Here is a 57,671-nt window from a genome sequence, read left to right as displayed (position 1 = left end):
CAGCAAAAAAGGGACTTGAATACACGGCTCGAAAGCAAAACGAATGGCTCGGATTCGCCGTCGGCATCGCCAACTCCCTGACAGAAAAAGCGGATACCCGCAACTGGCAGACTCTCCCCTATTCCATTTCTTACACGCGTGTCCCCCTCGACGCCGGAACAAACAACATCTCCCTGCAACTCACCACCCGCAACGGCTCCCGCAACACGGACCAAATCACCATCGAGGGTGGCGGCAAGAAAACCCGCTTCCATGTATTCCAAACCATGGATTCCCGCCAATTTTAACCCACCCGCGTAATATACCCGAGCAAATACCATTCTAGCAAAAGACATATTTTACCCCTTTTAAGGTTGAAATCCTCTCGCATTCCTCCAACACACGAAGTTTATTCTCGTTTCCCACCACGCACAAACCCGATACCTATCGGCTTTAACTCAACTTTGACTCGACTATAAGTCGGCTTTATTCAACGTTCGCAAGCCGAATTCGGCAGGAATCCTTACAGAATAACACACACAACTTCTTTAATAACTCAAAATTACTACTAAATAACAGGAATTCTCTTAATTTTAATCATTTATTAAAGAAACCTTACCTTCAATCTCTTTTACCATACCTTTTCTTAACATAGTCTTGTATGCCTTTTCGATACTAGATATGATATTAACAGATGTACGCTTATATCCTAAATTCCTTGCAGTAACTAAAAATAAATCATTGGGAGTTATACCAAAACTATGTCCAATTACAATTCGCAAGGCTTCAACAAGTTCACTTTGTGATATATATTCAATTTTACGAGGAGCATCCAAAGTTTTTCTAGCGACAGGCGTATTAAAATTCCTAATTGTCACAAATAAATCTTTACCTATTTGTACATCATTAGTCAATTGCTTCTTTATTTGATATGTAACCTCATCGACGACACTAGAAGTAACTTTTTGCCTCCCGTATAATGGTGCAACTCTACGACATAACTCCTCAAGATGTATCGGTTGTTCTATTTCCACTACTCTTTTTATTGCACGTGTAACTGGCAATTCTTCTAACACATTTATATCTGCATATACATAGTTGGAAAAACCTTTACTATCGCTATTAACCATCTCCTTTTCTTCGACCTCCTCTTCTACATCCAAACACGAAACCGCTTCCAACACATTACTATCGCTTAACTTATCGATATTAATTTTGCATAAAGCTTTCTCAACTACTTGAATCAATTTTTCTTTCTCGATTTCTGGATTTTTTATCCAATCAGTAGACCATATTCGATAAATTACCCAACCCATATCTTCCAATATGGTTTGACGTAACCTATCTCTTTCACGAGCAGTTCTTGAACTATGGTAGGTTGCACCATCACACTCTATACCAATTGCAAATTCACCTCTACGCTGAGGATTTTTTATTGCCATATCTATCCTAAAACCAGAACATCCTACTTGTGTAACAATTTCATATTTTTTTGAAGTTAAAAAATCATATACTGATTCTTCAAAAGGAGAGTCAAATACAGGTAAATCACTATAAGATAATTCTTTTTGTAAAGCAACAACACCTTGCTGAGCAAACTCTATATAAGAACGCAACATCTTGACTCCCTCTGACTCAACCTTAGCTACATCTATATCAATGGGCATAATAGAACCGACCAATTTAACATTATACTTAGCTCGAGTAATTGCTACATTCAAACGACGATAACCACCATCTCTACTAAGCGGTCCAAAATTCATATACATTATACCTCTATTGTCTTTTGCATAGCCAATACTAAAAATAATTGTGTCGCGTTCATCCCCTTGTACATTTTCCAAATTCTTGATAAAAAAAGCTTCCTCTTTATCTTCAACAAAGAAACTCTCGAATGCATCATTTTCATGACGTTTCTGCCTTATTGCCATATCCACTGCGGCTTGTTGCGCCTCACTAAAAGTTACAACACCTAATGACCTTTCTGGAAAATTTTGAAAATGTTCGAACACTAAATCGGCAACACGCTTAGCTTCCGCAAGGTTATTTTTTTTACCCCCTCTATCATACACTCCATCCGCAACATAAATATATTCAACGCCAAAGTTGGGACTTTTATCTATTATTGACGGAAACGTAATTAAACTATGATTATAAATCTTGGCATTTGAGAATGCAATAAGGTGCTCATGACGACTACGATAGTGCCAACGCAAACTTCTCTCAGGCAACACGGCTAAAGCTTCATCAAGGATTGAATCAAATGCACCAGCATCATTATCCTGTTCTTCATCATTAGTATCAATATCGTATTCCTCATCATTCAAAGACACCGCAAAGAAATTTGTCGGTGGAAGTTGCTTTGCATCTCCAACTATTATAACCTGCTTACCTCTCATTATAGCCCCTATAGCATCCTCTGTATGAACTTGTGAAGCCTCATCAAAAATCACCAAATCAAAATCATAACTCTTTGCTTCAAGGAACACACTAACCGATAATGGTGACATCATAAAACAAGGTTTTAATGCCGTTACAAGATTAGGAATAGCCATAAACAATTTACGAAGCGGCATTAACCTTCGCCTCTTATTCAATTCTCGTTTCAATATTCCTATTTCATCTCTCGTCGAAGTAATAGTGTTAAAATCCGGCATCCGTGCAACAACACGCTCCCGTACCCTTGCCTGAGCAATCACAAATTGTTCTTTATCTAATTGACAAAACTCTCCAATCACTTGTTCTTGAATTCTTCCTCGAAAATTCTGTACTGCAGGAAATTTCAACAAAACAGAATCGAGCCACAATCTATAAAAACGTTTCAAATAAACATTTACAATAAGATTCGCATCTATTACATTCTCCTCTATTTGTTGTAAGTATGACGTTAATCCTGCAGCATTACATTTTTCTTTATTAGCTCTATAATCAACCCATTTTTCTAAAAGATGTTTTTTATCTTTACATTCAGACAATCGAGTTGTCAACTCACCAATTCCACAGTCCTTGAATGACTCCACATTATCAAACAAGGAAAAAAACCATTCTAATTGTGAATGAATAGAATCATAAAGAGCAGTCAATGACAATAAACTATTCTTACAATATGCAATAGTTGAATTATCTCCACAAATTTTCTCAACAAGAATTTCCGGCATAGAAAACCTACTTATAAAGCCTCTTAACTCTTTTGCGAATTCAACAGAATCATTTATCTCACCCCAGTCTGTATTTTCATCACAATAATATCCCTCATACAAAGTTTTCATTATACCCTCTTGACTTAACACGCAATCAAGTTTTTCATGATACGATTTGATATTATTCAACAATTCTATGGCTTCATTGTAATCAAGTTTCGCACCCGTACTTGAAAAACGATTAAGCAGTTGAATATCTTTACGATATCCACTTTTCAGTTTTCTCATAAAAGTGTTATAGTCACTTCGAAATCTTTGCAAAATAGGATAGTAATCCAGCCCAAGAATTTCTCTATCAAATTCTTTTAAGATAGTTGTTTTTTGAACAACATATGACTCACACAATTCCCTATGTTCTGCGAGTTTACTTTCCAATTCTTCAAAATCATCCTGATACACCCATTTTTTCAATGTCAGAGGTGATTTTGCCGCAATTCTAAGCAATTCCATTGCAAAATCTAACCCAGATAAAGACGGTGTGATAGAAATTCCTAACTCTTGACTACAAACTAGCAAATCTTTTTCAATATCAGGCAGAATTGCCACAATAGAATTAATCTTAGCATCTATATCATGTCGCAATTCATTGGATAAATAAGGTATCGTGGCATCTTTCCATACATTATTGTTATCAATAGTTTTTGCCAATTCTGAAAGTAAATATATTTTTTCACCCAATTGTAATTCTGTGGTATTCTCTACATCCGTTATCTCAAAAATGTATTCTGGAACATCATCTAACTTAGCCAACCTACCATTAATATTGAATATCGTATTGTTCAAAGCTGAACAAGGTGTATGTAATTCTTTTTGATAATCATTAAGTATAGAACGTTTGCGTTCAAGCATATCCAATCGCACTAATGCTTCTTCACGCACTCTCTTTCGGTCTATTGCTATAGCGTTCGCAAGTTCATTAAGTATTTCTTTTTTACTAACTTTATGACTATGAAGAGTAAAACAAAAATCCGCTAATCCAACATTTGCAAGTCGCTTATACACGACTTGCAATGCTGCCATTTTTTCAGATACAAACAATACTTTTTTCCCATCAGCCAATGCTTCTGAAATAATATTAGTAATAGTTTGACTTTTACCTGTTCCCGGGGGACCTTGCAACACAAAACTTTTCCCAGCCTTTGATAGTAAAATCGCATCTTGCTGACTAGAATCTGCATCCACAACTTGAAAAGTATCTATAGGGCGTGTATTCGTATCATGGTCATAATTATTCAATTCTGCAGGAAAACTAATAGGCTCATGCTCCCCCGCTATCGCTGAAATTATCGGATTGGCTTGCAACTTCTCTTTGTTGTTCTCAAGATCCTTATACATATTTATCTTAAGAAATGACAAGTTTGTTAAGTTTACACAACAATCAACAGACCATCCCCTCTTTGCTATCATTTTCTCCACGTGCTCGAAATAGCTCTCTATATCATCTTGGGTATTATCAAATCCGGGAATTTTAATCGAAAAATCATTATCTAACTTGTATGTTAATGTCGGATTCACGACAATTTCATCTTCATGCAAAAGCAATTTATAGGGAGATGTCAATGAATCAATCGTAAGTTTTACAGGAACAAGTATCAACGGTGATGCAAAAGTTTGGGAAGAATCTTCTCTCTCTGTCCATTTTAACAAACCAAAAGCAAGGTATAAAGTATTAATTCCCTGTTCTTCAATAGAAGTATTAGCTCTATATCTCAACATTTTAAGTGTTTTTTGTAATTCACCTACTGTTTTTGTCGTTTCTACATTACCTTCTATTACAGCATTGTACACTTCTTCTCCATTTTCATTGACACGAACTTTACCTGCATATGGAAAAATTACCTCCTTTTCATGCACAGCAATCAAGTCGTATAGGGGCTTGTACGAAGGCATCACAATCTCAACATTAGAGCGCTTACCATCTTTGAAATTTATAAGCCTATTTCTTTTACCAAAATCTAACAAAAGTTTTTTCCAAGTTTTTATGCGATTATGTAGCTTGCTCCCCATACAATTTTTATTTAATAATTAAACACATCAAATTTTTATTGTTCACGCAACATTTTAACAACAAGTAAATTCTATGACATACAAACTTATAATTTTATCATGAAACAAACAATATATACAGATTAGTACAAAAACTTCATTTACAAAATAACCATAACTTCGACTGTTCCCATAACGTGATATTCATTTTACCGTCCGTTTTAAGCGCTCGATATATTTTTCCAACGCATCCGGAGCTGTTATTTCTAGTTCTTGCAGCAAACTATCTGTCATCGTGTTCTTCATATCAAGATAATTTTCTTGCAACTCTTCTTTCAATTCTTTTTGACTCTCGAATAACATATCAAATGTCACGAAGGTTTTAATCATACAAACATTCTCTTGTTGTATAGCGAACAGCACTCCATCTTGGGTACTTCCTTCCATGTGATTTTCGGCTATCCCCTCTTTCCACGCAACACCGATATTGCGCATAAAGAAACTTCTTATCAACTCTTTATTCGAGATATTATCGTCTTTCAAAAGACGTTTCCGGTAACGTGAAAACACGTGAGCCGAAAAAATATCCAAACCAGCTTGTCCGTTCACTTCGTCAAAATCCGTATTCAAAATAGCCGCACAAGCACCACCATTATTATAAATACAAACAGCATGATAAAGCAAATGGCCAAAATCATTCCTCCATCGCCTCTCTTTACACTCCAAAAAGACTATATACTGATTACCTCCCTTGGAACGATAATCCAAGGAAGTCATCACGGGAAAGACTGTCCGATGACAAAAAAATCGGACAATCTTTTTCTGTTCCCGAGATAAATAAGCCCCAATCTCTTTGTCTTCTTTTTTTAACTCTTCTAATATCTCCTTACCGGTAAAATATTCTGTAATCATGCTTGCATCATCTTGTTGTTATTTCTTCAATGTTGAACTGCGTATACCATGCATTTTTCTTCTTCCTCTACTTAACTCTAAATTAGCAAAAGGAAGAACAAGATTTTTATCTGGCAAACCTTGCAATGAATCTTTTGATACTTGTTTCCCAAAACACGCTAAAAGTTGTTCTTCTTTCTCTTTCGGGGAAGAACAAGGTATATAATACACCCACAAATCATGCAATATTTTTAATGTTTTAATCCAATGTCCTCCGGCATGAGGCTTTGCATCACCTAATTCTGTCGTATAATATTGACTTACTCGTTTAGCCAATGTATTTTCAGTCTGACCAATATAAAGAATATTCTCATCTGGTAACCCAAAATCAGTAAGTCGTTTCTTTAATTCCTGTATACTCGGACGTTTATTATCCAATTGCAAACAGGAAACTTTATTCAACCAAAAAGCTAATATTTTTTCATCAATCGGAGCTAACGAATAAAGTTTTCTATCTTCTGATGCATCGCAAGAAGTTGAAATGATATAAATTCCTATCTCTTGACAAGTAAATCGTTCACCCCATCTCACTCGTTTCAAATTCGTAGGATTCAATCCTACCTCTTTCAATAAATTGTAAACTGTAATTGCCATACAACATTTTTTAGTTATTTACTATTTGATGAATTCCTTACAAAATATTCTCTACTACTCGAATAAAGATATTATAATCCCTACTAACATTAGAAGGGCTATAATAGAAAATACACATCCCGTTACCCGATTAGCCCTTTCTTCATTCTTTTTTACCATCTCCTCATGAGTCATGGGCTCCGGCTTTTTAGCCGCTGCTGCACCTAATACCAACAACGCTAAACCTACAATACAAATCGCAATAATCATAATCCCGCAATTAACAACAAGATAACTTAATATACTCGCCTTTCTTCTCAAACATAATTTCTGCCGCTGTTATTAGTTTTTTTAGTCTTTCAAGACTTTCTCGATAGCTTCATGTAACTTCATCATTTTTTTCTCATTTTTATTCCTTCCGCCAGTCCCCGATGCGGAAAAATACATACACGAAAAAAGCGTGGGTACTGTATGCTTATCCGGTAAAGTGGCTCTGGTAAACCATTGGTACAAATAAACAACAACCCACGCTTAACCGGTATATATGAAATACATATACGGCAAGCATGAACGTCATTCGTTTGTGTTCCTGTACCTTGAAAATTTACCAGACTTTCTTTACCAAGAATCAAACAAAACGCTTCAATATAAAATATGTCCACCACGTGACATCTCCATGCCCGTGATGCAACAAATTTACAATTTTATCACGAAATAAACAACGTCCGTGGGTTGTTGCAAGAACTTTAATTTATGACAAAGAAAAACGGGAACAGGGACAGAGTATGGCACGCACTCGAAAAAAATATTATCTTTAAACCGTTTTACACGACATATTATGGCAAAAAGCGACTACACCAAGCGATATTTATACATCATCCGCGACGTACAGGAACACCCTTACATCTCCAGTAAAGAATTAATCGAACACGTGTCACGGCAACTCGTTCTACACGACTCGGAAGCCACCTCCTTCTCTACCCGCACCCTGAAACGGGATTTACAAGAAATACGCAACAAACTCGGTTTTGCCATAGAATGGGACAACCGAAGAAAAGGATACTACATCCCCGACAATGACGAGGCAAACGACCCAGAGGGAATCGCCCGCTTCTTGGAGTCTTTCGAGATTCTAAACTCCCTGAACGCAGACAACGGGCTATCCCGCTTTGTTTTCCCGGAACACCATCACCCTTCCGGCACACAACACCTCTACCCCCTCGTTCAAGCGATGAAAGAAAATCGGCTTATCACTTTCAATTACTACAAATTCCGGGAACAATTAATGACCTCCCGCGAAGTAGAACCATACGCCGTGAAAGAATGCAGGGGACGCTGGTACCTAATCGGGAAAGAATCCGGTTCGAACATATTTAAAACATTCAGCTTAAACTACATCACGAACTTAAATATCACCCCACGCACTTTCAAGAGAAATAACGCTATCGACATCAATCGCTCCTTCCGGGATTCTTTCGGGATTATAAACGACGAGAAATTCCCCGTCGAGGACATCACCCTATCGTTTGACGCCCTTGACGGGCAATACATAAAAACGAAACCCTTCCACCACTCGCAACAAATCATAAAAGACACTCCCGACGAGTTCACCATCACCCTTCGCTTGTGCGTCACGAACGATTTTGTCATGGAACTCCTTTCTAGAAGCCGCTCCCTGCGAGTTATTCAACCATTAAATCTCAAGGCAAGAATCAACGAAATCTATCGGCAAGCCTTACTACGCAATTCCTGAAAGCCCCTAGAAATTCACGACCTTTTACCTTGGATTATTGGAATCACCAAACAACCATACATCACAAATACATTAAATATAAGAGACAAAAAATCGCCAAACCCAAGTAACGGATTTGGCGATTTTCTTGTTAAATTAAAGTGCCTTACTTCTTCATAATCTCCCCGAAATACTTGTAGAATAACGGGATAGTCGTGATTCCGTTGTAGAACTGCTCCAACGGGTAGTTCTCGTTCGGCGAGTGGATAGCGTCAGAACCTAAACCGAAGCCCATCAGCATAGACTTGATGCCTAACACTTCCTCGAAAGTGGCGATGATTGGGATACTTCCGCCGGAACGTACCGGAACGGGTTGCTTTCCGTACACTTCCTCGTATGCTTTTTCGGCAGCCGCGTAAGCCGGAAGGTCAATCGGGCACACGTAAGAAGGTCCCCCATGCAGGTATTCCACTTTTACCTTCACGTAATCGGGAGCGATAGACTCGAAATATTCCTTGAATAATTTCGCAATTTTCTCGTGCTTCTGGTTCGGAACCAAGCGGCAACTAATCTTGGCATAAGCTTTTGACGGCAAAACGGTTTTTGCACCTTCTCCGGTGTAACCGCCCCAGATACCGCAAACGTCAAACGTCGGGCGAATACCCGTGCGCTCGTTAGTGGAAAACCCTTCTTCGCCTTTTACTTCTTTGATATCGAGAGATTTCTTGTAATTTTCCAAATTAAACGGAGCCTTTGCCATTTTAGCACGTTCCTCGGCACTTACTTCCAGTACATCGTCGTAAAAACCGGGTATCGTGATATGTCCTTTCTCGTCCTGCATCTCGGCAATCATCTTGCACAGCACGTTGATCGGGTTTGCCACCGCACCACCGAAAATACCGGAATGCAAGTCAGCGTTCGGTCCGGTCACTTCTACCTGCCAGTACGCCAAACCTCTCAACCCGGTCGTGATAGAAGGTACATCGGGAGCAATCATACTCGTGTCGGAAACCAGAATCACGTCAGCTTTCAGCATATCTTTATGCTCTTTGCAGAACTTCGGCAGGTTAGGAGAACCAATCTCTTCCTCTCCCTCGATCATGAATTTCACGTTGCAATTCAACTTGCCGGACTTCACGAGATACTCGAAAGCCTTGGCATGCATGAAAGCCTGTCCCTTGTCATCGTCAGCCCCACGAGCCCAAATCCTACCGTCCTTGATAACGGGTTCGAAAGGCTTCGTGTTCCACAAGTCGATCGGATCAACCGGCATCACGTCCATGTGCCCGTAAACCAACACGGTCGGGAGAGCGGGATCTACGATCTTTTCCCCGTACGCCACGGGATTTCCGTCTGTTTCATACACTTCTGCCCGGTCAGCCCCGGCGGCTAACATGATCTTGGTCCATTGCTCGGCACAACGGTACATATCCGGCTTATGCTCGGACAATGAAGAGATTGAAGGAATCCGGATTAACTCGAACAACTCGTTCAGGAAACGCTCCTTGTTCTCTTCCACGTACTTTTTGATTTCTTCCATTTACTTGAATATATATTGATTAATAAATAATAAACACGCTTTCGCCGTGTAAATATAATATATTCGGGTGAAGGAATCAAACGGTACGCGTAAAAAACGCTGCCGTTTAATTCCTTCACCCGGTTGCAAGTTACAGGTTTACAAGTTATAAGTTCAATACCCAGAACCTGCAACTTGCTAAGTTGTAACTTGTAACTGTTTTGACAAACGTATTTATCGAAACTTTTCAACATTTCAACATGCTATCTAAGATTAATTTTCTATTTTTGCCAAGTGTTTCAACTAATGATTTAGATATGTCAAATTTGCCCGAAATTAAAGTTTTCGCCGGAGAAAACAGTCGATACATTGCGGAAAGCATCGCTAGTTCTCTTGGGCTTGAGCTCGGTAAAAAAACGTTTACAAGATTCAGTGACGGAGAATTCGTCACCTCTTTCGACGAAACGGTGAGAGGGGAACATGTGTTTATCGTTCAATCAACCTTCCCGCCAAGTGATAATCTCATGGAGTTACTCTTGATGATTGACGCGGCTAAAAGAGCGTCAGCCTATAAGGTAATCGCGGTAATTCCCTACTTCGGGTTTGCCCGTCAAGACCGGAAAGACAAGCCGCGTGTTGCCATCGGGGCAAAACTTGTAGCCAATATGCTGCAAGCTGCCGGGGTAGACCGTGTAATGACGATGGACTTGCATGCCGATCAAATCCAAGGATTTTTCGATATTCCGGTAGATCACTTGTACGGTTCCACGATATTGATTCCTTACATCAAATCGTTGGGATTAAAAGATTTCGCCATAGCTTCTCCTGACATCGGTGGTGCCAAGCGAGCTAATTCGTGGGCAAAATACTTCGATTCGGGCTTAATCATTTGCCACAAAACCCGTATCAGAGCCAACGAAGTAGCCGACATGAAAGTAATCGGAGATGTTGAAGGCAAAAACATTATCATCGTGGATGATATGATTGATACTGCGGGAACAATTTGCAAGGCTGCCGATATGCTCGTTGAGGCGGGAGCAGCCAGTGTACGTGCCGTGGCTACTCATGCCGTTCTCTCGGGCAAAGCATACGAGAACATCGAGAATTCAAAACTCACGGAAGTGATCTTCACGGATTCCATTCCGCAAAAACAAGAATGCTCGAAAATCAAGGTATTGCCTATCGCCCCGATGTTTGCAGACACTATCCGCAACATTTACGAGCACAAGTCCATTAGCGACCATTTCCTTATGTAATTTTCGTTACAAAATATCAAATAGAAATGGTGTAAGTTAAAACTTACACCATTTCTATTTGATTATAAATTACAATCATAAATCGGGACTGCCCATTCCGGAAGGATTTCTACGTATTGTTTTGTTAATCGCCCTTTCATCGAGCGAAATAATAATGTAGCTTCTTTATCCTCTATTGAATTATCATAAATATACATTCTATCCACTAATTTAGAAACTAAACAACAATTAGAAATAGATTTCTGATATCTTGAAATAATCTTGGTAATAGGAACATCATGCCCCCCTTCCATTACCCTACCAGCAATTCGTGCAGCATTTATCGTAGGAGACTCTGTACAAACAAAAAAGAAACGAACAAAAAAACCCGCATCAATAGCTCTATAAATATAATTAACCTTGTCTTCAACAGAAAGAACCGTTTCAAAAATAAGGCTCTGTCGTTTTATCAAACAATCCTCTCGTAAATCTTCGCAATATTTCACGGCTTGCATCACCGCCTCTCTAGAATTCCAGTTACCAAATTTTTCTTGAGCAACAATATCTGGGTTTATATAAATCGAATTTTCCATCCATTCATGATGAAGAATTTTTGAAGTAACAGATGTCTTACCAGAGCCATTAGGCCCCGCAATGACAATAAGTACCGGTTTATGAAAATCACTCATTATTAAAAACTCACATTATACTCTTTGCTCCACTCCGCTTGATGTCCACGGATATAATCCCTTATTTCTTGAAAAAACTTTTTATGAGCTTCTTCTGACTTACGCTTAGCTTCTTCTGCTACCTCCTTCATTAAAGTAGCAAGCATTTCATCTGATGGTTCTTCCAAACCCGTCAAACGATAAGAGTTCATTTCTTTTTCTGACATAATCAAACTTTTAGTATGTACAAATATAATCTTTTTAAAAGAGATAACCAACTCTAATCCTCAATCCTCCAAAAAACAACACAAGAAAACCCTTTCCACATTCTCACGTACAACAATCTATACACCAAAAATAAAAGACAATGAAAACAATATTACATAGAGCTGAAAGCCGGGGATTTTTCGACCACGGGTGGTTAAAAACCCACCATACATTCAGTTTCGCGGATTACTACAACCCGCAACGTATTAATTTCGGGGCTTTACGAGTTCTCAACGACGACCGGATTGAAGGCGGCACGGGATTTGACCTGCACCCACACCAGAACATGGAAGTGATTTCCATCCCGTTAAAAGGGGATTTGGAACATCAAGACAGCCTCGGTCACAAAGATACCATTCAAGAGGGTGAAATACAAGTAATGAGTGCCGGAACGGGTATCATGCACAGCGAGTACAACCGGAACGACGACCGTCCCACCGAGTTCTTGCAGATATGGGTATTCCCGAACAAGAAAAACGTTCCGCCCCGATACGAGAACGCCGTTATTTCCGATCTGGTACAACGCAACGAAATCAGTGAAATTGTATCTCCCTACCCCGGGAACGCCAAAGGACTATGGATATATCAACAGGCTTGGTTCTCCATCGGCGATTTGGACAAAAACGTGCTGCAAAGCTACAAGATGAAATCAAAAGACAGCCTTGGCGTCTACATTTTCATCATCGAGGGCGGCATCACGATAAAGGAGCTGGAATTGAAACGCCGTGACGGTGTGGGCGTGTATGACACGGAAGAAGTCGAATTCAAAGCCACAGAAAAATCACGGGTATTATTTATAGAAGTTCCACCATATCAATAACATACAGCACACGTAAAAAAAAACGTATCCCCAAAGATACGTTTTTTTCACTTTAACGCTGTATCAAGTTAACCTCCTCTAAAAAAAGTTCTTTTACAAACCAAAACAAATCTATCCCGTAAGGAAAAACCAGTATTATCATTCTTCAAACAAAGAACACAAATGACACCGGAAGATATAAAACAACCTGTTGCCTTTCAAGTAAATGAAATCACGGAAAGTAAAATTTACAGCCGACTGGCAAACATACAAAAGGACACGCACAACAGCGAAGTATTGAAGGAGTTATCCGCCGAGGAACTCAAACACTACCATATCCTAAAAAAATACACGGGCAAAAGCCCTTCTCCCAAGCTCTGGAAAATCACACTCTACGTGTTAATTGCCCGTTTTTTCGGTCTTACTTTCGGGATAAAGCTCATGGAGAAAGGAGAAGTTCACGCGCAAGACTCCTATCGTAAATGGGCGGACGAGAAAGATTTGCAGACCATGGCAGACGAGGAAGAAGTACACGAGAACAAACTCATCGGACTGCTTGATGAAGAAGGGCTCAATTACATGGGAGCCGTGGTACTGGGACTGAACGACGCTCTGGTTGAGTTCACGGGAGCCTTGGCAGGTTACACTTTCGCCCTGCAAAATCCCAAACTGATAGCCTTGACTGGAAGTATCACGGGTATTGCCGCCGCCCTCTCCATGGCGGCTTCCGAATATCTTTCCTCCCGCGCGGACAATGACGGGAAGAACGCGATAAAAGCGGCAATATACACCGGGATAGCTTATATCATCACGGTAGTCGTGCTCATCATGCCTTTCGTTGTCATGTCGAACCCGTACCGGGCATTGGTCGTGTGCCTTACCGGGGCAATCACGATCATCGCGATATTCAACTATTACTATTCTATCGTGAAAGACGAAAACTTCAGAAAACGCTTTCTCGAAATGGCGGCGATCAGCCTTGGTATAGCGGCAATCAGCTTCGGTATCGGTTACGCTTTAAGAGTCGTCACGGGCATAGACTTATGACGCTTTTCCCGGATAAGCAATAGTCCGAGGCAGCACAGCAACCCGTTGAGCAAAAGAATCTCGAAACCGAACTTGTACCCGAAAAGCAATTCTTCCGAGTAACAATTCACCACGTAAGACAGCACCGGGGAAATCAAGCACACGAGAGGAATATACTTTTCCCGCACTTGGCAGCGGGTAGTCAACCCGAAGGCAAAAAGCCCCAGCAACGGACCGTACGTGTACCCCACCGCTTTAAAAAGAGCCGAAATCACGCTCGAATTATTCAACTCCCGGAAAAGTACCACGACAAAAATCATCAACAAAGAGAAAACGACATGCACCCCCATACGCTTTCTCTTATCCCGCTTATTCCGAGGATCTATTTTCAAAAAATCAATACAGAAAGAGGTTGTCAACGAGGTCAGCGAAGAATCGACAGAAGAATAAGCCGCTGCCGTGATTCCCAACAAAAAGAATATTCCCGCCGCCGTACCGAAATAATTTAACGATAAAAACGGGAATACATCGTCCGACTTCCCCGGCAACACGATCCCCTCCCGTTCTGCATACATGTACAATAAGGCTCCCAGCATAAGAAACAACAAATTCGTCACCAAAAAGAGAAACGAAAACGTGAACATATTCGTCTTACAATCCCGCAGGGAACGGCAAGTCAGATTCTTCTGCATCATATTCTGATCCAACCCGTTCAAACTGACCGTGATCGCTATTCCCGCCAAGAACTGCTTCACCGTGTTCTGCCCCGAACGCCAGTCAAAATCGAACACTCGCGAGAGAGGACTCTCTTTCACCGCCGCCACTGCCGATGAAAAATCGAGATCCAACGCTTTATTCACCACGGCAATCGTCAGACCGACCGACACCAGAATACATATCGTCTGCAAGGCATCCGTCCACACGATCGTTTTTATACCTCCCCGCACGGTATAAATCCACACGAAAGCGATCGTGACAAACACCGTCACGGGAAACGGAATCCCCACCGCATCAAAAAAAGCCAACTGTAACACCCCCACGACCAAGAACAAGCGGAAGGAAGCCCCCACCAACTGCGACACGATAAAGAAAAAAGAACCCGTCAACCGGGCTTTTTCCCCGAATCGGGAACCCAGCCACGAGTAAATGGAAACCAGATTCTGTTTATAATACAAGGGCAGAAGCACAAGGGCAATCACGATATACCCCACGCAATTGCCCGCAACCACTGCCAGATACGTCCAATGCGTATTGCCGACCTCCCCGGGAATGGAAATAAAAGTCACCCCGGAAAGCGTAGTCCCGATCATCCCGAAAGCCACCAGATACCAAGGCGAATTTCGGTTTGCGGTAAAAAACATCTCGCTATTCGCCTTTCTGGTTGTCACGAAGCCAACCAGAATCAACAACAGAAAATAAGACAGCAATATCGCTAAAACTACACTCGTGGACACAGACAATTATTTTAAATTCCACGGCAAATATAGTCACTTTACGCTCCTTTTCTATTCCGGGACATAAATAATTTCACCATTCTCAAGTTCATAGGCAATCCCCACCTTCTTTCCCCGCTTACCCGATTTGTCTTGATTTTCCGAGGGAGTGTAACGATTGATCTTCTCACCTTCCTTGGTAATGATCTCCATATTTTCCTTTCCCGGGTTCTTCACCATGGTGAAATCCTCTGTCGAAAGCATTTCCGTCATATTATAGCGAGTCACCAGCGCAACCATTAACGCCACGGCAAACACCATTGCCACGTCGAAAAGATTGGATACCGCGCTAATCGGATCATTATCCTCCTCCTTCTTCAACAAATTGCGTCTCATTTTCGTTCATTTTTTTCGTTCAACACCTCGACCAAACATTCCAGATTAGTCATATCCTGTAAATACCAACGTTGTTTCACTTGCTGCGTCAGGAAACCGATAGCTCCCGCCACCAGACCGATCACCGTCGTGGCAAAAGCCACCTGCATATTATAAGCCATAGAAGCGATATCACCCGTTGACAACCCTACCAACGCCGGTCCCATGGGAATCAAGGTTCCCATCAACCCGAGAATGGGCCCCAGCTTCGTCAACGTCTTGGAAGTTGCCAAATCCTTATCGGCGGCAATCTCGAAATTCGCCAACAACCGCTGCACTTGGGCTTTGTTCCCCTGTTCCGCCAATATCCGTTTCATAAACATCACCACCAATGAACTACTCTTCTCCGGCAACTTGGAACCGAAATGATCGATATTATCCACATGCAGCGTTTCCATCTGCTCCCGGATCAACTTGTCCGTCTTGCGAATAGAAACATACTGACCGAAGAAACTGCCCACCAGCAAAAGGGAGCGGAAAAACAATAAAATCAACAATACAATAACAGGCACCAACAACCCTGTTGATATCCAAAACATGATATCAGAAATCGCGTTCATTATCTTTTCAATTTAAAAGTTAGTTTTCTTTTTATTACATACACGCTCCACCCCACGACTGCCCCCACCGCGAAAAGTCCGATACAGCCGGACATTGCCGACCAATCGACTCGCGTCGTCCCGTCCACGGCTGTACGCCCGTTCACGGTAGCAATAATCCCCAGAATGGCCGCCAGAGCATTGGTCAGGAAAAACAATTCCAACCGCAATTCCGCCTCCGGCAACAACCACTTGATAAACCAACGTCCCAAGGGAACAACTACCGCGATAAACAAGGCAAACAACCAAGCGATTAATTCAAACGACACACCCGGGAATGTAAATATCGTTTGCGTGAGCCCGAAAAACAATACCGGCAATATCAACACACCCGGGAACCGGTACAACACCCGGTAAGCCCACATCATACGCCGCTTCACGGGAGAGAAATTCGCCACGTGAACCGACAACAGGCAAAAAGCCATTTGCAGGGACAGTTCCAGTGTCAAAATCACCGATGTATCCAGCATCAACTGATTGTCGGACAACCAATCCGCGATCTGCGTCTTCGATTGCTCGATAGCGTAAGGCCATACCAGCAACACGAAAACCGCAGCAATACCGGTAGCGACAAGCGTCGCTACCGGTTTCCAAAAGGTCTGCTTCAACAAAAAATTAAATGCCGTCAATAGAATCAGAATCCAAACTATCGTATCCATGATTACATACTGCTTTTACGTCTTTTCCTCATCAAGACCGCCAAACCGATCAACACCACAATCACCCCTGCCGCTATCCACGGCGTACTCACCCGATTCGTGCGCTTCTGTGTTTCCGAGGCTATCTCGTCTTTCTTCATCACCACCCCTTTGGACCGGTCTGCCGCAACCTCCCTCACCTGCTGAATACTGTTCCGGTACTCTTTCGCCGCTTCGGGAGTCGCTTTGGAAGCGATAAAATCACGCAATTTGGCATTATCACACACAAATCCGGAACATGCCGGTTTATGCTTCTTGATCAAATCCATGTGTAACTCCGACAAATCCGCCAACTGCTGCCCGGTAGCCTTCCACATCCCCTTACGCACGGTTTCCATCATAATGGCAGTGATCTCCTGCAATGCGGCAGGACTCACTTTCTCGAAGAAATCCTGCACCCCGAGGTCAAATTTATCCTTCACGTACACGTTATAAATCTCGTCCCACATCTCGTTGTCAATCACCGAAGGTTTCATCACGTTCCACCCGTAAGTATTACGGATAATTTCAGTAAAACCGAACGCGGAGGTTGCTTCTCCTTTCATTTTTTCTTTAATATACGAGGGATTGAATATCGTCGTTCTGGATTCCACCCCGATCGCCTCCTTCACCTCCTGCATCTTGTTATTATTCCGGTTCCGGTAATCACTCAGGTAAGCATCCGGGTCTTTCCCCGTCACATTACGCACGGCAAGATTCATTCCGCCCATGAACTCGTACACGTGATCAAGACTCAACGCTCCCCACGTGTTACTCTGTCGGGGTTGTACCACCACGTCCGTGCGGGTTAGCGCTGCCTCGAAAGCGAATTGCCTGAATTTCTCCCAATTCTTCTCGCTACCGTAGTAAGCCCCCATGTTATTCAAGTAAGTCGCCGCGATTTCCGATTCACTCTCCCAGCGATCTCCCGCCTCTACCATCCCCGTGATTCCGGTTCCGTAACCGCCATTCGCACCCCCGAACACCCGGAATGTCGAAATCTCACGGGCATCCTTCGGGGAAATCCCCTTATCAATCAATGTCCTCTCCGCTTCCAGCACTCCGGCAGCCACTTGATTCTCGTATTTATCATCTTTGGCAGCCGCTGCCATTTCCACGGCTCTATTCACGAGGAAAAGACGGGAAGCCGCAATATCCCGCAACTGCCCGGAAGTCTGTACCACCACGTCTACCCGGGGACGTCCCAACTCGGCAGAAGGAATCAGCTTCAAATCGCTCACCCGCCCGAAAGCATCCCGCACGGGCTCCACGCCGAGCATATACAACACTTGGGCTATCGTGGCTCCTCCCGTTTCGATAAACTCGCCGGACCAAAGCGTGTAGCTCACCTTCTTCGGGAACTCCCCGTCATGCCGTTTCCGGTACATCTCGATAGTACTCTTTGCCAACTGCATCCCTTTCTCCCAAGCGGACTCCGTGGGAGTTTCCTCCGCGTTAATGGCAAAAAGATTGCACCCCGTCGGCAAGGTGTTCGGGTTCACGATAGGATCTCCGCCGGGCGAAGGAGCCGTGTACCCACCATTCAAAGCGTTCATCAACGACTGCAATTCGACTGCCGGACTTTCTGCCAAAGCCCTTTTGTAATTATTCACGTTCTTCAACGTCTTCTCCACCTCCATGATGGCAAGAGCCTTGTTCACCTCCTCTTTCGAGTACTCTTTCGCTTTCTTGCCCATCATCGCTTTCATCATGGCACTCATATCGGGCTTATCCTCTCCCGGCTTCGACATAGAGGCTTTCACCTTCTCTATCGCTTCCTTGGGCATACCCATTTTTTCCGCCATCTTCATCATTTCCCCGGGAGTCTTGCCCTTGCCCGTCTGTTTCATCATCTCCTTCATCATCCCGGACATCCCCTCTTCCTTCTTTTCATCTTTCACGGTCGGTTGCTTTGCCGTCGCCGCCATCACCATCGCCATCATCCCCTTGGGCGCATTCCGGTCCGCATCAATCTCCCGGGCTTGAGCCAACTCCCCGCTCGTGATTCCTGCCACCCGGCAAATAAACTCGTCGTTCACGTTCTCTCTCCCGTTCAACAACCTCCCGACCAACTTCTTCGCCGGCTCCAGATAACGTTCGGTAAAAATAGCCTTCCGCTTCAATACCCCGGCCTCCGCCTTTCCCCGCAACTTATCCAACGCGTATAACCCGTAAGCAATCGGGTCGGTCGCCATAGAATAAACGGAAGACTCTATCCGGGCAGCCTCGTAAGGCACTCCCATAGAGTACAACTGTCCGGTCACCTTCTCCGCCGCCAGTTCATCCGCAAAGTTTTCAATCTTCAAAACCTCTTCCTCGGTATAGGGAACCGTCAACACGCTATCCAACCCCAACTCCCGGTGCATGCCCAAGGAAACCGCCAACTCTTTCACCGCCAAGGAAGCCTGCTCCACGTCCTTCGCGTTGGCGATACCCTTCTCCGGGTACAATTTCTGGTTGTATATCTTTATCTTTTCCGTCAGACTCCGGTAAATACCCCACACGTTACTCTCCATAAACGGGGGAGTCAGATAGGATTGCAACACCCCGTATCCCCGACGTTTAGCAATCATCCCCTCGCCCACGTCGCCAATGGAATAAATATACAAGTGAGGCACACTGCCCACGAGTCTGTCCGGCCAATCCAAATCGCACAGGGCTGCCTGCTTCTTGGGCGTAAACTCCAGACTGCCATGCGTCCCGAAATGTATCATGGCATCCGCCTTGAACCCGTATTGCATCCACAAGTAAGCCGCAATATAAGAATGAGGGGGAGCCGCATCCGTCCCATGCACGATCTGGAAAGCGTTATCCCCGCCCCCGGCAGCGGGTTGCGGCATTATCACCACGTTCCCGAACTGTATCCGGGATATTCCCAGTATCCCGTCAGCGGGACTCATGTATTCCCCGGGAAATTCCCCGAAAGCGGCAACCACCTCGGCATATTTCTCCGGGCGCAGGGCTTGTTTCACCCAACTCTCGTACTCCTCCCTCGAAATCAACAAAGGGTGACTCTCTTTCAAGAAACGATCTACCACGCCGTCGGCATAAGTCCCGAACACGGCACCTTCCGCCATGATCATTTTCTCCAGTTCCTTGTGATTTGCCGGAAGGCCGTCCACCCGGTAGCCCTCCTCTCTCATCTTCTTCAAAAGATTGTACAACGAGGGAACCACTTCCATTCCCGCCGCGCTCATGGCACTCTGTCCCGGTCCTTTATAGTAATAAATCACCACCCGTTTCTCGCTATTCGGCTTATCCCTCAAGGCAAGCGTTTTCTGTATATTCTCCACGTATGTTCTCAAACGGGAAGGCTCCGCGTAGGAATGGCGTAATCCCTCCTTGTCCTTATACTGGGCGAACAAAGCCGACGTGCGGATAGCCCCGTCTATTTCGGGCGTAACAATACTCTGGGACATAAACCCGCCGGACATTCCCATGGGATCGCGTTCCCATTCCTCCACCAGATTATTCACCGTCAGCGGCGCGAACAACAGAATATTACGTTCTTTCAAATAACGCACCATGTCATCGCCCAAACGGCCGTGCGCCATATTAATTATCGCGTCCGGGGCAATCTCCCAGATAAAATCAAGCAAACGCCGCAACGACAACACCGGGTAAACATTATACCCGACCCGTTCCAGCGTGTCGATTAACCCCGTGGCATCGGCCATCTGTCCCGTCACCACGATTTTTTTCGCCCCATCCCTGTATAATTTCTTATCTTTCAAATATTTCTCGTACTCCCCGACAGACAGAAAGTCCAGTTCCTCCCCCGGCTTGTCCAAATCCGCATGGTACAGGATATCCGATGCCCGCTCGATCGGCTCCCCCGGTTCCTCGACAGCAATCATCACCTTCCTGTCAATATTCTTCCGCACGTAATTCAGCAAATTCTTGTAATTCCGCCTGCCCCCGCTACCGAGATAAGCCCGCAAGGCAGCCTGATCGACCGAATCTATCGTGCATATATTATTCGCCGGGTTCGTCGCCATCGTCGTGAACACCGGTACACCCTTGTCCGCCGCGTTTTGTATCTGCTGCCGCTGTTCTTCCACGACACGCAACCCCATCCCGTTCACGAACACCATATCGAAGCCGGACAAACGCCCCAACTCCTCGACGGGAACCTCCTGCAATTGAATAAATGAATTGTCATTCGCCTTCGCGATACTCCCCATCGTCATCGTCTGGAAATTCACGAAAGCAATCCTCGTGGTCCCGAACCATACACGATACCCCCACACTCCCAACAAGATCACGACCAAAAGACATCCCCATTTAAGCCATTTCTTTTTCATCCGTTTTCTTTTTATCTGATTATAATTTAAACAAATCCGCCAAATTCACGGACAACGTCCCGAGCACCCCTATTCCTCGTTGCGGGGTAACCGATTGATCGGCAGTCACGTTTTTATCCTTGAAATTAAACAGGTTATCCAGTCCCGCCGTAAAACGGAACCCTCGCGGGAAACGCCCGCTAAGATTCAACGCGCAAAACGTCCGGCTGTCATATTCATTCTGCACGTAACCGCCCGCGCTATTCTTGTACCACGTTTCCACCGAGGACATCCAACGCCCGTTCAGTGCCACCGACAGCGTCACCTTCCCGAACGTCTTGGAATAATTCGCCGTGAACGTCACGCTATGCGGACGATCACTCGCCATATTATACCCGTCAACCTCGGAATGTGCGTCAATATAGGCGTACGCACCGCGCAACGTCAACCCGTTCCTGAAACGGAATTGCGCCATCACATCCACCCCCGTCCTTGTCGCGTTATCCGCGTTATAATATTGCTGGTTCTTCCCGTCCGAAGACAACCCCAAACCGATCTCGTCGAAATACCTCGTGTAGTACCCGGATACCGAACCGTTAAAAATCCCCCTCGTCACCTCCGCCGACAACGTCCCTTGGTGACTGATCTCCGGTTCCAAATCCTCGTTACCGTAAATCATAAAGAAACCTTGTCCGCCCATATCATACTCGCTGTGCAACTCTTTCAACGAAGGTATACGGAATCCCATCCCGTAACCGCCACGCAAAGCCAACACCCCGTACCTGTACATCAACGATATTTTCGGACTCGCGTGGAAACCGTATTCCGAATGGCAATCCGACCGCACACCCGCCAGAATACTAAACGAATCACTCACTTTCCAATCCTCCTGCAAATACAACACGTAAGTCTGCGCGTCAAACTTTTTTCCCGACCCGTTATCAAACCAGTAATGCTGCAACCGCTGCGTGTTCATCTCGATCCCCGCGGTCAGCGTGTGTCTGTCATGGAGATATCCCGTGTAATTCAATCGCATGTTATGGGTCATATCCCCAAGCCTCTTTTCCGCGGGAGATTTTTTATACTCTATTTTCTTCTCGTAATTCTCGAACACGTACGACAAATCCAGAATATGCCTATCATTTATCGCGTAAAACATCTTCGGGTTGAGCTTGTAAGTCGAAAACACATCCTGTTCCTTTTCCTGTATATATTCCAGAATATGATTGTTATAATACGTTCCGTCCAACGATACACGGAAGCGATCGTTAAACGTGAAACTCAATTTCTGGTTCACTTGCCAAATCTCGAACCCCTTAACGCTCGTCATCCCTTTGGTCGAAGTATCCGCGACGACCGAATCCCGGTCATACATATCCTTGTAGTGCGTGTATTGAATTTGCCCGACCTCGTCTTTCAGCGCGTAAGCATCCCGCGTGCGATAAGAAAGCGACGTCAACGCGGAGAATCGCCCTTGCTTCGTACCCAATGACAGCGAATACTTACTCTCGTCGTTATTACCGTAACGGACGGAAGCGTTTCCCGTGAAGGGACGATCGGCATCCTTCGTGATAATATTCACCACGCCCCCCATCGCCTGCGAACCGTACAACGTCGACATAGGTCCTTTCACCACCTCTATCCGCTCGATATTATCAACATCAATCAAACTATAATCTATATTATTACTGGAACCTTCCCCCGATACGCGTTCCCCGTCAATCAAGAACAACACGTATCCCCCCGCCGAGCCTTGGAATTTCAATTCCGGCAAACCCGAACCGTGAGCCAACCCGAACTGCAATCCCGGCATCTCGTACTCCAACAGACTCTGCAAATCCAAAGGATTGATTTGTGCTATATCCTCTCGTGAGATGACACGTGTCAGCACGGGTACATCCTTCAACGGTTTCATCGTGCGGGTTCCCGTGATCACCACCTCGTTCAGCGCATTATCACTCGGAGCCAGCGCAAAGTGAAACAAACTATCCAGACCGGGAACTACTTCCCGTTCCTTCGGGGCATAACCCGTGAAACTAACTCTTAACACACATTTCTCCCTCGACGTCAGTTTTACCGTGAACTCCCCCTTCGCATTCGTTCCCGCACCAACAACAGTCCCTTTCACCCACACGGAAGCCCCTGCCAGCGGTTCCCCTTTCTCGTCCACGACTACTCCTTTTACCTTAAAAGAGGGAGCCTCATTCTCGTGTTCATCCGCCATTAAACACGGGGACAAAAATATCAAAAACAATATCAACAATCCGTTTCTCATCTGCTTCTCCATTGAACCAAGCACGGCTTCCGCACGTTACTTTAGAGGATATTCGTAATCAAATGCGGCATATACCTTCTCGTTCTTATCATTGGAATAATCCGTGAATCTTATTTTAGCATACTCCCCGGCTGCCGTTTTCAACACGAATACATTCTTATTAATCTCGTAAGTATAAGGCGGCATCGAACCTGTCGGGGTTGCCGTCACCCAACCACACAATACTTCATTCAATTTCGTGGACTGATACCCCACGAAACCTTCCATCATGTTCGTCATATCCACCATTACTTGGTGATCGTCCGTGTCAGCCGTGAAATTCTCCCCGGTTACGGAAGACAAGGTTACCGCATCAAGGTCGAACGTGTTCAATTTCACCGCACCCCCGCCGTTCGTCTTGACATCATACTTGTGGAAAGCAATATCCCAGTCAAAAGAGGTTTCGTCCCCGTTCAACATATAGACCTTGTTATCCCTCTCTTTCACAGTATAAGTCCCAGTGATCGCCATAGGCATAGCGCTCGGCTTAAAAGTCACCTTTATACTTGCCGCACTTCCGGCTGCCGCACCTATTCTTCCGCTGAAAGTTACTTCCTTGTACACCGTGGTTGTTTCTCCGTTGACTACATCGACACTTGTCGGTACTCCCGTCAACACCCACTCTTCCCCGTCCCGCGCTATTGCCGCTTTCGCCGATAAAGAATAAGGCTCCACATCACCACTCATGCTGAGCGTCAAACTATCCAAAGAAAGCAATACCGAATCCTCGGCAATTGTAGAAATAATCAACTTCACGCCCTCTTGATTCCCGTAAGAACTCCCCATAACGGAGATATCTAAATCACCCTTGTATATCCCGATGATACCACCTTCTTGGGATTTCACGCTAAGCGTCTTCACGGTACCCGTCTTAAAATCGAAATACGTCCACGCGTCATAATCGGCGGCAGCAACCACGGTGGATTCACCATCCCAACCACTACCGTTATCGTCATCAGAACAAGCTGTAAAACAGGCAACACACAACATCAGCCCCCACGCGATAAACTGATTCATCTTTTTCATTATATAAAAATTTTAATTTAACAGACTATTTATCGCCACAAAAGTATATCCCCGAACATCCCTTCACAATCCCCAAAAATGAGGAAAAACAGACTCCATTTCATCTATATTAGGGATTCTTCCTTAAATTTCACCACGGTACAAATAAGATATCACGTCAGTCACTAAACATCTGGATTACAATAATAAAATCCATATGAATTCCATATGAATTCCGTATCACTTCCGTGTAAAACGCTATTAGTTCCCTATTAAAACGCTATTAAAACCCTATACTATAATAGCGTTTTAATAGCTTACTAAAAGCTTAGTAAAAACTTTATAAGCGGAAGTAAACCGGAAATCATACGGAATTCATACCGGATTTATATAGGAAAAGAGTACATCCTCTTACAATATTAGGTAATCACCCCTATGACATAAAATAATAAAAGAGTTTCCGACTTCTGTATTTTTATTACCTTTGTCATTCATTACGAGAACTAAAAAAAGAATAACATGGAATACAATTTCAAGGAAGTCGAGAAAAAGTGGCAAAGCTACTGGCAAGAGAACAAAACTTACCGGGTTGAAATGGATCCTTCCAAACCCAAATATTACGTGCTGGACATGTTCCCTTATCCCTCCGGGGCAGGGCTACACGTCGGACACCCGCTAGGCTACATCGCTTCCGATATCTATTCCCGTTACAAGCATTTGAAAGGTTTTAACGTGTTGCATCCCATGGGGTATGATGCCTACGGACTGCCGGCAGAGCAATACGCAATCCAGACAGGGCAACACCCGGCTATCACGACGGAGAAAAATATCAACCGCTACCGGGAACAAATGGACAAGATCGGCTTCTCGTACGATTGGGACAGAGAAATCCGTACCTGCGACCCGGGATATTACAAATGGACACAATGGACTTTCATCCGGATGTTCAACAGCTATTTCTGTTACGACGAGCAAAAAGCCATGCCGATCAGCGATCTGGTAAAAGCTTTTGAAACGGTGGGTACGGAAGGACTGAACGCAGCATGCGGCGAAGAACTGCATTTCACTGCCGAAGAATGGAAAGCCAAATCGGAGAAGGAGAAACAAGAGATATTATTGAATTACCGCATCGCTTACCTTGCCAACACGATGGTGAACTGGTGCCCGGAACTGGGAACCGTGCTTGCCAACGACGAGGTGAAAGACGGGCTGTCCGAACGAGGCGGTTATCCCGTGGTACAAAAGAAAATGCGCCAATGGTCGCTCCGCGTATCTGCCTATGCCCAACGGTTACTGGACGGGTTGGATAAAGTGGAATGGTCGGATTCGCTGAAGGATATTCAACGCAACTGGATAGGTCGCTCGCAAGGTGCCGACGTGATTTTCGACGTGAAAGATTCGGACGTGAAACTGGAAATCTTCACCACCCGCCCGGACACGATATTCGGGGTGTCATTCATGGTGCTGGCTCCCGAATCGGATTACGTGAAACAGCTGACCACCCCGGAACAGGCGGACGCCGTTGCCGAGTACTTGGACTACGTGTCGAAACGCACGGAACGGGAGCGCCAGACGGAAGTGAAAAAAGTGACCGGAGTATTTACCGGTTCATACGCCATTAACCCGTTCACGAACGAGGCGATACCCGTGTGGATCAGCGAATACGTGCTATCCGGCTACGGAACCGGAGCAATCATGGCAGTACCGGGACACGACAGCCGCGACTACGCTTTCGCGCGTCATTTCAATCTCCCGATCGTTCCCGTGATTGACGACGGGGAAGGACACGATATGTCCGAAGGATCATACGACACGAAAGTCGGCAAGATGATTAACAGCGGTATCATCAACGGCATGGAAGTAAAAGATGCCATCGCGTATATCTCGCAAGAAGTCGAGAAAAGAGGAATCGGTAAAAGCAAGATCAATTACCGCCTGCGGGATGCCATTTTTAGTCGTCAACGATACTGGGGCGAACCGTTCCCGGTGTATTACAAAGACGGGATGCCATATATGCTCGACGAGTCAAAATTGCCGCTGGAGTTGCCGGAGGTAGATAAATACTTGCCGACAGAAACAGGAGAACCACCTCTAGGTCGTGTACAAGACTGGAAAACGGAAGAGGGTTATCCTCTGGAATTAAACACGATGCCCGGCTTCGCGGGTTCCTCGGCGTATTTTTTACGCTACATGGACCCGCACAATGACAAGGCTCTGGTAGATAAGGACGTCTGCAATTACTGGAAAAACGTGGATCTTTACTTGGGCGGGACAGAACACGCCACGGGACATTTGATTTATTCCCGTTTCTGGAACATGTTCTTGCATGATATCGGTGTTGCCACCGAAGAAGAGCCTTTCAAGAAACTAATCAACCAAGGTATGATTCAAGGACGTTCGAATTTCGTGTACCGGATACAAGGCACGAATACGTTTGTTTCCCTCGGGTTGAAGGATCAGCATAAGACCACGGAGTTACACGTGGACGTGAATATCGTGAAGAATGACGTGTTAGACGTGGATGCGTTCCGTGCATGGCGACCGGAATTCGCCAATGCCGAGTTTATCCTCGAAAACGGGAAATACATCTGTGGCTGGGCTATCGAGAAGATGTCCAAGTCCATGTTCAACGTGGTGAACCCCGACACGATTATCGAAGAATACGGGGCTGACACGTTGCGCCTGTACGAAATGTTCCTCGGACCGCTGGAATTCAGCAAACCGTGGGACACGCAAGGTATCGACGGGGTGTACAAATTCCTGCGTAAATTCTGGCGCCTGTTCCAAAACGGCGAAGAATTCAGCGTGAGCGACGAGATGCCGACCAAAGAAGAATTGAAAGTACTGCATAAAACGATCAAGAAGGTGGAATACGATATCGAGAACTTCTCGTTCAACACGTCCATTCCCGCTTTCATGATCTGCACGAACGAACTGACAGCCCTGAAATGCAATAAACGGGCTATCCTCGAACCCCTCGTGATTACCCTCGCTCCTTTTGCCCCACACATGGCGGAAGAACTGTGGAGCCTGCTAGGCCACACGAGAAGCATCACGAAAGAAGCCTTCCCGAAATGGGAAGAAAAATACCTCGTGGAAGACGAGTTCGAATACCCGGTTTCCTTCAACGGCAAGGTACGTTTCAAACTCGCCATGCCCGCAACGGCAACCAACGCAGAGATTGAAACAGCCGTAAAAGCCACTCCGGACTTCGCAAAATGGATGGACGGGAAGGAAATCAAGAAAATGATTATCGTACCGAAAAAAATCGTGAACGTGGTGATAGGGTAAAAAGCAATCGTACGATTGAATTGTATTCATAATACCGGAGATACTTGAAAAAGTACCTCCGGTTTCTTTTTGTAATCTTTCCAACTACAAGCCACAGAGGATTATTTAACTTTTATTTACACACTATCTGTCACCCGTAAATAACATAGTAGGATTTATAGATAGTGACACGATATATAAATTTTATAGATCAATTAACAATTTGGCTGTTCGCCATTTTATTACCAGTAACCGACAAATGCAATATTTGTTTTACAGGGCTTACTACTTATACTTTAGCTTTTAGTATATTAGCGATACTCTCTCTAAGAATATTATTTAAACTCGATTTCTATACATGGAATAAAATAGACCTACTATGGGGGGTAATTATTTCATGGGGAATCATACGTTTATTAACCTCCTCTTACCCTGTAGATTCAATTACTATATTCTATTTTGCATGCCTACTCGTGCTATATTATTGGATACAAAATTCTTACTATAATAAAAGCCTTTTTTTAGCCCTGTTTACTTCTGGAATAATTCAATCCACTTGGGGTATCCTACAATTTACCGATATACTACCTCCCGATCATGTATATTTCAAACAGACCGGAAGTTTTATAAACCCCAGTTTATGGGGGATTTATTTAACTCTTTCTATTATTAGTTGTACCCTGGTACTACATCATACCAAGAAAATTACATATCAAATTTGTTTCGCATGCGGACTATGTATCATATTAGCAGGGCTTTACCTAACACATTCCAGAGCTGCTTGGCTTGCTTTAATTAGCGGAATTATATGGATATATTTCAAACAAAATAAATATTCTCGTCGACAATTAAATAAAAAAAGAATTTTCACGTGTATTTCAATTACGTTTCTTACATTATTATTTTTAGGAGGCATATATTTAATTCGTCCCGAATCAGCTAATGGCAGAGTTCTCATTTATTTGGTTTCACTTTCTATTTTCAGACAATCACCATGGTTCGGTCATGGTGTATCTTCATTCGAGGCTATGTATATGCCACAACAAGCCTTGTGGTTCCATCAATACCCTAATTCAATATTTATATCTATCGCAGACAATAATTATATTGCTTTCAATGAATATATCAAAATTGCATGTGAAACAGGCATTATCGGCTTAATACTATTCTCCACATTGATATTTTACTGTTTCAAAGTTTCTCCAGAAAAAAATGATAATATTCGCTATTATCAAGCACTATTAATCTCATTATCAACCTTTAGCATGTTAGGATATCCCTTTGAAAACATATCCATCACGTTCATTTTTTGTATCATAATCGCTATACTTGCCAAAGAAGCAACATTAAAACGATATACCATTTATATATCAAAACTAACCAAAAAGATTTTAGCTAGTATATTATTAATTACCTTATTTCTATTTTATAATCAAGTCGTTTGGAGAATAAAAGCCGAACAAGCATTAAAAATAGCAATCACTGAAAAATCGTGGGTGAAATATTATACCCAATTATTAAATTCTCCTGATTTCATTTTATGGCTTGCCGAAGAACTTTACTCCTGCAAAAAATACAATGAAGCCCTTCCTGTTTTAGAACAGGCGTGTAAATTACGCCCCAACTCTATTATTTTAAACAGCCTTGGTTTATGTTATCAACGCAATCAAAGATTTAATAAAGCTCAAAACGCCTTTCAACAAGCATCTCTAATGGTGCCCTCACATATTCTTCCGCAATTTTATCTATTCTCCTTGTATCAAGAAACAGGAGAAAAAGATAAAGCAGAAAAAATCGCAAAAACAGCCCTTACAACAAAAGTCAAAATCACAAACACAACTGTTTTAAGAGCTCGCCACATTATGAAATCTTTTTTAAAAAACAGTGATAACAAAACAAAAGAAAGGAGGTTTTATGAAATAGACGCAAGCAAAAACAATGAAAACTAAAAGAAAAATTATGTATTGATTAATTTTTTAACGTAACAGATTATGAAAAGGAAAAAAATTATCCCACTAGGAGTTGCTTTATTTCTATTGATTTACTACTCTTGTAGAGATTACGGATTGAATGACAATTCTACAGAAAGTAGTAACTACCCGATATCATTTAGTGTCGGGGAAGCCCAAGAGTTCTTTGAAATGAATGCAACAGACTTAGCCCCGCTATCTTTTAATGAAAAGACGCAAAGTAGAAATACATCAAGTGTTTATCCAGAAATGAGTCCCGATTGGGGAAAAGCTATCATATCCGGACATAAAGGTGTTACTTTAATAGAAATACCTTTACGAAGCACATCAACAGTTCACGTTGCAAGGCAAATTTACCATAACCAAAAACACGTGTACACTTGTGAGGTCCCCGCCGGAAGAAGATTAGTTATCGCCAAACGTTCCGATAATGAAATTGATATGTTTGTCACAACAATCATACCGGAGGTACAAGGAACTCGAGATAAGGATCCGTACACGCTAATTGAGGATTTCAGATATTTGGGTGGAAGTAATTTCACCGGGATGGTTTTCTGTTCTACCCTAGGAGGAAAATTCGTGAAAGCATTCGGGTACACGAACGGAAAACTTAACGGAACGCTTTGCACGCATGTAACAAATCAAAAGGATTCATTAAGTTCGCAGGAAAATCCTAATTACGAACACATGTTATTCAACGAAGCGCAAACAAGTGTTTCGAGAGCTTTTAGCTCTATAGAAAACTCTTCCCCAAAAATATGTAAACATGGTTATACATATGCGGATTGTCCTCACAACTGCGCACTTTATGGTGGTGATTTTGATGACGTCTGGGTCGTCGTATGTCCATATTGTGGAACTCGTGATGGATGTAATTGCCCAAAGTGTTTTTATTGTGGAGAAAAAGAACGAAATTGTCAATGTGTAAGGTGTGCATTTTGCCACAAAAAGATTTTCGAATGTACTTGTTACGATTATCCCGATCCGGATAAACCGATAGACCCAGATACCCCCACCCCTCCTTCCGAGGGAGGAGATGATGATGGACCTTCAAACACTCCAGACATACCGGATCCATGTGACGGTCTATTATTCAATGGTGTTATGGAGAAAGTACTTAAACACGAGGGAGGATTTGTTAATGACCCCGAAGATCCCGGGAAAGCGACCAACAAAGGGATTGCTTGGGACACGTGGCAAAGGTACGCAAAAAGTGTCTTAAACATGGAACCGACTTTAGAGAATTTAAAAAAACTCACCTCCGAACAAGCAATTTCTATTTATGAAACTGCATTTTGGAACAGAACTAAAATGGAAACTATTGATGATCCTGATATGAGGTACGCTTTTTTTGATTTTTATGTCAACGCAGGAGGGCATGCAACAAAAGTATTACAAAAAACCTTAAACGCATTACAAACAGAAGTTACCTTAAAAGAAGATGGTGCCATTGGACCTAAAACAATCGCCTGCCTAAATAGTGTTGACCATAAACTTTTATACAATACTTTTATAGAAGCAAGAAAAAAATATTATCAAAATTTGGTCAAAACCAAGCCAAACCTCAAAAAATTTTTAAATGGATGGCTTAATCGAACAAATACATTTAAACAAAAAACAGATTCAAATAAATATAACGTTAACTGTTAATCTATAATAATATGAAAACACTAATTATTACAATCATCACATTATTTGCCCTTGTATCCTACCCCAACTATGCAGGGATATGGGAATATGAAACTGAAAGTACGTCATTTTCATTATCACTCACACAAAAAGACTCCGTTGTAACTGGAAAACATTCTTCTGTAATGTTAGATGGCAGAAGAATAGATGACAGCGGAGAAGAAGAATCTATTCAAGGTACTATCAAAAACGGAGAATTGATTGTTAAAATCAAAAGTGCTTATGGAACAGGTGAACCAGGAACAGCCAAAATCAAGTTCATCGGTAAAGACTCTATATACTTTGAATTCATAACTCCTCCAGCATGTGAATATTGGATTCCTAACAAAGTAACTCTAACAAAAGTTAAATAGGCTTTTCATTCACCATGGCTTTAAACAGCCATGGTGAATTTTACTCTTTATGTTATGAAACTTACATATTTTACAATCATATTTTCTATCGTCATCTTTTCTTGCCGATATCATCACCCAAAATTAGAAAAAGCTCTTGAAACAGCGGGAAATAATCGACAGGAACTAGAGAAAGTACTCACCCATTACGCTCTGTTAAAAGATTCTCTTAAACTTGAAGCCGCAAAATTTTTAATCGAAAATATGCCCGGGCATTATACTTTACGCGGAGATTTAATAGATTCATTTCGCTTCATCAGTAAAGATGCCCAAAACGCTCGTTTTGAAAAGAAAACTATAGACACGAAGGGCTCAATCAAAACGATAACCCTAGATTCAATTACTTATTTTGACATAAAAATATTTGATATTTTATCCAGTCACGCTGAAAACATCAAAAACGTATCTCATAAACAAGAAGACATAAAATACATTACATCCGATTTTCTTATCAAACATATTGACGCATCATTCAAACTATTACAAACTTACCCTTGGCTTTCGGATATCCCCATAGATATTTTTTTCGAATACATATTACCCTATAGATTTGAAAACGAACTTATTGACACGTGGAGAGATTCCATCCATACAACTAAAATAATGAATGATATTATCACGCATGCCGATAATATCAAATATGATATACTGAAAATGTCTCAATACATCGAATACCAAAAACATGATTTAACTTTTAACAGAGACTTTATCAATCAGTTTCTTAAAATTGATTTTGCGACTAATTGCTACGAAGCCCACGCTACACGCTTATTTAAATTTCGCACCTTAGGCATTCCTGCTGCATTAGATTATATTCCCTTCCACCCGAATCGTAACGGTCAGCACTACTGGTGTACCATTGTTACCCCGAACATTCAAAACGGGAACAAAACTTTATTTATAAATTACAAAGCAGCTAAAATTTACAGGTTCACGTATTCACGGAATAACGACATTGATTTTTTGAAAAATGAATATATACCCGAAATATTTCAAACTCCTTTCATTAAAGATGTCACATCTACTTATCTAAATACCAGCAACATCAAAGTGAAAGTAAGAAAACAGATTCCCCACAAACCGCATTACTGTTACTTAGGGGTATTCAATAATTTATCATGGCAACCAATAGGAATTTCTAAATTCAAAAAAAACGAAATTGAATTTAGAGACATGGGAAAAAATATTGTTTACCTGCCTTTATATTATAAAGGAAATATTCAATATGCGTTTAATTATCCCTTTATACTAAACTCCCGAGGAGAGACAAAGTACTTAGAACCAAACCAAAAAAAGACACAAAATTTGATTTTAACAAGAAAGTACCCAGCAAACGAATTATTACTCAAATATACGAAAAATTTGGAAGGTATAATTATAGAAGCTTCTAACGACCCTCGATTTGAAAGGGAAAAAAGAGACACTCTACTCACGCAAACTACCACAAATTTAAGCTACATCGTACAAGAAGTAACAGGAGATAAATCATTCCGATATTATCGAATCCTTGGAAATCAGAAAAAGACTTTCGATATAGCAGAACTTAAGTTCATTGATGAGCATGGACGTACCCTGAATGGTACATGTAAATCGCAATTCCAAAAAGCATTTGACAACGATCCTCTCACAAATATTTCTATATCAACAGAAGAACTCACTATTGATTTTGGGAAATCCGTTAAAATTTCCAAAATTATCTGTCTCCCAAGAGGAGATGGAAATGGCATATATCCCGGTAATAGATATGAATTATTTTATTATGATATCGATGGATGGCGTTCCTTGGGTTCACAAATAGCCCTAGACTATTTTCTGGAATTTACCAATGTGCCGGAAGGAGGATTATTATGGCTACGCAACACAACTTTCGGAATAGAGGAAAGACCGTTTACTGTTGAAGATGGGAAAATTCATTTTTGGTAACACTTAGAAAATACAAAGAATTATCATTTCTTTTTGGGATTCGGTACGATAAACAGCACGCTGCATGTCCCAACCACACCCAATATCAATAATAATATCCTCACATGCAAATTCTCGATAATCCCGAAAGCGGAAATACTGATCATCGTCCACATACAAATAATGGATACCGCTTTTGTCTTCCAACCCACTCCTTTTTTCTCTTGAAAACGCTGGATATAAGGCCCCAACCACTTGGAACGATGCAAGGCATCATGCAATCGCTTGGAACTATTGTAAAAAAGCCATGAACTCAATAAAAGAAAAGGTGTTGTCGGCAAACCGGGCACGAAAATACCGATTATACCCAACACCACGGAAATACAGCCTATAATGATATATATCGCTTTTTTCATCCGCTATCACCCTTCTTCCTGTCCCGGCACGAAGGCACGCGCAAGCGCTTCGTTATACTGGGATAGTTTGTTACTCTTGTGAATCTTCTTCAATATTTTCCGGTCGGTCATCGGCATGAAATATTCCCAGAAAGTTTTCATTTTCATCACTAATTGATGCTCACCCTGCAAACGTTCGGCATAAGCGGCCAGAAGTTCGGCATGAAAGAGTTTGAATTTCCTGTACTTCTCCTCCGAGGTCAATTCTTTACCATTCAAGTATTCCATTGCCAACGCGGGGTTCGCTAACAATCCCCGACCGATCATGACGCCTTCCAAACGGGGAAAGCGTGCCGTCACCCGTTGAATATCCTCTAGGGTCAACACATCCCCGTTGTAATACAAGGGATGTTTACATTGATTATAAAATGCCTCAAACGCATCCGGGTTTACCTCTCCCTTGTATTCCTGCGTACCGACACGAGCGTGCAGAATAACGGCAGTTAAAGGGGTGTCATTCAAAACAGGAAGCAATGACAGACATTCTTCGGGATTCTCCCATCCCAAACGCATCTTCACGGAACACTGCATCCCCGGGTATTCCTTCACAACTTCCATCAGCTCCCGTACCCGCTTCGGGTCGGACAACACGCCCGCTCCTTTCCCCCGCCTCGCGATCATCGGGAAAGGACATCCCATGTTGATATCCACCCCCGTGAAGCCTCTCTCTTCCAACATCTCCAGAGATACATCCAATTCCATCGGGTCGCCCCCCAACACCTGCGGGATCAATCTCTGCACGGTATTTAATTCGGGATCACAATCCTTCATATCTCTCGACCGGAAACTATCCCCTTTTTCAACCCGGATAAACGGGGTATAATAGGCGTCCACTCCCCCGAAGTATTTCTCGTGCAGGTTCCGGTACGTCCAATCGGTATGCCCCTGCACAGGTGCAAAATGTATTTTATATTTCTTCTGTTTTTCCATATCAAAACCCACTAACTACTATCATCTTGTTACGACAAATATACAGTCTTTCTTCCCGTATATGAAAAGAATCTGATAAAAGTAACAATTTTTCCCTCGTACCCCGTACAACTATCAATAATAATCAGTAACTATGTCTCAAATTTTAGAATATGCGATTTTTACTTTGTCCACAATGCGGCATACGCCGTTTTCACGTGAAAGACGCACAAGGCAATCCATGTCTGGTGCAAGTGACAACCGATTACGAGGTTGTTCCGGTAAATGAAAATGACTCTCTGGAGGGATTCGACACGACAATTCTCTATTGCTTGGGATGCTCGTGGAGCGGTAGCCCGAAAAGTCTGAAACGATATTAATCAAACATGATCCAATATGAAACACCTGACTCTAATTTTATTATTATTCATGACCTGCGCTTGGGTTCAAGCCCCGGAAGACGATAGAGGATACATCGTGAAAGTAGGCGACAAAGCACCTGATATCGAATTAATCTTTCCTGACGGCACAAAGAAACAATTGAAAGACCTGAAAGGGAAAATTGTTATGCTTCAATTCACTGCCAGCTGGTGTGGCGTATGCCGAAAAGAAATGCCCTTTATCGAAAAAGATATCTGGCTGAAACACAAGGATAATCCCGACTTCGTTTTATACGGCATTGATCTTAAGGAATCGAAAGAAGTGGTCAAAAAATTTGCCAAAGAAACAGGTATCACTTACCCTCTCCTGCTCGATCCGGAAGGTAAAGCCTTTTATTCTTTTGCCGCGAAAGGCGCAGGCGTCACCCGGAACGTTATCATAGACAAAGAGGGGAAGATTGTCTATCTCACCCGCCTGTACGAACCGAAAGAGTTCGAGAAAATGACAAAAGTGATTGATGATTTGTTGAAAAAGAAATAAGCCTTTCGGGCTTATTTCTTTTTCTTGAGAGGTTTCTTGGCTTTTTTCTTTTTCTTCTTTTTCCCACCCCAGTGTTTGATCAGGAAATACACGAGCAAGAACAAGAGCACGGCTCCCGCCACGGCGATAATTTGTTCTTTCCGGGTCGGGGGATATGATTTACCGGGTTGCTTGGGCATATGTTCCAGATGCGAAAGTGTATCCGCTTCCAACAGCTTTTCCAGATCATCCGGTAGTTGCGGGAAGAAATCAATACCGGTCATTTTCTCCACTTTCGACACGGGTACCGCAAAACTGTTTATCGGGCGCCGACTCTCCTCGTTCGGCAACACGTAAGCTATCATCTGCTGCCTCGACGGGGAGTAAAATAATTTGTAATAGTAACCGGGAACGGTCACTTTTCCTTTGCCTATCTTCCCCTTGTTACTCTTGAAAATCGGTCCGGTTACCACGTACAGTTTTTCCCGCTTTGCCCGTTCCCGAACGTGTTCCTCCAACTTCTTCCAGATACCCCGGTTAAACATCGGTACTTGCGGCGACATATTCGACATGTAAAACGTTTCGCTCATCGCTTTCGCATTAAACGACATATCAGCGGCAGGACACAAATGCCCCCGGTCATACCCGCTTCCCTTGTAATCGGCTAACGTGGCACTCCATGTATCTAGTTTCGGGTCTACCCGAAAATTATCTTTCCGGCTCGCCTTCCCCGTGAGATTCTTGGCTTCCAACTCGTAATACACCCAATTCGCCTGTTTATGCTCTTTGTCAAAACCCAAACAATAATAGGTATATTCAACCAACATTCCCTCCCCCGAGGGAATATAACGGTTTTGCGCGAAACCACCCAGCGTGCAAAACAGAAACAGGAGGCCTATCAGCCTCCCGTGTAAAATATTCATCATTGTCTATTGTTTAATCGCTTCCTGTAAGGTATTATCAATCTGACCGATTATCGGGTAGAAACCGATATCATCCAAAGCGTGACGACCGATATAAGCCTCTATCCGTGTTCTCAAAATCTGGTAAGACTCTTTTATCTCCTTGTCATTCCGCTTCAATCCGCGGCGGGCAGCATAATTCGCCATTTCGTTTACCAGATCGAACTGCTTCAAGTATCGCTGGATAGCCTTGTAATCTTTTAAATCCTTCATCTCATTCCGGTGTCTATCCATGAAATCAAAAGTATAATCATACAAGAACTGAGTTCTCGTCACCGCTGCCAGATAACGGGTAGCCCCGGTCGTGTCAGCCGGCACAAAGACATCCGGCATAATTCCGCCACCGCCATACACGGTACGTCCGCCAACAGTCTGATATTTCAAATTCTCGTCAAACGTGATGCTATCCCTTTGAGAAAACTCCCCGTGCATCATACGGTTGTAAATATCGCTGTAATATTTCTCTTTCCCTTGGTCATAAGGTTTCTGAATAGAACGTCCCGAAGGCGTATAATAACGGGCTACCGTCAACCGTACGGCAGAACCATCGGATAGCGGGCGTTGTTCCTGTACCAATCCCTTTCCGAAAGAACGACGCCCGATAATTAATCCCCGGTCGTTATCCTGTATTGCACCAGCGAAAATCTCACTGGCAGACGCGCTAAACTCACTAATCAATACATCCACACGGATATCCTTGTAACGTCCCTGACCGTTGGACGTGAAATCCATACGGGCTCTGGCGTTTCCCTGCGTGTACAAAATCAGCTTGTCCGCGTCCAGAAATTCGTTTATCATCTTGATTGCCGTTTCCAGCACTCCGCCCTCGTTCTCCCGCAAGTCGATAATTATCTTTTTCATCCCCGCCTGCTTCAAATTCTCCATGGCATTCATAAACTCCATATAGGTAACCATACCGAAGGTATTGGTTTTCAAATAACCCGTTGTATCATTGAGCATATACGCCACATCAACACTTTTTACCGGGATACTGCCGCGAGTAACCGTCTTCTTGATCGGCTTCGGTTCACCCCTTCTCACGATGGTCAAATCTACTTTCGAACCGAACTCTCCCCTCATCATTGCCATAATCTGGTCGGTATTCTTGTTTACCCCGGCTACCACAGAATCGCCTACCCGGATAATCCGGTCACCATCCAATATCCCCGCTTTCTCGGAAGGTCCGCCGGGAACGACTTTCACGACCGTAACCGTGTCCAGATATTTATAGAACTGCACGCCTACACCCCCGAAATTACCGATAATTCCTTCATTTGCCCGCTGCATATCTTTCGCGGGAATATATATCGTGTGAGGATCCAAATCATTCAATATAACCGGGATAGAATTCTCTATCAACTCTGTCATGTTCACCGTATCCACGTACGAGTGTTGTATCATTCCCAAAATCACATCCAATTTATTGCCCATCTGCGGGTACACTCCCGCGGCAACAGACATTTGTCCGCGATCCGGCAAAAACCTGTTTATCATCATACCGAGCACGATAGCCAAAGCCAACACGATCGGTGTCAATAACGCTCTTAAATTACTCTTGTTCATATTTAATCTTTTATCTCTTTATCATCCGCAAACCCTATATACTCCACTTCTATTCCCGCTTTTTGCAGTAATTCGATTCCATCCGCGCTCCTGTAATGTTCCGAATATACCACCCGTCGGATGCCCGCCTGAATAATCAGCTTCGAGCATTCGATACAAGGAGAAGCCGTCACGTACAACGTTGCCCCGAAACTACTGTTATTCGATTTCGCCACTTTCGTGATAGCGTTCGCCTCGGCATGCAACACGTAGGGCTTTGTTTTATTGTCCTCGTCTTCACATATATTCTCGAACCCGGAAGGAGTCCCGTTATACCCGTCCGAAATAATGGCATCGCCCCTCACGATCAAGGCTCCTACCTGACGACGTATGCAATACGAATTTTCCGCCCATATCCGGGCCATTCTCAAATAACGCTCGTCTAACAATCGCTGTTTAGATTTCTCCATTTAATGCACTATTTTATTTTTTCCGACTTCCTATCTCGTCCAACATCTCGTAGAAATCGACTTTTCGTTCTGCCGGAACTTCAATCTTATCCAATATCTCCCGACTCTTTTCCAAATATTTATCTATTGCCGCAAAAGCAACTTCTTTTATCCCTAAACGATCATATATCCGTGTAACGGCTTCCACTTTTTCCTTGTGATCAAAATCCTTCTTCTCTATCCATCCCCACAACTCCTCCTTTGTCGCCGGATCAGCCAACTCCAACGCCTTGATAAGCATATAAGTTTTCTTGTTTGCCACGATATCTCCACCTATGTTTTTCCCGAATTCGGCAACATCCCCGTACACGTCAAGGTAATCATCCTGTAACTGGAAAGCTAACCCAAGATATCCCCCGAAATCATACAACGCTTTGTACTCGTGTTCCGGAGCTCCGGCAAGCAACGCCCCGTGCCGCAAACTACCGGCAAGCAAAACGGCTGTCTTCAAATAAATCATGTGGATATACTCTTCCTCGGTCACGTTATTTCTCGTTTCGAACACCATATCATACTGCTGTCCCTTGCACACGTCCAGTGCTACCTGATTGAAAAAGTCAATAGCCCGACGCAAGTATTTATCCTCGCAATGCTCTATACTCTTGTAAGCCATAATGGCAGCCGCATCACCACTTAATATCGCCACGTTACTGTTCCACTTCTTGTGAACCGTCGGACGTCCTCTTCTCAACTCAGCATCATCCATCACGTCATCGTGCAAAAGCGTGTAATTGTGAAAGATTTCTATCCCGATAGCGGATTTCAACACCTTCTCGATGTCCTCCCGGTAGAGATTATAAGCCATTAAAGTAAGCATCGGACGTAACCGTTTTCCACCGTCTTCCAGTATATACTGTATCGGCTCAAACAACGAATACGGCTCTTGCATATACTCTTTTTTCTCTAACTCTTTCGTTATAATCTCCCTTAAATCATTTAGTGTGTACATCTCTTTCACGTTTTACAAATTTGTTCCGCTAAAGTATAAAAAAAGAGCAAACAACGCATCATTAACAAGCAGAAATATCTTTTTAACAGAAATATCCCGGCTTCCGACAAGGAAAACCGGGATACACGAAAAACGATTTCGAGAGCATCTTCTTAATGTCCGCCGCCTTCCAATTGCATTAATTGCTGGGCAACAAACATAATCATTGTCGCGTCCATTTCCATGAATAACCAACGCACGAATTTCGCCGCACGCTTTTTCACGACCTCATCCCCGTTCACAAACAAAGCCGCAAAATTATACATGATATACGCTTTATAGTCATCATTCAACTGAGCATACTCCTTCTCACACAGAGTCATAAAAGCATTCAAATCACCTTTCCCGTGGCATTCTATGAAACGAAATGCTTCCGTGTAATAATTATCCTTATTCAATCCCAAATCAATAATCTCCCTTTTCACTACATCATATTGCTGTTGTTCAAAAGGTATTTGAGCTATCAGATATTTTTGCATTTCCACTTTATACAAATTCCCGATTTGTTCCGAGATTTTATCCTTCACGGCAGGAGCAAATTTATCCCGACAAGTTATCATATAGCGGGCGATTGCATCCATAGGACTTTCGGTAAAAGAAATATACACAAACAAGTTTTCATCGGCCAGCTTTTGTTTATCATTCAACCCGCTAAAATAATCTTGCACGATTTTAAAAGCCTCTTCTTTTTTAGACATATCCGGACGACGATTCCGGTATACTTGTTCCAATTTCATTCCCGCGTAGGCAGAAATCAACTCGGCTGTACGCTCGCCGCTTTCATAACGTTGTTGCATTCGTTCGGGAGTTTTATCGGGGTCTATTTGACGGTCAATACTCGTGATAAAAGCAGTTCCATCCACCGAACCTCCCTCTTTAATCATTAATACTCTCTCAACCACATCTATGGCTACAAAAGTAGGATACGCTTTTACCTTGTACTTTTTTGCCAATTCCGGTCCCTCTCCTTTTTCAGCATCAATCTTAATACACACGAACTTATCATTCAAATAATCCCCGACCTCTTTCAACGGGAAGATATTTTTCATCATCATTTTACACGGACCACACCAAGAGGTATAAAAATCAATAAATACCAGTTTTTTCTCGTCTTTCGCGGCAGCGAGGGCTTCTTTATAAGTAATATCCCGGAAATTCGTTTGCGCCGTTGCAGAAATGACCAACAAAGAAACAAACAACAACAAAACAATCTTTTTCATTATATTCGTCTTTTTATTTACACGTTATTATCAATAAGGGAAACATGGACCAAATCCATACATAGGTCCCAGCATGGCAGTCATATCCACAGCCGCCTGACAAACATACCGCACACTTCTCAGTTTGCCTTCGCCGGAGAAAACTGTTATAGGTCCCCCGTAAGGTTGTCCTCCGCGTATATTATACAAATACACGGTATAATTATCACCTTCCTGTGTCCCGACCACTATGTTGTCAAAATTCAACGATGTATCCCCGAATAACCCCATGTTCCAATATTGATTGGAGAAATAAGAAATTGTAGCTCCTTCCGGGATGCCGGTTATCGGAATCTCCATTTCACTCTCGGCATCAAAATTATAACCGTATAATTTATTATCATGCACACAATAAATCAATGTTCCCGTCAAACCGTTGCCCGCAATAATATCCCCTTGAGCCAAATGCAAATTAGATTTTAAAGGCCTAATCTCCACGATATTTCCCCCGGAAAGCAAATACAAATACCGGACTCCCGAAGTTTTATCCTGACACAGGAAATAGATCATCTCACTTCCTCCCACGTAATTAAGTCCACTCGACAGGCATTCCAAATTATCTTGATTCACTTCCGTATTGAACTCAACTTCCGATACACCGGAACAATTATAATCCACCGTCATGACACGATGTTTACTATTATTCCAGTATACATGACCTCCGAATCCCCCGTTCACTATTTGCACATGCTTACTGCTTTCACTATCCAAGGGGAAGCCCATTTTACCGCTATTTTCATCGGTAGAAGCAGAACGGATGCCTTTACTGGAAAAATAAAATATACTCGAAAGACTTCTAACCATACAATAAGGGGACTCATCGGCCTCCATTTCCTCGAAAAGTAAATTCGAATTATCAAAAACTTTCAACATATCCACCGTACGGAAACAGGCAAATTTATTCTGTTCCGTGGTAACACATACCGTGTTGCCCGTTGCCATTACGTTCTCTTCCGTATCAATAAAAGCCTGCCCGAAACACACGGACAAATTACGAGGAGCCCCAATCAACGGTTCCCCTTGCGAGTTCGTCAAAAGATCTGAAACAAGACCGTCTTGTGTATATACGTCCAATTCCGAGTTCCCTTCCGCCGTTTCTTTCAAGATGTAAAAACCTTGAGAAAAAGTCGTGGAAACAGCTAATTTCATCTCTTCCGCAACTGAATAACCGTTCTCTTTAGCCGTCACTTCAAACACAACCGTGTAATTCCCGGCCGCCAAATTTATCTCGTACGATAAATTCTTCACGGAATCGATTTTATTCGTCCGGAATCCCTCTTGTTGATCCTCTTTATAAATATACCACGCGTAAGCTAACTGCTCTTCCGAATATTTCGTCTCGATTTTCGGTTCCCGTTCCAATTTATTTCCACTATAAGAGATAATTGAAGCATCTTTCAATGTATCAATCGCAATATCGCCAATCTCTCTGGTTGCCAAACTACTATCATCATCGTAACAGGCAACTAGCCCGAACAATGTAAACAATACGGCTAATAAAATATTTTTTTTCATACTATCATCCATTAAATTATCAATTCCAAGATTTCGGTTCAAAACTTACCGGGGTACCGTCTTCTTCTTTGTAAGGTTCCTTATTTTCCGCTATCCTTTTGGCATTCTCTTCCTCTAACTTCCGAGCAAACCATCCTGCCAGATAATCGACATAAGCACTGTCACCCTCCATCAGTTCCTTGATATACTCGTCATCCCATTTCTTGTCTGTCCATTCTATCATCAAACGATGTTTTTCTGTTCCGTAAAGGCCAAATGAATAATCACAATAATATTCCTCCCATACCGAAGGTTTCGTCAATTTTGCAGAGATTGACAGCACACGGACAGTCAATCCCGCATATCCCGGTTTAAAATAACCGTTATCCTTGAATGTAAATTGTAACGTGACATCTCCATTCTCCAATGAAGGATCCTTTTTTACAACCACCGGAATTTCCGTTATCGTTTTACGAGCAGGGATGATGTAGTATTTCGCTTTCAACTCTTCATTCGTGAAGGCGACATAATGTACATCTGCTTTCGCATCATTCTGCCCGGTAAGAACCTGCTCCAACTCCAACGGTCGATCTTCATCCGACACGAAACCCATCGTTGATATTTTGAACCAAACCGTATCAACGTCCACATCTTCCCCGGCATACACGAATGAATACGAGGCGTATCTCATCTCGTCCGTAACCTTTTCCGTTTCCACGATAGTTCCGTCATAATTGTAATAAACGAAATTTAACCAGCAATCCGACGTACTATACACCGGCAAATCTTTTTCGCAAGAACTCATCCCCAAAAGTAGGATACAACCGATCATTATATTTATCAACTGTTTCATAATCATTTACTTTATTTGAGAATTAGGATTATATTCGGTTTCCGGCAAAGGAAGAATATATACTTTCTCGTCAGCCGTCCCATTACCCCAAAGCATACTTGCCGTTCCGGTTCTCTTGTAGGTATAGAACATCTGCCCCTCTCCATAAAACTCCCGGCGATACTCGTTCACGAGCTCCTTGGGAACATCGTTCAAGGAAGAAAATCCCGCTTCATTCAACACCACGTTATGAGCCAACATGTAATCCGTATACCACCCGTTTATCTCATCCAAATCGGAAGATGTTTCCATAGCAATCAAATAAACTTCGGACATACGCAACATCGGAATAATCTGATAATACAGCATTTGATTTTCAGCATCATCCGCGAAATAATACTTCGTGATCGCCGCATATAGGCTAGCCGACGCATCTTTCACGTTCCGGTTCCAGCAATTCAAATATCTGTTATGCGAACCCGTATTCTGTCCCGCGTACAAATCTGTCAACATCGAATGGGAGACAACCAAATGTCCCGAACCAACCTGCACGTCTGTCTGATTTCCAAGCAAAAATTCCGTCGAGTAGGTTTTCACGTTATATTTACTGAGATACAACAGGCATTCGGACGGACAAGTCTTATACCCTTTTGCGATATCCGTTTCGCCACTCATTGTCATGACAGGTTTTCCATCCACACCTTTGGCGTCTATAATTCCTTTCGCCAACGCGTAAGCCTTTTCTTTTTTTCCCAAATAAAGGTACATTCTGGCTTGAATTGCTTTCACCGCCCAATAGTTCATTCTAGCTTGACGATAATACATATAACTGTCATTCAATTCATTCCCGCTTACAGAATTCAAGTTGGAGAAAGTATATTGAAACACCGGATCACTATCTTTCAAGAAAGATTCCGCTTTAACCAAATCGCTTTCTAGTTTTGCCACGTAAGCATCGAAACCATAGTAAGCAGGCATTTCGTCAATAGAGGTAGTTTCAGAATAGGGTAATTCAACTTGTTGGCTTGCTCCTTGCGGCATCTGCCCGAACAAGCGAAGCACATCCAACTGACAAAAAGCACGGATGGCGTAAGCCTCTCCCGTAATCACGGCACGAGCCGCCGGATCTTCGATGACATCACCATTTTTCTCGGCGTACTTAATAATCATATTAGCCTGAGCAATCACGTTAAACAACCCGGCATATATCGTTTTGATCGCGGCCTTAGAATAATCACTCGTGTAATTATGTTCCATCAAATCATTATCCTCGTAACGAGTCGAATTACGGAATTGATACCAAAGATTTGCCAATGATTCGATATTAGACATTGTCAATCTCTCCCCGTAAATATCTTGACCGGCTAAACTCATGTAACAACCCGTGAGAGCATCCTGAAATCCCTTGTACGTGGTAAACAAGTCTTTGTCTTTCTGTTCCGTGTCCGGCCGCACATCCAACCAATCATTACAGGAAACGGAAAACAAAGCCATGACTACCGTTATGATATATAATCTTTTCATAAATACAGTTTTTAATATTACATGTTAGAATAAGAACTTAATATATCCTTGAATATTACGAGCATACGGGTAACTGGTTCCGCGCTCCATTTTAATGGATGACAAATGCAGAATATCAGACATATTCACGCCAAAAGTGATAGAACCGGCACGAGTATATTTCTGAACCCAAGGAGAATCCCAACGATATTGTATCCCGACAGAAGATATCTCGAACACGTTATCATTCATCACGAAACGGGATGTCGCACGAGTTTGGGTATTACTCAGTTGCTTGAAGAACGTCACGTCACCCGCTTGAAACCACCGGGCTTTTAGCACACGGGCGTCCACATTTTGGCTAGTCAAGGTATTTTTTGTCACCTCCACCTTGTTCAACAAAGTTTCATTATACGCTTTACCTCCCCAGTAATAAGAACAGGCAACATTCACCGTCAACCCTTTCCACATAAACAGGATACTACCGTTCCCCCGGTATTTCTGCTCTTTCGCACCCAAATACACCTTATCCGACGGCTTCCAAGTATCCGTGATATTTCCGTCCTTATCAAGAAAAATCTCGTTACCCGTACTTGGGTCAATCCCCAAAGAACGAACAGCATAAATAGCGTTTTGCGGGCGTCCCTCGTAGAACAAGTTGCTCACGTCCACGTCCTCTTGTAAATACAATTCATTCTGCGCCTTAATCGCCTCCGAAAGTTTCGTGATACGATTCTTATTATATACCAATTGCCCGCTAAACATCAAAGTAACCTCCCGCTCATAATCACGAATAGCATACCCGCTCAAAGCCAACTCCCAACCATTATTCTTCACCTCCCCGACATTCGCGATATAAGAAGAGTAACCCATGGACAATGGCAAATCCATACTGGAAAGAAGATTTGCAGTCTTTTTCGTGTACACGTTCAATTCACCTTTCAAACGCCCTGCCCACAAACCAACTTCCATGCCTACATTCAACTCGTTCGTTTTTTGCCACGTTAACCTCGGATTTCCCCATCCTTGCAGAATCGCCCCGTTCCAATTCATATACTTGTTATCCGTGGAATACTTGTAAGTTGTCGATGCCCCGGTAGATGACCCCTGCTGCGAACCTGTTTCACCGTAAGACCCCTTCAACCTCAGCATGGTTATTACCGGATGACCTTGCAAGAAAGACTCGTTATGCAAATTCCATCCGATACCGGAACTCCAGAACGGGGCATACTTCTTGTCACTCCCGAACGTGGAACTACCGTCAACCCGGTAAGCCAAATCCACGTAATAACGACCGTCATAAATATAATTCACGTTCCCGGTCAACCCGAAACGGCGGGTACTTGTTTTCAATCCGTTAGGAATCCCGTCTTTCATATATTGTCGGGCATTCCCCAGAAAACTCATATCTTCACTCGAGAATCCTTCCAACTCAAAACTATACGAACGAGATTGAGTCTCCGCCAATGACCAATCAATACCCACGGACAAAAGATGTTTTTCCGCAAAAGTTCTATTATACGTCATCGTGACATTTCCGCTGTAACTATACTCTTTCCCGGTTCCGTAGCGATATAACCCTCTACGAAAAAAACCTTCATCCGTGGCATATTCCGCTTTTTTATCCCCGGTTGTGAAATAAGAATGCTCTGCCGGTAAGAAATAATCACTACTATTATCCGTGCTGGAAATACCTAATTGCCCCCTCAGCATCAATCCTTCCATAATATTCCACTCGATCGAGAAATTATTAGTCAATGATTGATATCCCGTTTTATCAAAAGAATTTAACGAGGCATCATACAACGGATTCTGCCTATCCAGATCACTATAACGAAAACCGTCAAAATAACGCACGAGATTACCGTTCTCATCATACGGCGCATCATACGGCTGTTGTTCTGCATAAGTACTGAACGAACCATACCTGCTTTCGCATCCCCGATTCATCCCGTAAGACGTGTAATTCTTGAAAATCAAATTATCAATCGTATACATCAACGTGATCGAACCGTTGAAATTACGCCGGGAAGAACCTTTCATCGCCCCGACTACATTTTTATACGCCAAAGAACCGCTCCACCGAAATTGTTCACTTCCCCCTTCCATTCGCAAATTATAATGAGATCCCACGCCCGTGTGTAAAGGCTTACTCAACCAATCCGTGTCAACCCCTGCAAGTACAGCCTTCAAACGCTTGTTATATCTTTCCGTGTATCTCACGTCATTTCCCGGTAAAGAAGACTCGTACAACCCAGACATCTTTTCCAACTGAAGCTTCTCTGCAGCATTTAACAGGTCATAAGAACTCAAATCCGGCGCCTCGATATCCATCCCAATCTCCGCGTTAATCCTCAATTTACCTGCCTCCGGTTGTTTGGTAATTACCACTATCACACCGTTCGATCCCCTTGAACCGTAAATAGCCGTGGCCGCCGCATCCTTCAATATGTTGATCGATTCAATCTCATCATCATTATAGTCCATCAATTTCTCCAGCGTGATCTCGAAACCATCCATGATAATCAAGGGAGTATTAACAGCATTAGATGCACTCTCGTTATACTCCTGCACGCTCATGGGCAATGAAGAATTACCCCGGATATTGATTTGAGGAATAGCGTTCGGGTTACTTCCGACCGCATTATTCACCATAAAATTCAACGATGCATCAATATTTTTCAATGTCTGCAACACGTTTTGTCCCTTGTACATTTTCAATTGCTCTGAAGTAATGCTTGAAACTGCCCCCGTATAACTTTCTTTCGCTTTCTTGAAGATACCGGTAACCACGACCTCATCAATCTCTGAGGTCTCATCTTCCAATGTCACGTTAATTACATCCTTGTCTGCATATACGACCTCTTTCGAAGTCATGCCGACAAACGAAAAGACCAGCACCGGTTTCTCCTGTCCGGCCGTCAACGTGATAGAATAATTTCCATCAACATCCGTGGCAACACCCAACGTCGTACCCTTGATACGCACGGTCACTCCCGGAAGCGGATTATTCTGCACGTCGACCACCTTCCCGGTAATCGTCAACTTCTTCACCTCTTCTTTTTTCGTTTCTCGTTTTATAACATAAACTCCGTCAAGCACCTCGCAAAAGAAACCCTTCCCTTTCAACACAGCATCAATAGCCTCTTTTACCGAAACATCTTTCAATGACACAGGACCGCACATCACTTTTTCCAATTGATTCTCGTTAAAAATAATCTGTACTCCCGTCGCATCCTTAATATAAATCAGAACATCACTCAGCGGTTCCGATTTCACGTTCAACGTTACTGTTTTCGATTGCGCCAAAATGGCACTCGAAACAGTAAACGTTAATAACAGAATGAAAACAACGCGTAATTTCATGCCCGAAAACATTTTTCTTAAATTAACAGGAATACCTTGCCTGTCAAACCGATTTTTTTTCATACTTTTGATTGTTTACATGTTAACATTAATGTGAAACTTGTTAGAGGTACGAGTTTAGGTCGCCAAACTTACGACTCGTACTTTTTTATCTTTTCATAACCACAATACTCCGGCCTTTTATCTCAAACTTAATATCACACCCTTCTTCAAAAAAGCGTAATAAAGTTTCAATTTTGGCATAACGATTCAATGTCCCCGTGAAATACAACTTTTTCAACGTCTCATCACTAAACGAGATATCCACGTTGTACCAACGCATGACATCATTCATGATCTCATTCAAAGGACAACGTTCGAAACGGAATTGTTTACTTTTCCAAGCAATCTCGTTATCAACCTTCACTTCCTGAACAACCGGATTCCCGCCATTTTCATAACTGATCTGGAACCCCGGTTTGATTTTTATATAATTCTCCTTGTCGTCTTTCTTGCAAAATCCCACGCTTCCCTCCACCAAAGTAGTTTTTATCTCCTTTTCCCCCATGTACCTCTTCACATTGAATTCCGTCCCGTAAACCCTTACATTTCCCAAATCTGTTTCCACCACAAACGGACGTTCCGTATCATGCGCCACCTTAAAATACGCTTCTCCCGAAAGAATCACCCGACGTTCCCGTCCCTTAAGATTCACGGGGAATTTTAATTCCGAATCCGCATTCAGCCAAATCTCACTCTTGTCACTCAATACCACATGATACTCACCCCCCTTGGGAATAATAACCGTGTTGTACGCCAACTCACCTGCCTCCCCATCCCCCATGAAAGTGATTTTTCCCTCGTTTCGTATAATTTCCGCCACCCCTATCGCCAATCGAGCCGTGTCTGTCGTTTTATCCAAGTTTACATTCGTCCCGTCAGCCAGTACTAGAATTGCTTTGCTCTCCCCCGGGGTAATCTCTGCAACCGTTACATTTTCCTCCTCTATTGCCCGATTCTCTATCATAAATATTCCCCCGATACCCAGTAATAACACAGCCGCAGCACTCCAACCTAACCATTTCCGACGTAAAGTCAAACGCCGTTGTCGTTTCTGCTCTTTCAACATGCTATCCAATCGCAACATGACTCTCGGCATATTCGTTTCGTGTACCACATCCTCATTCCATTCGGCAACCATCCGTTCATAATACTCCCGATGCTTCCAGTCTGTCATCCATTCTTCAAAAGATGCTTTTTCCTCTTCTGACAGCTCCCCGTTCATGCCCCGCATAAGTAAATTCCAATCTATATATTCATCCTGCTTCATATACTTTATATTTCCATTTTCAAGTATAATATCCACACAACTCCAAAACGGGGGACAATATTTTTATCTTTTTTGTCAAAGAATCGAGAATATAAATAAATTTGTAATCAAAATCCATTTCACATGAACGAAGAAATAAATATCAATGAACTTGGAAAAAGAATCAAAAGGCGAGATGAAGAAGCCTTTCGTGTCATGTACTTGGAATATTTCTCAAAATTCCAACATTACGCCATGCGTTACCTTTACGACTGGGATGAAGCGGAAAATCTTGTACAAGAAGCCTTCTTCACGTTATGGTGCAACTTGGACAAATACAATGAAAACCGTAATATCATCGCTTACTTGCTCACGATTGTCAAAAACGCTTGTCTGAAATATATCCGTGATCTTAAAATTCACGACAATAACCAAGACAAGATGATCGAAGCCATTCTCTTTTCTAACCTCCCGGACGAAGAACCGGACGAAAATCTGCATCGCCGTTTGAATCAAATCCTCACCCAATTACCGGAAAAACAAAAAGAGGTGCTATTAAAACACGCAGTAGAACACAAGACTCTCCCTTCTATCGCCAAAGAGCTGGATATCGCCGAATCAACCGCAAAAACACATTATAAACGGGCTATCGCAATCCTGCGCAAAAACTTACAATTTATCATCTTTGGATTTTAAAAAGAAAGACTTGACAGCAAAACACCATCAAGTCTAACCGTACCCCCGGGCAGAATCGAACTGCCATTTAAAGTTTAGGAAACTTCTAACCCAACTTTGAGTATCAATCACTTGCGAGGTTATTTTAATTTTTCGTAGAACTATAGTAGAACTTTTGTATTTTTGTTGAATACCCCTGCCTCTCCAAAAGAAGAATACAGGGGTACAATGCAACACCGATTTTCAGAATCGGCACTGCAAAGATATGACTTTTATTTCAAAGGACAAAGAAAAACCGGGCGCACTTCACAGCGAACCCGGCTCAGAACAATAGTTCTACTCTATTACTAACACCTAATCATTTCTTTTTCCGTTTCTTTAATTCTATATATTCCGAATACACTATTTTGGTATGGGGATTGCTACTTACAATTTCTTGCCTAATAGCCTTTGTTCCCCATCGGAAAAACAACCATTGCTTAGGCACTCTATGCACTACTTGAAATAGGGTATCTACAGATTGTATGCGTAAATCCAGTTTCTTATCGAGCATGATTAAGCCATCAACATTTATCCACGGGTCTTTCCATCGTATCGCTTGGACTTTAAGATAGGATGTATCACGGTATATAATACTATCCTTAACTATGGTTTGTACCTCCACCTCCGTTTTTGTCGCAGTCGTGGAAGCCGCTTGCAACCTCTTTACTTTCAGGTCAAGTTCCTTAACGGTATTCGTCAAGTCAGCACAATGCTTTTCCACCTCAGACTTGGATAAAGTCAATGCCTGTACAGAGGCAGCGGATTTCCCGGATTCTGTTTGGTAAAATTCGACTTTCTCCAACAAGGCGGTTTGGTTGCCATCCAACCTTTCCTTTTCTGATTTCAACTTGGAACAATAAGCCCATAGCCCAAAGGTAGCCGCCATCAAAAGCCCACAGAGGGCGATTAATATCAAAAACGCTTTATTTCTCATATTCTTTGATGTATTGGATTATACCCTCTACGTGGGTGTTCACAATGTTTTGTTTCCCCTCCATAGATGTAAGGTAAGCAATATCCTCCTTGTTATCCATGAAGAAATTTTCCGTCAGCACTGCCGGACATTTCGTCTTGGAAAGGATGTAGAAATTTTCCTCCCAATCCGGGTCGCCATCCGAATAGTCACGCCTAATCTTTTGCCCGGTAATAAAGCAAGCGGCAGCATCATACATTCGGTTTGCCAGTTCGTCAGCTTTCGTTTTGCCCTTAGTAGTATAGGCAGACCACCCACGGGCATTCATCCATTCGCCACTCCCAGCAGCATTGCAGTGGATGGAAACAAGCAACACGTTATTAGCCCCATATCTGGCGCAAACCTCGTTCACACGCCTTGCACGTTCAGCCAAAGGCACGTCCAAGCTCTCCTTAACAATGCGTTCCGCTACATAGCCACGTTTAGCCAGTTCACGCACGACTTCATCCGCAATTTCTCTCGTATAGGCATATTCTCTGAAAGTTCCATCCGGGCTGCGTTTACCCGGTGTATTTTCTCCATGCCCATTGTCTATAAGTATCTTCATTCTTGATTCAATTTATGGTAAAAATCTATTTTTATACGGTCATAAACCGTCTGTACATTGGTATAAGTCCTGCCGTTATTCACGCTTTCAGCATATACCTCACTCAATACGCATTGCTCCACCCACTCAATCCATTCGGGGGACGTGTAGCTGGATAAGCGTTTGCCCCGATAGGTATAGTAGTCAAACCTGCTATTCCTATCTTCGTGCAAGTTCATTATCAATGTGTGTATCTTAGCCTTTGTAGCTTCATGGTCGGCTATGTGGTTTTCCTCTCTCACTTTCCGAATAATCCGGCACACCCTTTCTATAGCAAGGTCAAAGTATATACCCGAAGTATTCTTTATCCTTAGCTGCGTTTCCGGGCGCAACCCCTCCGCAATATCCGTAAGCATATCATTCTGATTCTTGGTTTCCGTCAGAAGTTCGGCTACCATAGACTGATTGCCTTTAATCATGCCGTTAATGATAGACTTGAACCACTTGAAACAAGCTATCATAAGTGCAGCCGCCAAACAGAGGAACACAGCGCACACTATCACCATAAAGCCAAAATCGCTTATGCCTTGTGCCACTTTTAAACTTTCTTCCATCATCGGTTTTTCTTATACTTGTTTCGCTTGTAATACTCAAAGTTATCTCTATCCTCCTGCGTGATTGGAGTATTCGGTGGAAAGAACTTAAACCCATACATCGTTCCATAGCGTACCACTTTGATAACGGCACGAAACGGATATTTGCGCTTCGGGTCTAAAACAACATCTTTCAACTTCTTGCTGTCAGTATAGAAAGCGGATGCACCGATACCTTCGCCATAGGCGATAAGTGTTCTCGTTCCGTTCTCTGTCTGTCTTTCCTTACACCCCGTAAACACCGTGACCTCATTAATCACGGCATCTACTGAGGTATATTCACAATCGAAAATATCTTCATTCAAGGATTCAGTTTCCTCAAAGTCCACTACTTCGTTCATAAGTCCATCGGTATGTTATAGGTTTCACAATCGGCATCTACCATTTCACGAATAGCCAAACGGTCTTTCAAAAAGTCCTCATAGGGGGCTTTCGCACTTTCGGCAAGCAAGCCCAGCATGGCAGACTGATATTCGTTTACCAGCTTACTTTCTGTCTTAGCCGGGTATTTTGCAGTAAGCAACGTACTGAAAATATTATCAGCCGTCTTAGGATATTCCACCCTCACGCTGTCATATTGGAACATCGTGCCAGTGGCACGTTCCACATCAGTCGTAATCTCAATGCTACCCTCTTTGTCGGCAATAACCTTAACCTCTTTGATATTATGGTTATAAAGGAACGTTCCCTGCCCGTTATTAAGAGAGTCTATCACTTCCGGCTTAGTCTTAGCCAGCAACCCTGTAGTCAAAACATTTGCTTCCATCGTTCAAACAATTATTAAAAATGAATTTACTGTGTTCCTCCGAGCATCTGATTATCCAGCCATATTCAGACGGGAAGAGGTGTTTAATATCCGTTTCATCTTTGATTTCGTATTTATTGATGGTGCGGTGGAATTTCTTATAAAACCTTTTCAGAATACCGCTTCTTAGCAATATGCCGTAATGGTTTTGTTTGAATCCCACATAATCAATGCTACGAGCATCAACCGGGAATATCTGCCAGTTGCTTTTAATCTCTACTTTCAATTCGCCACCCAAGTAAAGCCCCATCATGTCGAGTACGAAATGCAGTGCCTCTTTGTCAGCGCATAGTATCACCATATCATCCATATAGCGATAGTAGTAGATTTTCACTCCAAAACGCTTCATCACTATCTTAGCCAGTTCCTCTTTAACCCAATGGTCGAAGTATGCCAAATAGAGATTAGCAAAATATTGGCTTGTGAAATTGCCTATTGGCAGCCCTTTGTCTTTACCGTTACTATCTATTATCTTATCCAACAGCCTTAGCAGTTGTTCGTCCGCTATGGTGTAGCGGATTATCTTTTTCAATGCTACGTGGTCTATGTTATCATAGAACTTCTTGATGTCAATCTTCAAACAGAATCGTGTACCCATTCTGTCTATGATTAAAGCCGTATGCACATCCTCCATACATTTATGAATACCACGCCCTTTGATACAAGCGTATGTGTTCGCAATGAAGAAGTTAGTCCAGTAACGCCCCAACACATTAATAATGCAATGGTGTACTATCCTGTCCGGGAAGAACGGGGCAATCATAATCACCCTTTCTTTCGGCTCATATATAACCTTAATCCGATACTCTCCGGGGGTATAAGTTTCATTGCGCAAGTCCCAGTACAAGCCATCCAAATTCTCCAAAATATTCTCGTTGAACTTGGTTATTTCGGTACGCTCTCCTTTGCCTTGCTGTGCCTTATATTGCGCCCGTATGAGGTTGGAGCATTCATATATCAGGTGATAGACATTCTTAATCTTCTTAGCTTGGGAAATGAATATCTTTCCTGTATCACCGACATATAAACCGCAATCCTCAAAATCCGAGTATTGATAAAAGCAGGTATCAGCCGTATAACATAACCCGTATTCAGTCTTTACTACACCCATTTGTGCCGTTGTTCTAAAACAGAGCTTTCAATTACTTACTTGCACCGTCCTAATCCATATTATTTTACCAACTATCAGACGTGCCGATAGTCCCTGTGAGGTAAGGGCGTGGCAGCAACAGTTATAAGTTGAAACCACGGTAAAAGCGGAACCCAATGTTCGCATTCGCATTCGAGGAACGATTATTCGCATTCAGATAACCGAAACCCGCATTCGCACCATTATTCGCATTCGCAGACAAAAGGGCACCAGCCGCCACAACCCTGTTATGTTTTTATTTTTTCAATCCAACGCCATTTTCGTTGCTCCGTTCACCGAGTTTTGCAGTCCGTCAAAAACGGCACAAGCGGAACCCAATGCGCGCATACGCATACGAGGAACGATAAATCGCAGCCAGACAACCGAAACCCGCATACGCACCAGCAGCCGCATACGCAGACAAAAGGGCACCATACCAGCCAGCAGTAAAGCTGGAATCATCAGCAGGCGTATAGTAATAATCACAATAGCCCTTATTACTTGCACCTCCTACCTTTTCGGCAAAGGAATAGCCCTTAGCGGAATGAGCCATAGAAAGTACATATCCGTCAGTTCTTGGGAACTCCGTAATAGCTTCATATCCGGCAGGCACGGTAGTTGCACTGTCTGAATGAGAGGTGAATTTGGTCGGGTCTTCACATACATAGGCAATAGAAACATCAGCCTTATGCCAAACCAACACATCATCAGCAAGCAGCCACAAATATTCAAAAGGAGTCTCCAAACCACGGTAAGAGGTTACTTGTACCACCTTATCGCCACCAGTCCATCCCTTGATAGTGTAGGACACCTTACCCGTGTTGTTTCCAAGCGTTGCAGTAACACCACAAGGTACAAACGGTTTATAGCCGCCCCATGTATTCCATTCCGTACCATTTACAGCACATCCACTACCCAAACCGCCTTGATGGAATCCGTCAGCGGTCAGTGTTTCGGTGTAAGTGTCTTGACAATGCAAAGAAGCATATTCCACACGTTGCAACCAAGCAATTTCATTGTACACCCTGTACGCTCCGTGGTGTGTACCGTTCTTGCAGAAAGGACGAACACCAGCCTTTGAAATGGAAGTACGGGGCATACCCAACATGGAATTGTAAGTACCATCCTTAGCGGCATCACCAGCACCCGAACCACCTCTGAATTGTGCCGCATTCGCTTTGAGAATAACAAAGCCGTCCGAATCCCTTGCAATCTCATCGCCATTCCAAGTGAGCCAACAGCCCGAAACGGCTATAGAATTGGTAATATCCACCGTTGCATACCACGGGCTTACCGTCTTTCGTTCCATCTTGATAAAGCCGGGCAACGGATATTCGGAATAGGCACGAATCCATTTCGTCCCCTCTATCTCCAATTTGAAGTAATATTCCGGCTTTTCAAGCATTACATTACCGTCCGTGCTGTCAATCACAGCCGTTGCACCCGAATCCTTTTTACGGCTGTCATTTTGGTTAAGGTAATACTTAACCGAACCGTCCGGGTTTTCCACAAAGCGTTTCAGTTTCGCTTGAATAGGTAATGTACGGTGCAAATCCAAATTGCCCACACGCTTTAGCTTGTAGTCCTGTGAATTGAAATCACCTTGCACCCCATACCATTGGTCGTAAGGATATTGCGGTTTCGTGTTTCCGCTTCCTAATAATAATCCCATAGCTATAAGTTATTTAATAGTTTCACCAGCACCCCAATACACATCATATACCGAAAGGTCGATACCGTTTGGGGATATTACGGTTATCGCTCCGGGCGTCCAATCCCCGATAGGTACGGGGAACATTCCAAAATCCTTATCACAAATGAGCTTGCATTTAAGCAGCGTGCTTGTTTCCATCGTAACCTCTTTAGGTCGTACAAAGACGGTAAACGGAGCACCACCCAAAGCAAAACCATTGGAAAGGTCTGTAACCTTACCTTTGGAAAGAATCCGTAGGCTGTACATCGTTGTTTCCATAATTCACTGAGTAAATCAAGTTTATTTAACTGCAAATATAATCATAAATGTGTTTAATGAACACATTTATAGATACAATTAAAGTGTATCATCATATAACGAGGCATAACGTGCTTCAAGTTCATTGATTTTATCTCTTAACAACTGCCTTTCATTATGCAATGCCTTTATCTCATACGGCATTTCAGAACCCATTAGGGCGGCTTCGTAGCATTTGATTACCTTATAATCGCTACTTGCCAATACCTCCTTTGAGCGTTCAATCTCATGTGCCACCTTTTGAAAGTCGGGGACTTCTATGTATCTGAATGAAATCCTATCCCCGGCATCGTATGGTACAATGCGCACAACATAGCCCTCTTTATCTGAGTTTTGTTTACTTTCATCTATTGCATCCACCGGCTTGTATATGGTTGGCAGTTCAGCCACCTGTTCAATAACCGATACCATACGTGTTGTTATTTCCCCCGTTTTCTCATTTCTGATTTTTTGAGGGATGGGAGCTATTTCTATACATTGTAGGCAATCGCCATCCATATATCCGTATAATACTCTTTCTTCCATATTTTTAGTATTTCCATCTACTTACTAACCATGCTTGTTTTTTAACTCCATCTACATATCCTACGGTATATACAAACATACCACCTTGACCCTCTCCAAAATCGTAGTAGTCATTTACAGAAGTATCATCATAGATTAGGTAGCCGCTTCTTGGTCTGAATCTCATATAGCCTCTCCACCACTGCTTTACAAATATAACCTGTCCCTCTTTAGGAGAAGCCGGAAGATACACTACTGATGCGGCAGACGTGTACCCTATAACCACGGTATCTTCTCTATTCAAATACCATGTGTTATTCGACGTTCCTGTAATACACTTTCGACCAAAAATCAAGCCTCCGGCAAATAAATCATAGAAGAAACCGCCAAAGGCTGGTGCAGTCCCCGAATTGGAAGCCCTACCATAAACGCCTGCCACGAT

The 57,671-nt window shown here is 42.9% G+C and carries 49 protein-coding genes (2 of these 49 cut by a window edge); 13 read left to right on the top strand and 36 right to left on the bottom strand.

The window, feature by feature from the left end; translation table 11 throughout:
* On the top strand, window positions 1-287 hold the end of the coding sequence (locus L0M98_RS16975) for a COG3014 family protein (protein WP_227217010.1). The gene continues 1,189 nt to the left of window position 1, outside the view; the window shows 287 of its 1,476 coding nt (coding positions 1,190-1,476); its start codon lies beyond the left edge, outside the window; its stop codon occupies window positions 285-287.
* 285 nt (window positions 288-572) lie between these two features.
* On the opposite strand, the gene L0M98_RS16970 is transcribed toward L0M98_RS16975, so the two are convergent.
* The 4 genes from L0M98_RS16970 to L0M98_RS16955 all read right to left on the bottom strand — a co-directional run bounded on the left by L0M98_RS16970 (window position 573) and on the right by L0M98_RS16955 (window position 6,959).
* Window positions 573-5,186 carry a DUF3320 domain-containing protein gene (locus tag L0M98_RS16970; RefSeq protein ID WP_227217009.1) on the bottom strand — a complete coding sequence of 1,538 codons (4,614 nt, stop codon included), beginning with the start codon at window positions 5,184-5,186 and terminating at the stop codon, window positions 573-575.
* A gap of 183 nt (window positions 5,187-5,369) precedes the next feature.
* Window positions 5,370-6,077, bottom strand: a complete 708-nt coding sequence (locus L0M98_RS16965) for a hypothetical protein (protein WP_186974831.1) — start codon at window positions 6,075-6,077, stop codon at window positions 5,370-5,372.
* 18 nt (window positions 6,078-6,095) lie between these two features.
* Complete coding sequence (locus tag L0M98_RS16960) at window positions 6,096-6,710, bottom strand: hypothetical protein (RefSeq protein WP_186974832.1); 615 nt, start codon at window positions 6,708-6,710, stop codon at window positions 6,096-6,098.
* A gap of 54 nt (window positions 6,711-6,764) precedes the next feature.
* On the bottom strand, window positions 6,765-6,959 hold the full coding sequence (locus L0M98_RS16955; protein ID WP_186974833.1) for a hypothetical protein: 195 nt from the start codon (window positions 6,957-6,959) through the stop codon (window positions 6,765-6,767).
* A 568-nt stretch (window positions 6,960-7,527) separates the two neighbouring features.
* Between L0M98_RS16955 and L0M98_RS16950 the strand changes: the two genes are divergently transcribed.
* Window positions 7,528-8,442 carry a helix-turn-helix transcriptional regulator gene (locus L0M98_RS16950; RefSeq protein ID WP_227217008.1) on the top strand — a complete coding sequence of 305 codons (915 nt, stop codon included), beginning with the start codon at window positions 7,528-7,530 and terminating at the stop codon, window positions 8,440-8,442.
* 145 nt (window positions 8,443-8,587) lie between these two features.
* Here the strand turns inward: L0M98_RS16950 and L0M98_RS16945 are convergent, their stop codons facing one another.
* Complete coding sequence (locus L0M98_RS16945) at window positions 8,588-9,961, bottom strand: dipeptidase (protein ID WP_227217007.1); 1,374 nt, start codon at window positions 9,959-9,961, stop codon at window positions 8,588-8,590.
* Window positions 9,962-10,257: 296 nt separating this feature from the next.
* On the opposite strand from L0M98_RS16945, the gene L0M98_RS16940 reads away from it, so the two are divergent.
* Complete coding sequence (locus tag L0M98_RS16940; protein WP_099291269.1) at window positions 10,258-11,196, top strand: ribose-phosphate pyrophosphokinase; 939 nt, start codon at window positions 10,258-10,260, stop codon at window positions 11,194-11,196.
* Window positions 11,197-11,258: 62 nt separating this feature from the next.
* On the opposite strand, the gene L0M98_RS16935 is transcribed toward L0M98_RS16940, so the two are convergent.
* Window positions 11,259-11,864 (bottom strand): zeta toxin family protein, encoded by a 606-nt coding sequence (locus L0M98_RS16935; protein WP_186974836.1) that lies wholly within the window; start codon window positions 11,862-11,864, stop codon window positions 11,259-11,261.
* Between the two features lie 2 nt (window positions 11,865-11,866).
* Window positions 11,867-12,070 (bottom strand): hypothetical protein, encoded by a 204-nt coding sequence (locus L0M98_RS16930; RefSeq protein ID WP_186974837.1) that lies wholly within the window; start codon window positions 12,068-12,070, stop codon window positions 11,867-11,869.
* Between the two features lie 140 nt (window positions 12,071-12,210).
* On the opposite strand from L0M98_RS16930, the gene L0M98_RS16925 reads away from it, so the two are divergent.
* Both L0M98_RS16925 and L0M98_RS16920 read left to right on the top strand, forming a co-directional pair.
* Complete coding sequence (locus tag L0M98_RS16925; RefSeq protein ID WP_227217006.1) at window positions 12,211-12,930, top strand: pirin family protein; 720 nt, start codon at window positions 12,211-12,213, stop codon at window positions 12,928-12,930.
* A gap of 162 nt (window positions 12,931-13,092) precedes the next feature.
* Window positions 13,093-13,956, top strand: coding sequence for a VIT1/CCC1 transporter family protein (locus tag L0M98_RS16920; RefSeq protein ID WP_227217005.1), 864 nt, complete (start codon window positions 13,093-13,095; stop codon window positions 13,954-13,956).
* On the opposite strand, the gene L0M98_RS16915 is transcribed toward L0M98_RS16920, so the two are convergent.
* The 7 genes from L0M98_RS16915 to L0M98_RS16885 are packed head-to-tail and all read right to left on the bottom strand — an operon-like array spanning window position 13,920 to window position 24,702.
* Window positions 13,920-15,389, bottom strand: coding sequence for a sodium:solute symporter (locus L0M98_RS16915; protein WP_227217004.1), 1,470 nt, complete (start codon window positions 15,387-15,389; stop codon window positions 13,920-13,922). The genes L0M98_RS16920 and L0M98_RS16915 overlap by 37 nt on opposite strands.
* Before the next feature lie 51 nt (window positions 15,390-15,440).
* On the bottom strand, window positions 15,441-15,764 hold the full coding sequence (locus tag L0M98_RS16910) for a DUF2149 domain-containing protein (RefSeq protein ID WP_227217003.1): 324 nt from the start codon (window positions 15,762-15,764) through the stop codon (window positions 15,441-15,443).
* Window positions 15,761-16,363 (bottom strand): MotA/TolQ/ExbB proton channel family protein, encoded by a 603-nt coding sequence (locus L0M98_RS16905; RefSeq protein WP_186974840.1) that lies wholly within the window; start codon window positions 16,361-16,363, stop codon window positions 15,761-15,763. The genes L0M98_RS16910 and L0M98_RS16905 overlap by 4 nt, the downstream gene beginning before the upstream one ends.
* On the bottom strand, window positions 16,363-17,061 hold the full coding sequence (locus L0M98_RS16900; protein WP_227217002.1) for a hypothetical protein: 699 nt from the start codon (window positions 17,059-17,061) through the stop codon (window positions 16,363-16,365). The genes L0M98_RS16905 and L0M98_RS16900 overlap by 1 nt, the downstream gene beginning before the upstream one ends.
* Before the next feature lie 2 nt (window positions 17,062-17,063).
* Window positions 17,064-21,383 (bottom strand): cobaltochelatase subunit CobN, encoded by a 4,320-nt coding sequence (locus tag L0M98_RS16895; RefSeq protein WP_227217001.1) that lies wholly within the window; start codon window positions 21,381-21,383, stop codon window positions 17,064-17,066.
* A gap of 19 nt (window positions 21,384-21,402) precedes the next feature.
* Complete coding sequence (locus tag L0M98_RS16890) at window positions 21,403-23,637, bottom strand: TonB-dependent receptor (RefSeq protein ID WP_227217000.1); 2,235 nt, start codon at window positions 23,635-23,637, stop codon at window positions 21,403-21,405.
* Between the two features lie 36 nt (window positions 23,638-23,673).
* A complete protein-coding gene (locus L0M98_RS16885; protein ID WP_227216999.1) occupies window positions 23,674-24,702 on the bottom strand; it encodes an HmuY family protein in 1,029 nt (342 codons plus the stop codon).
* A gap of 498 nt (window positions 24,703-25,200) precedes the next feature.
* Here L0M98_RS16885 and leuS point away from each other — a divergent pair, with 498 nt between their 5' ends.
* The 5 genes from leuS (at window position 25,201) to L0M98_RS16860 (ending at window position 33,925) form a co-directional block, all read left to right on the top strand.
* A complete protein-coding gene (gene leuS / locus L0M98_RS16880) occupies window positions 25,201-27,972 on the top strand; it encodes a leucine--tRNA ligase (RefSeq protein ID WP_227216998.1) in 2,772 nt (923 codons plus the stop codon).
* 164 nt (window positions 27,973-28,136) lie between these two features.
* Window positions 28,137-29,900: an O-antigen ligase family protein gene (locus tag L0M98_RS16875; RefSeq protein ID WP_227216997.1), complete on the top strand. Its 1,764-nt coding sequence runs from the start codon at window positions 28,137-28,139 to the stop codon at window positions 29,898-29,900.
* Between the two features lie 42 nt (window positions 29,901-29,942).
* Window positions 29,943-31,571, top strand: a complete 1,629-nt coding sequence (locus L0M98_RS16870) for a glycoside hydrolase family 108 protein (protein ID WP_227216996.1) — start codon at window positions 29,943-29,945, stop codon at window positions 31,569-31,571.
* 11 nt (window positions 31,572-31,582) lie between these two features.
* Window positions 31,583-31,963, top strand: a complete 381-nt coding sequence (locus L0M98_RS16865; RefSeq protein WP_227216995.1) for a hypothetical protein — start codon at window positions 31,583-31,585, stop codon at window positions 31,961-31,963.
* A 54-nt stretch (window positions 31,964-32,017) separates the two neighbouring features.
* Window positions 32,018-33,925 (top strand): discoidin domain-containing protein, encoded by a 1,908-nt coding sequence (locus L0M98_RS16860; RefSeq protein ID WP_227216994.1) that lies wholly within the window; start codon window positions 32,018-32,020, stop codon window positions 33,923-33,925.
* Window positions 33,926-33,948: 23 nt separating this feature from the next.
* Here L0M98_RS16860 and L0M98_RS16855 read toward each other — a convergent pair whose 3' ends face one another.
* Together L0M98_RS16855 and L0M98_RS16850 are read right to left on the bottom strand one after the other, a co-directional pair.
* On the bottom strand, window positions 33,949-34,320 hold the full coding sequence (locus L0M98_RS16855) for a YbaN family protein (RefSeq protein ID WP_186974845.1): 372 nt from the start codon (window positions 34,318-34,320) through the stop codon (window positions 33,949-33,951).
* A gap of 6 nt (window positions 34,321-34,326) precedes the next feature.
* Window positions 34,327-35,289, bottom strand: a complete 963-nt coding sequence (locus tag L0M98_RS16850) for a tRNA-dihydrouridine synthase family protein (RefSeq protein ID WP_227216993.1) — start codon at window positions 35,287-35,289, stop codon at window positions 34,327-34,329.
* 152 nt (window positions 35,290-35,441) lie between these two features.
* On the opposite strand from L0M98_RS16850, the gene L0M98_RS16845 reads away from it, so the two are divergent.
* Window positions 35,442-35,648: a hypothetical protein gene (locus tag L0M98_RS16845; protein ID WP_099291282.1), complete on the top strand. Its 207-nt coding sequence runs from the start codon at window positions 35,442-35,444 to the stop codon at window positions 35,646-35,648.
* A 16-nt stretch (window positions 35,649-35,664) separates the two neighbouring features.
* A complete protein-coding gene (locus L0M98_RS16840; protein ID WP_370645672.1) occupies window positions 35,665-36,189 on the top strand; it encodes a TlpA family protein disulfide reductase in 525 nt (174 codons plus the stop codon).
* Between the two features lie 11 nt (window positions 36,190-36,200).
* Here the strand turns inward: L0M98_RS16840 and L0M98_RS16835 are convergent, their stop codons facing one another.
* The 10 genes from L0M98_RS16835 to L0M98_RS16790 all read right to left on the bottom strand — a co-directional run bounded on the left by L0M98_RS16835 (window position 36,201) and on the right by L0M98_RS16790 (window position 49,932).
* Window positions 36,201-37,094, bottom strand: a complete 894-nt coding sequence (locus tag L0M98_RS16835; RefSeq protein WP_227216992.1) for a DNA/RNA non-specific endonuclease — start codon at window positions 37,092-37,094, stop codon at window positions 36,201-36,203.
* Between the two features lie 3 nt (window positions 37,095-37,097).
* Window positions 37,098-38,693, bottom strand: a complete 1,596-nt coding sequence (locus L0M98_RS16830; protein WP_227216991.1) for a S41 family peptidase — start codon at window positions 38,691-38,693, stop codon at window positions 37,098-37,100.
* Between the two features lie 2 nt (window positions 38,694-38,695).
* A complete protein-coding gene (locus tag L0M98_RS16825; RefSeq protein ID WP_099291286.1) occupies window positions 38,696-39,142 on the bottom strand; it encodes a dCMP deaminase family protein in 447 nt (148 codons plus the stop codon).
* Window positions 39,143-39,155: 13 nt separating this feature from the next.
* The gene (locus tag L0M98_RS16820) at window positions 39,156-40,130 is read right to left on the bottom strand and encodes a polyprenyl synthetase family protein (protein WP_227216990.1); all 975 of its coding nucleotides are present in this window, start codon (window positions 40,128-40,130) and stop codon (window positions 39,156-39,158) included.
* A 152-nt stretch (window positions 40,131-40,282) separates the two neighbouring features.
* Window positions 40,283-41,389, bottom strand: coding sequence for a thioredoxin domain-containing protein (locus L0M98_RS16815; protein WP_227216989.1), 1,107 nt, complete (start codon window positions 41,387-41,389; stop codon window positions 40,283-40,285).
* 30 nt (window positions 41,390-41,419) lie between these two features.
* The gene (locus L0M98_RS16810) at window positions 41,420-42,943 is read right to left on the bottom strand and encodes a PKD-like family lipoprotein (protein WP_227216988.1); all 1,524 of its coding nucleotides are present in this window, start codon (window positions 42,941-42,943) and stop codon (window positions 41,420-41,422) included.
* Between the two features lie 19 nt (window positions 42,944-42,962).
* Window positions 42,963-43,775 (bottom strand): DUF4843 domain-containing protein, encoded by an 813-nt coding sequence (locus tag L0M98_RS16805; RefSeq protein ID WP_176554983.1) that lies wholly within the window; start codon window positions 43,773-43,775, stop codon window positions 42,963-42,965.
* Between the two features lie 6 nt (window positions 43,776-43,781).
* A complete protein-coding gene (locus L0M98_RS16800) occupies window positions 43,782-45,278 on the bottom strand; it encodes a RagB/SusD family nutrient uptake outer membrane protein (protein ID WP_227216987.1) in 1,497 nt (498 codons plus the stop codon).
* A 24-nt stretch (window positions 45,279-45,302) separates the two neighbouring features.
* On the bottom strand, window positions 45,303-48,686 hold the full coding sequence (locus L0M98_RS16795; RefSeq protein ID WP_099291292.1) for a SusC/RagA family TonB-linked outer membrane protein: 3,384 nt from the start codon (window positions 48,684-48,686) through the stop codon (window positions 45,303-45,305).
* An 85-nt stretch (window positions 48,687-48,771) separates the two neighbouring features.
* Complete coding sequence (locus tag L0M98_RS16790; RefSeq protein ID WP_186974854.1) at window positions 48,772-49,932, bottom strand: FecR family protein; 1,161 nt, start codon at window positions 49,930-49,932, stop codon at window positions 48,772-48,774.
* Window positions 49,933-50,055: 123 nt separating this feature from the next.
* Here L0M98_RS16790 and L0M98_RS16785 point away from each other — a divergent pair, with 123 nt between their 5' ends.
* Window positions 50,056-50,607 (top strand): RNA polymerase sigma factor, encoded by a 552-nt coding sequence (locus tag L0M98_RS16785; protein ID WP_099291294.1) that lies wholly within the window; start codon window positions 50,056-50,058, stop codon window positions 50,605-50,607.
* A 337-nt stretch (window positions 50,608-50,944) separates the two neighbouring features.
* Here L0M98_RS16785 and L0M98_RS16780 read toward each other — a convergent pair whose 3' ends face one another.
* The 10 genes from L0M98_RS16780 to L0M98_RS16735 form a co-directional block, all read right to left on the bottom strand.
* Window positions 50,945-51,562: a DUF6549 family protein gene (locus L0M98_RS16780; protein WP_034754867.1), complete on the bottom strand. Its 618-nt coding sequence runs from the start codon at window positions 51,560-51,562 to the stop codon at window positions 50,945-50,947.
* Complete coding sequence (locus tag L0M98_RS16775; protein WP_007219371.1) at window positions 51,552-52,148, bottom strand: N-acetylmuramoyl-L-alanine amidase; 597 nt, start codon at window positions 52,146-52,148, stop codon at window positions 51,552-51,554. The genes L0M98_RS16780 and L0M98_RS16775 overlap by 11 nt, the downstream gene beginning before the upstream one ends.
* On the bottom strand, window positions 52,145-52,741 hold the full coding sequence (locus tag L0M98_RS16770; RefSeq protein WP_155160005.1) for a hypothetical protein: 597 nt from the start codon (window positions 52,739-52,741) through the stop codon (window positions 52,145-52,147). Before L0M98_RS16770 ends, L0M98_RS16775 begins: the two co-directional genes overlap by 4 nt.
* Window positions 52,741-53,121, bottom strand: a complete 381-nt coding sequence (locus L0M98_RS16765; RefSeq protein ID WP_007219369.1) for a hypothetical protein — start codon at window positions 53,119-53,121, stop codon at window positions 52,741-52,743. The genes L0M98_RS16770 and L0M98_RS16765 overlap by 1 nt, the downstream gene beginning before the upstream one ends.
* A complete protein-coding gene (locus L0M98_RS16760) occupies window positions 53,118-53,546 on the bottom strand; it encodes a hypothetical protein (protein WP_007219368.1) in 429 nt (142 codons plus the stop codon). The genes L0M98_RS16765 and L0M98_RS16760 overlap by 4 nt, the downstream gene beginning before the upstream one ends.
* Entirely contained in the window at window positions 53,509-54,696 is a 1,188-nt protein-coding gene (locus L0M98_RS16755) for a reverse transcriptase/maturase family protein (protein WP_007219367.1), read from the bottom strand. The genes L0M98_RS16760 and L0M98_RS16755 overlap by 38 nt, the downstream gene beginning before the upstream one ends.
* Window positions 54,697-55,027: 331 nt before the next feature.
* Window positions 55,028-56,386 carry a hypothetical protein gene (locus tag L0M98_RS16750; RefSeq protein WP_227216986.1) on the bottom strand — a complete coding sequence of 453 codons (1,359 nt, stop codon included), beginning with the start codon at window positions 56,384-56,386 and terminating at the stop codon, window positions 55,028-55,030.
* Window positions 56,387-56,395: 9 nt separating this feature from the next.
* On the bottom strand, window positions 56,396-56,686 hold the full coding sequence (locus tag L0M98_RS16745) for a hypothetical protein (protein WP_227087630.1): 291 nt from the start codon (window positions 56,684-56,686) through the stop codon (window positions 56,396-56,398).
* 78 nt (window positions 56,687-56,764) lie between these two features.
* Complete coding sequence (locus L0M98_RS16740) at window positions 56,765-57,250, bottom strand: hypothetical protein (protein ID WP_007219364.1); 486 nt, start codon at window positions 57,248-57,250, stop codon at window positions 56,765-56,767.
* 4 nt (window positions 57,251-57,254) lie between these two features.
* Window positions 57,255-57,671: the 3' portion of a LamG domain-containing protein gene (locus L0M98_RS16735; protein ID WP_227216985.1), read on the bottom strand. 4,989 nt of this gene lie beyond the right edge of the window; the window shows 417 of its 5,406 coding nt (coding positions 4,990-5,406); its start codon lies off the right edge, out of view; the stop codon is at window positions 57,255-57,257.

Source organism: Butyricimonas sp. DFI.6.44, assembly GCF_022132345.1.
Lineage (GTDB): Bacteria > Bacteroidota > Bacteroidia > Bacteroidales > Marinifilaceae > Butyricimonas > Butyricimonas muris.
The sequence above is the reverse complement of the archived record's forward strand: the minus strand, read 5'-3'. Positions and strand labels throughout refer to the sequence as shown.

Coding starts and splice junctions, on each gene's coding strand:
- L0M98_RS16800 (WP_227216987.1), bottom strand. CDS start 45,278: ATGAAAAGATTATATATCATAACGGTAGTCATGGCTTTGTTTTCCGTT.
- L0M98_RS16855 (WP_186974845.1), bottom strand. CDS start 34,320: ATGAAAAAAGCGATATATATCATTATAGGCTGTATTTCCGTGGTGTTG.
- L0M98_RS16950 (WP_227217008.1), top strand. CDS start 7,528: ATGGCAAAAAGCGACTACACCAAGCGATATTTATACATCATCCGCGAC.
- L0M98_RS16815 (WP_227216989.1), bottom strand. CDS start 41,389: ATGAAAAAGATTGTTTTGTTGTTGTTTGTTTCTTTGTTGGTCATTTCT.
- L0M98_RS16910 (WP_227217003.1), bottom strand. CDS start 15,764: ATGAGACGCAATTTGTTGAAGAAGGAGGAGGATAATGATCCGATTAGC.
- L0M98_RS16970 (WP_227217009.1), bottom strand. CDS start 5,186: ATGGGGAGCAAGCTACATAATCGCATAAAAACTTGGAAAAAACTTTTG.
- L0M98_RS16775 (WP_007219371.1), bottom strand. CDS start 52,148: ATGAAGATACTTATAGACAATGGGCATGGAGAAAATACACCGGGTAAA.
- L0M98_RS16810 (WP_227216988.1), bottom strand. CDS start 42,943: ATGAAAAAAAATATTTTATTAGCCGTATTGTTTACATTGTTCGGGCTA.
- L0M98_RS16905 (WP_186974840.1), bottom strand. CDS start 16,363: ATGAACGCGATTTCTGATATCATGTTTTGGATATCAACAGGGTTGTTG.
- L0M98_RS16745 (WP_227087630.1), bottom strand. CDS start 56,686: ATGGAAACAACGATGTACAGCCTACGGATTCTTTCCAAAGGTAAGGTT.
- L0M98_RS16790 (WP_186974854.1), bottom strand. CDS start 49,932: ATGAAGCAGGATGAATATATAGATTGGAATTTACTTATGCGGGGCATG.
- L0M98_RS16795 (WP_099291292.1), bottom strand. CDS start 48,686: ATGAAAAAAAATCGGTTTGACAGGCAAGGTATTCCTGTTAATTTAAGA.
- L0M98_RS16750 (WP_227216986.1), bottom strand. CDS start 56,386: ATGGGATTATTATTAGGAAGCGGAAACACGAAACCGCAATATCCTTAC.
- L0M98_RS16740 (WP_007219364.1), bottom strand. CDS start 57,250: ATGGAAGAAAGAGTATTATACGGATATATGGATGGCGATTGCCTACAA.
- L0M98_RS16770 (WP_155160005.1), bottom strand. CDS start 52,741: ATGGAAGAAAGTTTAAAAGTGGCACAAGGCATAAGCGATTTTGGCTTT.
- L0M98_RS16945 (WP_227217007.1), bottom strand. CDS start 9,961: ATGGAAGAAATCAAAAAGTACGTGGAAGAGAACAAGGAGCGTTTCCTG.
- L0M98_RS16760 (WP_007219368.1), bottom strand. CDS start 53,546: ATGGAAGCAAATGTTTTGACTACAGGGTTGCTGGCTAAGACTAAGCCG.
- L0M98_RS16805 (WP_176554983.1), bottom strand. CDS start 43,775: ATGAAACAGTTGATAAATATAATGATCGGTTGTATCCTACTTTTGGGG.
- L0M98_RS16935 (WP_186974836.1), bottom strand. CDS start 11,864: ATGAGTGATTTTCATAAACCGGTACTTATTGTCATTGCGGGGCCTAAT.
- L0M98_RS16850 (WP_227216993.1), bottom strand. CDS start 35,289: ATGGAAAAACAGAAGAAATATAAAATACATTTTGCACCTGTGCAGGGG.
- L0M98_RS16830 (WP_227216991.1), bottom strand. CDS start 38,693: ATGAACAAGAGTAATTTAAGAGCGTTATTGACACCGATCGTGTTGGCT.
- L0M98_RS16865 (WP_227216995.1), top strand. CDS start 31,583: ATGAAAACACTAATTATTACAATCATCACATTATTTGCCCTTGTATCC.
- L0M98_RS16845 (WP_099291282.1), top strand. CDS start 35,442: ATGCGATTTTTACTTTGTCCACAATGCGGCATACGCCGTTTTCACGTG.
- L0M98_RS16840 (WP_370645672.1), top strand. CDS start 35,665: ATGAAACACCTGACTCTAATTTTATTATTATTCATGACCTGCGCTTGG.
- L0M98_RS16825 (WP_099291286.1), bottom strand. CDS start 39,142: ATGGAGAAATCTAAACAGCGATTGTTAGACGAGCGTTATTTGAGAATG.
- L0M98_RS16870 (WP_227216996.1), top strand. CDS start 29,943: ATGAAAAGGAAAAAAATTATCCCACTAGGAGTTGCTTTATTTCTATTG.
- leuS (WP_227216998.1), top strand. CDS start 25,201: ATGGAATACAATTTCAAGGAAGTCGAGAAAAAGTGGCAAAGCTACTGG.
- L0M98_RS16925 (WP_227217006.1), top strand. CDS start 12,211: ATGAAAACAATATTACATAGAGCTGAAAGCCGGGGATTTTTCGACCAC.
- L0M98_RS16890 (WP_227217000.1), bottom strand. CDS start 23,637: ATGAGAAACGGATTGTTGATATTGTTTTTGATATTTTTGTCCCCGTGT.
- L0M98_RS16940 (WP_099291269.1), top strand. CDS start 10,258: ATGTCAAATTTGCCCGAAATTAAAGTTTTCGCCGGAGAAAACAGTCGA.
- L0M98_RS16765 (WP_007219369.1), bottom strand. CDS start 53,121: ATGAACGAAGTAGTGGACTTTGAGGAAACTGAATCCTTGAATGAAGAT.
- L0M98_RS16785 (WP_099291294.1), top strand. CDS start 50,056: ATGAACGAAGAAATAAATATCAATGAACTTGGAAAAAGAATCAAAAGG.
- L0M98_RS16835 (WP_227216992.1), bottom strand. CDS start 37,094: ATGATGAATATTTTACACGGGAGGCTGATAGGCCTCCTGTTTCTGTTT.
- L0M98_RS16895 (WP_227217001.1), bottom strand. CDS start 21,383: ATGAAAAAGAAATGGCTTAAATGGGGATGTCTTTTGGTCGTGATCTTG.
- L0M98_RS16755 (WP_007219367.1), bottom strand. CDS start 54,696: ATGGGTGTAGTAAAGACTGAATACGGGTTATGTTATACGGCTGATACC.
- L0M98_RS16920 (WP_227217005.1), top strand. CDS start 13,093: ATGACACCGGAAGATATAAAACAACCTGTTGCCTTTCAAGTAAATGAA.
- L0M98_RS16965 (WP_186974831.1), bottom strand. CDS start 6,077: ATGATTACAGAATATTTTACCGGTAAGGAGATATTAGAAGAGTTAAAA.
- L0M98_RS16930 (WP_186974837.1), bottom strand. CDS start 12,070: ATGTCAGAAAAAGAAATGAACTCTTATCGTTTGACGGGTTTGGAAGAA.
- L0M98_RS16780 (WP_034754867.1), bottom strand. CDS start 51,562: ATGAGAAATAAAGCGTTTTTGATATTAATCGCCCTCTGTGGGCTTTTG.
- L0M98_RS16885 (WP_227216999.1), bottom strand. CDS start 24,702: ATGAAAAAGATGAATCAGTTTATCGCGTGGGGGCTGATGTTGTGTGTT.
- L0M98_RS16900 (WP_227217002.1), bottom strand. CDS start 17,061: ATGGATACGATAGTTTGGATTCTGATTCTATTGACGGCATTTAATTTT.
- L0M98_RS16820 (WP_227216990.1), bottom strand. CDS start 40,130: ATGTACACACTAAATGATTTAAGGGAGATTATAACGAAAGAGTTAGAG.
- L0M98_RS16860 (WP_227216994.1), top strand. CDS start 32,018: ATGAAACTTACATATTTTACAATCATATTTTCTATCGTCATCTTTTCT.
- L0M98_RS16955 (WP_186974833.1), bottom strand. CDS start 6,959: ATGATTATTGCGATTTGTATTGTAGGTTTAGCGTTGTTGGTATTAGGT.
- L0M98_RS16960 (WP_186974832.1), bottom strand. CDS start 6,710: ATGGCAATTACAGTTTACAATTTATTGAAAGAGGTAGGATTGAATCCT.